Raw genomic sequence first — 56852 nt, forward strand, 5'->3', positions numbered from 1 at the left:
GGGGTGCCCCCGGTGGGTGCTAACAATCACCCCCCCCCGGGGGGCCGCCACCACCCCTTTGAGGGGGTTTTGGCTCTTTTTCTTAACTCGACCGGGCCCCCCCCCCCGCTTCTACGGGGCGTATATCGCGGCCACTAGCAGGTAGGCACCCAACAAAAGCAGCAACCCGCCGCACACCCGATCCAACACCACCACCCGCCGCTGCAACCACAGACGCCAGCGCTCAATGCTGAGCAAACGCACCAGCGCCAGATCCCACGCCAGCACCACCGTTGCCATCCAGGCCATGCACGCGGCAAGGCCCCACCCCGGCATCGCCGCGCTGCGCAACACGCCAAACAGACCGGCATAGAAAATCGGGCACTTGGGGTTGAGGACGCTGGCCGCCAGGCCTTGAACGAACCCCAGCCACCAGCGCCCCGCCAAAACCTCGCCCGCTTCCGGCAAGGCCAATTGCCGGCGTCCGCTGAACGCCTGCAACCCCAGCCAGATAAAGTACGCACCGCCCACGCCCTGCAAGACGCGCCAGACCCAGCCGCCTTCGGCCGGCAGCAGACTCTGCGCCAACAGCACCACGAGCATCACCAGCCCATTGGCTGCCGCGATACCGCTGGCGCAGCCATCCGCCTGCCGTCGCCCCCGTAGCAACGCTGTGCGCAGCAACAGAAAGAAGTCCGGGCCGGGGGATAACAACGCCGCGAAGTGAGTGCTGGCTACCAATAAAAACAACGCAACCATAACGACCTCCGAGTGAATTCGGCGGCCAGTCTGTGGCGCGCTTATGGCGCAGGTATTGGAGAAAACTCAGGCGCGGGCGGCGCTGCGAAATCGCCCGGGCGTCACGCCGGTAAAGCGCTTGAAGGTGCCGTTGAAGTGCGCCTGATCGTAAAACCCGAGCTGCAGCGCCACTTCGCTCAAAGGCCCGTCGCCAAGCAGCAGACGCTTGGCTTCACGCACTCGCCGCTGCAGCAGGTAGGTGTGGGGCGGCACGCCATAGGCGCGGCGGAACGCTTCGATCAGGTGACGCGGATGGCGCTCGCCCACCGCCGCCAACTGCTCCAGGCTGACCGCCTCCTGGTAATGCGCTTCCAGGTATTCGCGCAGCCGTGCCGTGCTGCCGCCGTCACGGGCCGCCGCAGGCAGCGGCCGCATACCACCATGGCGGATAAACACCAGCTCCAGCACGGCAAGCAACTGGCTTTCCAGAGCCAGAGCGTCGTGCCGTTCGAACTCCAGCGCCAGCCCCGCCATCAACCGCGCCACCGTGCCGTCATCGGCCGGGTTGAGCTGGTTGAAGCCACGCGGCAGGCGCTTGCGCCCCAATAAGGCCGGCAAGCGCGCCTCTTCGACATAAAGCATGTGATAGACCAGCCGCGAGGAAATGGCGTGGCCGGTGTGGGGTTCTTCCGGATTCATCAGCGACAGGGTGCCGGCTGGCAAGGCATGCCGGGTGCCCTGGCACTGATAACCACCAACGCCTTGCAGAATCGCGCCAATGGCGAAGGCATCGTGGCTATGCCGGCCAAATGGCTGCCCGGAGAAATCCGCCTGAAACAACTCCACCCCCGACAGCCAGGGCTGCACCAGCAGGCGGTTGGCGTCCACCCTCAGTTACCGGCCAGAACCGCCGCGTAACCTTCGCGGTAGCTCGGGTAGCGGGGTGCCCAACCCAAAGCGCGGGCGCGGGCATTGCTGCAGCGCTTGCTGCCGGAGCGGCGCACGGTCGACTCCTCGGCCCACTCGGTAACGCCCATATAATCACGCAGCCAGCCGACCACCTCGTCCAGCGGTGCCGGCGCATCGTCGACACCGATATACAGGTTATCCAGCGCCTTACCTTCCGCATCGGCCTGCAGCAAAAAGGCCAACAAACCGGCGCAGTCATCGGCGTGCAGGCGATTGGCGTACAGCGGCGGCTCACTGACCACCCGGTAGCCCATGCGCACCTGCTGCAGCAGCCATTCGCGACCCGGCCCATAGATACCGGTGAGCCGCACGATGGTGGCGGGAAAGCCGCTGTCCAGCGCCAGACGCTCGGCTTCAAGCATGATGCGCCCGGAATAGCGGGTGGCCTCAGCCGGCGAGTGCTCATCCACCCACACGCCGCCGTCCTGGGCATACACGCCACTGCTGGAAACGAAGATCACCCGCTTGGGCGACTGGCCGCGCTGCTTGAGCCAGCTCAGGGTGTTGCCCAGGCCATCGAAATAGGCGCGGCGGTAGCCGGCTTCGTCGTGCTCGGTGGCGGCAGCGGCGTACACCAGGTAATCCAGCGTACCTTGCGGCCACTGAGCCGGGCAGTCGCTGGCGGTCAGATCCGCCGCCACCGGCAGGATGCCCACGGGCAACGCGGCGACCGAACGCCGCAAACCAAATACCTGCCAACCAGCGGCATGCAGTTGCGAGGCAAGGCGACTGCCGACATCACCGCAGCCGGCAATCATCAGGGTGGGGGCGCTAGACATGGCAGAACCTCGGGGCGAAAGCGGCATTCTAGGCGGGCCGCACTGGCTAAGGGAAAGTCTTGTGTAGTGGAGCGAATGTTACATTATCACTTTCACAAACAAGAATTGTTTGCAATACTTAGCGCCCTTTTGCGCCAGGGGCCGTTTGGGCCCCGGTCACCGCTCTTCCCATCTCAGGTCCGGCCAGCATGAACTTCAACGCCTACCGCGCTCAATCCTCCCGTCTGCAGCCGCGTGCTCTGCTCGCTTTTGCCGCGCTGCTGTTCAGCTTGACGTTGCCTGCCAGCAGCTTCGCTGAAGAAACCACCGCCGCCACCCCAGCGCCAGCCGCCTCCACGGCTGCCGTACCGGCCCCGGTCGCCGAAACACCAGCCGCCGCTGCGCTGCGCGAGAAGCTCGCCAGCCTCGGCGCGGATGCCACCCCGGAGCAGATCGGCAGCGCCACCAAGGAAACCCTGGAAGCCAACGGCGCGTCGCCCGAGGAAGTGGCCCAAGCCCTGGACACCCTGGCCAAAGCCAACGAGCTGATCGCCGATGACCAGCAAGCCTTCGCCAACGACCTGTCGCCCTGGGGCATGTACCAGAACGCTGACCATATCGTTAAAGGCGTGATGATCGGCCTGGCCCTGGCCTCGGTCATCACCTGGACCATCTGGATCGCCAAAGGCTTTGAACTGATTGGCGCCAAGCGCCGTTTGCGTGGCGAACTGGCGTTGCTCAAGCAAAGCCGTTCGCTGAAAGACGCCGCCGACAAGGCCAGCAAAGAGGGCAGCCTGTCCCATGTACTGGTCCACGACGCCCTGGAAGAAATGCGCCTGTCGGCCAACACCCGCGAGAAGGAAGGCATCAAGGAACGCGTCAGCTTCCGCCTGGAGCGCCTGGTTGCCGCCTGCGGTCGTGAAATGAGCCAAGGCACTGGCGTGCTGGCCACCATCGGTTCCACCGCGCCCTTCGTCGGCCTGTTCGGTACCGTGTGGGGCATCATGAACAGCTTTATCGGCATCGCCAAATCGCAGACCACCAACCTCGCCGTGGTCGCCCCCGGTATCGCCGAAGCCCTGCTGGCCACCGCCATGGGCCTGGTTGCGGCGATTCCTGCGGTTGTCATCTACAACGTCTTCGCCCGTTCGATCACCGGCTACAAAGCCCAGGTGGCGGACGCCTCGGCCCAGGTGCTGCTGCTGGTCAGCCGCGACCTCGACCACCTGCCGGCTGAACAACGCAGCCAGCCACACGCGGTCAAAGTGAGCTGACATGGGCCTGCACCTCAACGACGGTGGCGATGATCTGGTCGAATCCCACGAGATCAACGTAACGCCCTTTATCGACGTGATGCTGGTACTGCTGATCATCTTTATGGTCGCCGCGCCGCTGGCCACGGTAGACATCAAGGTTGACCTGCCGGCCTCCACCGCCGAGCCGCATCCGCGGCCGGACAAACCGGTGTATCTGACCGTCAAAGAGGACAAGAACCTCTACCTGGGCGATCAGCAAGTCAGCAAGGAACAACTGGGCCAGGCACTCGACCAGCAGACCAAAGGCAAGAAGGACACCACGATCTTCTTCCGCGCCGACAAGGGTGTGGATTACGCCGATCTGATGGAAGCGATGAACAGCCTGCGTGCGGCCGGTTACCTCAAAGTGGGCCTCGTCGGCCTTGAGGCGGTCGGGCAGAAATGACCCTAACGCTGCGCAAAGCTTCCGGTTGGACGGTAAGTTGGTTGCTGGTGCTCGCTGTGCATATTGGTATAGGCCTGTGGGCTTTGTACTGGCATGCCGAAGCGAAGCCGGCGGAACCCCTGCCGCCGCCGGCGATGATCATCGAACTGCCGCCGTTGCCGGAAGTGGTGCCCCCACCTCCGCCCGCACCGGCGCAAATGGTCGAACCTGAACCCGAGCCGCAACCGGAAGTGGTGGAAGCACCCAAGCCCAAGCTGGTGCTGGAAAAGCCCAAGCCCAAGCCGAAACCCCAGCCGAAGGTCAAACCGATCGAGCCGCCCAAGCCGGAAGAAAAGCCGGTTGAGCAGACCGTACCGGATGCCGAGCCAGCCCCGCCCGCGCCGCCCGCTGCACCCCAGGCGCCGCAGCCGAGCAATATCAGCACGCCGTCGGATGCCAAGGCCACTTGGATGAGCAAGGTGCAAAGCCATCTGGCGCGTTACAAGCGCTACCCGGAAGAGGCTCGCCGTCGCGGTGCCGTCGGCACCACCCGTGTGCGCTTCAGCGTGGACGCCGACGGCAAGTTGCTGAACGTAGAGGTCACCGGCACCTCCGGTAACGCGGTGCTGGACCGCGCCACTCTGAGCATGTTCCGTCGTGCCCAGCCGCTGCCCAAACCACCGGCTGAGGTGCTCAACGGCAACAGCGTGGAAGTCAACGCGCCGTTCGACTACTCGCTGGATCGCAAGTAGCGTCCGCGCCAACAACATCAGCCCCAACAACATCCGCTCCAAAACCAGACCCGCCCCCAGGCCGAGCCCGAAAAATCGGGCACATTTAGCCTGTCGGGCGGGTTGGTTCCATTGAATACAACCGCTATGCTCTAGCGCAAATCAATGGAAAAACACTATGACCCTCACCGAACTGCGCTACATCGTCACCCTGGCCCAAGAGCAGCATTTCGGGCGAGCGGCCGAGCGTTGCCACGTCAGCCAACCGACCCTCTCGGTCGGGGTGAAAAAGCTCGAAGACGAGCTGGGCATCCTGATTTTCGAACGCAGTAAAAGTGCCGTGCGCCTCACTCCGGTGGGCGAAGGCATCGTCACCCAGGCGCAGAAAGTGCTGGAGCAGGCCCAGGGCATCCGTGAGCTGGCCCAGGCCGGCAAGAACCAGCTGGCGGCACCGCTCAAGGTCGGTGCCATCTATACCGTCGGCCCTTACCTGTTCCCCCACCTGATTCCGCAGCTGCACCGGGTCGCCCCGCAGATGCCGCTGTATATCGAAGAAAACTTCACCCATGTACTGCGCGACAAACTGCGCAACGGCGAGCTCGACGCGATCATCATCGCCCTGCCGTTCCAGGAAGCCGACGTGCTCACCAAGGTGCTGTACGACGAGCCGTTCTACGTGCTGCTGCCAGCCGGCCACGCCTGGACAGCCAAGAAGACCATCGACGCCGAACTGCTGAACGACAAGAGCCTGCTGCTGCTCGGTGAGGGTCACTGCTTCCGCGATCAGGTGCTGGAAGCCTGTCCCACCCTGCGCAAGGGCGGCGACGACCATGCCAAGCACACCACGGTGGAATCCAGCTCGCTGGAAACCATTCGCCATATGGTCGCCTCCGGCATGGGCATTTCCATTCTGCCGTTCTCGGCGGTCGACAGTCACCACTACGCCCCCGGCGTATTCGAAGTGCGCCCGCTGACGCCGCCGGTGCCATTCCGCACCGTGGCCATCGCCTGGCGCGCCAGCTTTCCGCGGCCGCGCGCCATCGACGTACTGGCCGACTCCATCCGCCTCTGCTCGGTGGCCAATCCGCTGCCTCAAACCGCTTGAGGCAGCACGCCCATGACTGAATTGGCGGCGGTGCCGGTAACCGCGCTGAAAGGCGTGGGCGCGGCGCTGGAAGAAAAGCTCGCCCGCGTCGGCCTGGAAAACCTCCAGGACGTACTGTTTCACCTGCCCCTGCGCTACCAGGACCGCACCCGCGTGGTGCCCATCGGCGCGTTGCGCCCGGGCCAGGACGCGGTGGTCGAAGGGGTGGTGGCCGGTGCCGATGTGCTGATGGGCAAACGCCGCAGCCTGCTGGTACGCCTGCAGGATGGCAGCGGCACCCTGAGCCTGCGCTTCTACCATTTCAGCCAGGCACAGAAGGACGGCATGAAACGCGGCACCCATCTGCGCTGCTATGGCGAAGCGCGGCCCGGTGCCTCGGGGTTGGAAATCTATCACCCGGAATACCGGGCGCTTACAGCCGATAGCGACAGCGGCGTGGAACAGACCCTGACGCCGATCTACCCGACCACCGAAGGCCTGACCCAACAGCGCCTGCGCCAACTCAGTGAACAGGCCCTGGCCCGCCTCGGCCCCCACAGCCTGCCCGATTGGCTGCCCGAAGAACTGGCCCGCGACTATCAACTCAGCCCACTGGATGAAGCCATCCGCTACCTGCATCGGCCGCCGCCGGATGCCGACCTGGAAGAATTGGCCGAAGGCCGCCACTGGGCCCAGCACCGCCTGGCCTTCGAAGAGCTGCTGACCCATCAGCTGTCCCTGCAACGCCTGCGCGAAAGCCTGCGGGCGCAGGAAGCACCGCAGCTGCCGAAGGCGAAAAAGCTGCCGGGCAAATTCCTCAAGAACCTTGGCTTCGCGCCCACCGGCGCGCAGCAGCGGGTCGGCGCAGAAATCGCCTATGACCTCAGCCAGCCGGAGCCGATGCTGCGCCTGGTGCAAGGCGATGTCGGTGCCGGCAAGACCGTGGTCGCCGCCCTCGCCGCTTTGCAGGCGCTGGAAGCCGGTTACCAGGTGGCGCTGATGGCACCCACCGAGATTCTTGCCGAGCAACACTTCATCAACTTCCAGCGCTGGCTGGCCCCCCTGGGTCTGGACGTTGCCTGGCTGGCCGGCAAGCTCAAGGGCAAGGCCCGCGCCAGCGCTCTGGAACAGATCGCCGCCGGCGCGCCGATGGTGGTCGGTACCCATGCGCTGTTTCAGGACGAGGTGCAGTTCAAACGCCTGGCCCTGGTGATCATCGACGAGCAGCACCGCTTCGGCGTGCAGCAGCGCCTGGCGTTGCGCAAGAAGGGTGTCGACGGCCGCCTCTGCCCACACCAACTGATCATGACCGCCACCCCGATTCCCCGTACCCTGGCGATGAGTGCCTACGCCGATCTGGACACCTCGATCCTCGACGAGCTGCCCCCCGGCCGCACCCCGGTAAACACCGTACTGGTGCCCGACAGTCGCCGCATCGACGTCATCGAACGGGTGCGCTCGGCCTGCCATGAAGGGCGCCAGGCCTACTGGGTGTGTACCCTGATCGAAGAATCCGAAGAGCTCACCTGCCAGGCCGCCGAGACTACCTACGAAGACCTTTCTGCGGCCCTTGGCGGCCTGCATGTCGGCCTTATTCACGGGCGCATGAAACCGGCGGAAAAAGCTGCGGTGATGCAGCAGTTCAAGGAAGGCGCACTGCAGCTGCTGGTGGCGACGACGGTGATCGAGGTGGGCGTCGACGTGCCCAACTCCAGCCTGATGATCATCGAAAACCCCGAGCGCCTCGGCCTGGCGCAACTGCACCAGCTGCGCGGCCGCGTTGGCCGGGGCAGCGCGGCCAGCCATTGCGTGTTGCTCTATCACCCGCCGCTGTCGCAACTGGGCCGCGAGCGCCTGGGCATCATGCGCGAAACCAGCGATGGTTTTCTGATAGCGGAAAAGGATCTGGAGCTGCGTGGCCCCGGCGAAATGCTCGGCACCCGGCAAACCGGCCTGCTGCAATTCAAGGTCGCCGACCTGATGCGCGACGCCGATCTGCTGCCCGCCGTGCGGGACGCCGCGCAGGCGCTGCTGGAGCGCTGGCCGCAGCATGTCAGTCCGCTGCTGGAACGCTGGTTGCGCCACGGCCAGCAATACGGGCAAGTGTGACCGATATCACAAACGCCTGTCGGGTGACCGGTCAGTCAGAATATTGGCTGGTTATACTCGGGCCAATCTAACGCACCGGATGCACGCTCATGACGGAAGTAGCCCTCGCCACCGATACCTCGCCGCAACCGCCGATGGTCATCCTGCAGTTGCTGGAAAAGCTGGGCGTTCCCTATCAGGTCTGCTACGAACAACCGAAACTGGCCCTTGCCCAACGCGTGCAAGCGGTGCTTCTGGATGACGCCATCGGTGCCTTGCTGGTGCTCTACCCCCACAGCCAGCTGCTCGACCTCAATCGCCTGGCCGAACTCACCGGCCGCAAGCTCGCCGCAGTCAAACCCGAGCGCCAGGAACGCATGCTCGCCAAGCACAGCCTGACGCTGCTGCCGGCCCTGCCACCCCTCACCAGCTCGCCATGCCTGTATGACGAACACCTGTTGCTGGCGCCGACCCTGGTGATCGAGTCCGGCCAGGCCGGTGTGCTGCTGGAAATCCCTCGCGATGCCTACAAAACTCTGCTCGGCAAAGCCAGCGCGGCGCGCTTCGGCGAACCCCTGAGCGGCATTCGCCCGAACCTCGACCGCCCGGACGACGACCGAGCGGAAATCACCCAGGCCGTGCAAGCCTTCACCGCTCGCCGTATTCAGCAACGCCTGGAAGAAACCATCGAAATTCCGCCGCTGCCGGAAACCGCGCAGAAGATCATCAAGCTGCGTGTCGACCCCGACGCCACAGTCGATGACATCACCGGCGTAGTGGAAACCGACCCGGCCCTGGCCGCGCAAGTGGTCAGCTGGGCGGCATCGCCTTACTACGCCGCGCCCGGCAAGATCCGCTCGGTGGAGGACGCAATCGTCCGTGTACTGGGCTTCGACCTGGTGATCAACCTGGCCCTCGGCCTGGCCCTGGGCAAAACCCTGGCCCTGCCCAACGACAAACCGCAGCAATCCACGCCGTACTGGCATCAGGCGATCTACACCGCCGCCGTGATCGAAGGCCTGACCCGCGCCATGCCGCGCGCCCAGCGTCCGGAAGCGGGTCTGACCTACCTGGCCGGTCTGCTGCACAACTTCGGTTACCTGGTTCTGGCCCATGTCTTCCCGCCGCACTTCTCGCTGATCTGCCGGCACCTGGAGGTCAACCCGCACCTAGACCACAGCTATATCGAACAGCATCTGTTGGGCATCACCCGCGAGCAGATCGGTTCCTGGCTGATGCGCTTCTGGGATATGCCCGACGAGCTGGCCACCGCCCTGCGCTTCCAGCATGACCCGGACTACGAAGGTGCCCATGCGCCCTACGCAAACCTGGTGTGCCTGGCCGTGCGCCTGCTGCGCAACCGCGGTATCGGTTCCGGCCCGCAGGCGGAAATTCCCCAGGCGCTGTTCGACCGCCTGGGTCTGAGCCGCGAGAAAGCCAACGAAGCGATCAACAAGGTGCTGGAAGCGGAAACAGCGCTGCGCGAACTGGCCTCGCAGTTTCACGCCTGATGGACCACCGCACCCGCCCGCAGGAGCGGCTTCAGCGGCGATGTTTGAGAGCTAAAAGCATCGCGGCTGAAGCCGCTCCTACGAGATCGTGATCTGCTATTTCAACGCCATACGCCGCGCGGCAAACACTGCCGGCAGCTCCTTCACCGCCGCCGACAGCAATTGGCTGACCGCTTCCTGTTCATACACGGCGGCATAGTCCGCCAGCTCGCCGCTAGGCATCTGCCGATAGGCATACAACATAAACGACTGCACCGCCTGCGCACTCGAGGTTCGCAGCGGTTCGACCTGTTTGGCCGTCTGGGTGCTCAGCGTGGCTTCGTTAATGCTCTGCCCCTTGGCCCGCAGCGCCAGCAACGCCTGGGTCTTGCCCACTTCATAACGCAATAGGGTGGCCAGCTCGGTGGTGTGCGCCGCTTTGTCCAAACGCTGCACCAGCGCCACACGTTCAGCGCGCGGTGGCTTGCTATTGAGCTGCTCACGGTAGCTGGCAAGGCCCTGACCACCATCGCCCTCGCCCACCGCCCGTTCGGCCACGGTAAAGCGTTGCGCCAGTGGGCTATCGAGCACCAACGAGGCCTGCTCCAGCTGTTTGTCGGTCACCTTGGACACCAGGCGCTTGGCCAGATCGGCGCAGATCGCATCCGCCGCAAACGCCTTGGCCACTTGCTTCTGCTGCTTGTCCGGTAAACCGCGCTCAATCAGCGGACCGCTCTGTTCGCAAAGCAGGCGGATGCCCGCCAAATCGAAGACATGCTCGAACGCCGCCGGTTTTATCGGCTCGGCCTGGGCCAGGGTGGTGGAGAGAATCAGCGAGAAAAGGAGTGGGACGCGCATGAGGGGGCTTCCAGAAAGACTCCCCTCAGACTAGCGAAAGCTATCCGCTCCGACCAGCCGATAAGCAACAGAGTGAGAAACAGGCGACCTGCTCAGGCCGCCTTTTTTTCGCCGGCTTTTTTCTTCTTCGGCATGATGTATTTGGTCAGGCCCTGGAACCAGATCACCAGCGCCGGGTTGCCCTGGATCTGGATGTCTTTGTTCTGGATGCCCTGCATAAACGCCAACTGCTTGTTCTTGGCATTCATGGTGGCGAAACCGTAGTCGGCATCCTTGAAGCCCAGGGCGAAGTCCGGCTGGCTGGCGGGGCCGCGCTTGCTGGTCAGGCGCTGGTTCTTGACGATGAAGTGGCGGGCCACCTTGCCATCGAGGGTGTGCAATTGAAAGACCAGATCACGGCCTTCGAGCTGCTGCTGAAACGCGGGGTTGGTCTGACTGGCCTTGGCCATCATGCGGCCCAGCATCCAGAGAAGAAAACGGAATTTCATGCGCGCTGGCCTCACCTAAAAATGAAACGGCAACTATGGAACGGCGGCGCATTGTAGCTGTTTGTAGCGCTGTGCGGCGAGGACTACAGCCAGCCTTTAGCTGGGTTTTGGCGGGGATTTGTAGCGAATGTGCTGCCAACTGCGCGATTGTCGAACAGCTTGCCGAAGAGGTGCGCCCGGAGCCGTTCAGCCCCGGGCGCACATGGCTCAGTTCACGGCGTCTTTCAGGGACTTGCCCGGTTTGAACGCGACGGTGTTGCTGGCTTTGATTTTTACCGGCTCGCCGGTTTGCGGGTTTTTGCCGGTACGGGCACCGCGGTGGCGCTGCACGAAAGTACCGAAGCCCACCAACGTCACGCTGTCCTTGCGGTTCAGGGCGGCGGTGATTTCTTCCAGCACGGCATTGAGTACACGATTGGCTTGATCTTTGGTCAGATCAGCATGCTCCGCGATGGCCGCGGCAAGTTCCGGTTTACGCATAAAAAAGCCCCTTAGACGGTTTTTTGTTTTTGTGTCCGTGCTGCCATCCAGCAGCGCTTGGAGACGCCGCAACAGCTCTGCGCTGCGGCAGACCCGGGGGAGGATGGCACGCTCCAGAGACCCGCGCCAGTCATGTCCGACAGTTTTCCCGAGCAACTTCGTGATTTATCCGACAGAACGGACGCCATTCACGCCAAAAGGGCGGGAAGCTCCTTATTCAGGGCCAGTTTTTCCTGCACGGCCGTACCTGTGAGCGCATAGCCCAGCAAGCGACCTTCAGCGTCGCGGCAGAGTGCCTTGATATCCGCGCCGCTGCCCTCCACCAGCCATTCACCGCTGCTGCCACGCGGCGGCGGCGACACCACCACCGGACATGCCGGAGTTTTCACCTGGACCGGCATGGCACCGTAGGTGACCGCAGTCGGGTTGCCCGCCAGGGTTTGCGCCAGGGCGCGCGCACAGGTCATCAGCGGCATGACGTAGAGCAGGTTGAGGCCATCGACTTCCGCGCAATCGCCCAAGGCAAAGATATTGGCGTGGGACGTACGCAGCTGGCGGTCGACCACCACCCCGCGGTTGATTGTCAGACCGGCAGCCGAAGCCAGGTCGGTGCGCGGCCGCAGGCCCACCGCAGACACCACCACATCGCAGGGCACCAGGGTGCCGTCCGACAGATGCGCATCCAAGCCATCGGCGCTGCGCTGCAGGCTGGCCAACACCGGGCCCAGATGGAAGCGCGCGCCCAGCCCTTCCAGGCCGGCCTGCACCGCCGCGGCCGCTGCCGGGTGCAACAGCCCCGGCATTACCTGTTCACAGGGCGCGACCAGCTCGACGCTATAGCCACCCAGGGTCAGGTCATTGGCAAACTCACAGCCGATCAGACCGGCACCCAGTACCAGCACGCGCTTTTTGCCATTGGCGGCAGCGCGAAAACGCGCGTAATCCTCGAGATCGTTGATCGGGAAGATCGCATCGGCACCATCGCCTTCCACCGGCACGCGGATGGTTTCCGCGCCCCAGGCCAGCACCAGATCGCGGTACTCCACAGCTTCCTCGCCAATCCACAGGCGCTTGTGGCCCGGGTCGATACCGGTGATACGGGTGTGGGTGCGAATCTCAGCCTTGAGCTGATCGGCCATGGCCCCCGGCTCAGCCATGCTCAGGCCGTCCGCGTCCTTGTTCTTGCCAAAGCCGGTGGACAGCATCGGCTTGGAATAGGAGCGGCCATCGTCGGCGGTTATCAACAGCAGCGGGGTCTCGGCATCGAGTTTGCGAAACTCCTTGGCCACGTTGTAACCGGCCAGGCCGGTGCCGATGATCACCACGGGTGCAGACATGACTCACTCCTGAAACGCGCCACCAAAGGGGCGGCGCTGGGGATAAATTCGGGGGATTGCTCAGTTGATTTCGATCATTTCGAAATCCAGTTTGCCGACGCCGCAGTCCGGGCACAACCAGTCTTCTGGCACATCCTCCCAGCGCGTGCCGGGGGCAATGCCGTCATCCGGCCAGCCCAGGGCTTCGTCGTAAATGAAGCCACACACCACACATTGCCATTTGCGCATGACGCGTCTCCGCTGGGCCAAATGTGCCAGCGACCCTACCGCAATTGCCTGGCAAGGCCAATAACCCAAGGCGTCAGCCAGCCAGAGGTTTGGCGTATTGGGTCGATTGCCGCCCGCGCCCACGGTGAAAGCGCGTTATCGCGCCGTCATTCCCACAACCCTGCCAGCGGCAGCTGGCAGCCAAACCCCAGCCAAGCGCCGTAGCGTTTCCTAGCCCCTTACCTTGCTACCGAAACCCGAGGCCGACATGGATGTCCACAGCCCGCTTTGCCGCTTGATCACCCTCCTGCAAATCGGCGCACTGTTGGCCAATCCCCTGGCCAGTGCCGGCGCTGAACTGACGGTGGATAGCGCAACAGCCAGCAATACTGCCATCACCCAAGCTGGCAACGGAGTGCCCATCGTCTCTATTGCCACGCCCAATGGCAGCGGCCTGTCGCACAACAGATTCAGCGACTACAACGTTGGCCAGCCGGGCTTGATCCTCAATAACGCCCCGGATGCCTTTACCTCAACCCAGCTTGGCGGGGTGATTCTTGGCAACGCCAATCTGGCCGGCCATGCCGCCACCCTGATCCTCAATGAAGTCACCGGCAGCCACCCCAGTCAGCTGCAGGGCTACACCGAAGTCGCCGGCCAGGGAGCCCATGTAGTGGTAGCCAATCCGAATGGCATCAGCTGCGATGGCTGCGGATTTATCAACACACCGCGCGTCACCCTCAGCACCGGCACGCCCGTTATCGAAGCGGGCCAGCTGCGGCGCTTCGAGGTCGACCAAGGCCAGATCGTTATCGCCGGCACCGGACTCCATGCGGCCAATATCAGCCAGTTCGACCTGATCACCCGCAGCGCCAAGCTCAACGCCGCGCTCTATGCCCAGCGCCTGACTATCGTCACCGGGCGCAATCAGGTCGATGCCCATTCCCTGGCTGCCAGCGCCAAGCCGGATGACGGCAAAGAAAAACCACTGCTGGCCATCGACAGCTCGGCCCTGGGTGGAATGTACACCGGTGCCATCCGCCTGGTGGGCACCGAGGCCGGCGTCGGCGTAAGGCTGGCGGCGGATATGGCGGCCAGTGGCGACGATATCCAGATCGACGTCAACGGCAAGCTGAGCCTGGCGCGGGTCGTAAGCGCCGCCGCGTTGACCGTCAAAGCCGAGCAGATTGCCGTCACCGACCAGGCACATGCCGACGGGGCGACGAAGATTGAGGCCAGCGGTGCTGTCGATATCGCCGCCAGCCTGACCAGCGCGGCGGATCTCTCGATAACCGCCGGCAACCTGAGCAACCACGGCACCCTGGGGGGCAACGGCCGCGTATCGTTGCAGGCGGCCATTCTGGACAACCAGGGCGGCCTGATTTTCAGTGGCGGGGATCTGACGCTGAAGGTCGACACCCTCACCAACCGCCTGGGCGACCTGTTCAGCCTGGGCACCCTGGCTATCACCGCCACCGACCTGGTAGACAACCGCTCCGGCAGCCTCGAAAGCGCCGGCAATCTGCAGATTCAGGCCAAGCGCATCAACAACCAACGTGATGTATTGAGCACTCACCAGGAAAAGTACGCGGCGCGCATCAGCGAACTGCCCTGCAGCCTCGAATACGGCGCGGGGGACTGTGATGGCGGCAAGGCAAACCAGGTCTGGCAGATCGTCGAGCGGGATCGTCTGCAGGTCAGCGCGGCCACTGAACGCGCCTATATCACGGCAGGCGGCAACCTGAGCCTGATAAGTGAAAGCCTGCTTAACCAGGCCAGCGCCATCAGCGCAGCTGGCGACATGAGCATCAAGGTTGCCGAGCTGCAAAACCTCGGCGTTCAGCCTGGCGAGTACGAAACCAGCCGCGTCTTCACCAGCGAACGAACTCGAAACCCCGAGGCGCTGCGCAAGGCGGCAAGCACTTTTACCGCCCTTTACTGGCCGCAGAGCGATGATCCCCTCGGCCTGCTCGCGGCACTGAACCGTTTTATCGGCGAGACCGAACGCGAGCAGTCGCAATTGCGTAGCAGCGCAGCCATCAATGTCGATGGCGAAACCTACAGCGCGATTATCCAGGCTGGCGGCAAGGTCGACATCAGCACCTCAGGCAGCTTCGACAGCAGCGTTGTGCGGCCCACCTATGCCTATGTGGCCGGCGGCAGTCTGGCTAGCACCGAGATGGCTGAAACGGCGATTGCCGCTGCCATCAGCCGTAACCCGCAGCTCGCTCCCGACCTTACTCAGCAGCCATCGCTGCCCGGCTTCAATTTGCCGTCCAGCAGCAACGGCCTGTTCCGGCTCAACAGCGATGGCAGTCATCCGTATCTGGTGGAAACCAACCCCGCCCTGACCACGTTGCGCGGTTTTCTCAGTTCGGACTATCTGCTCGCCATCATCGGCTACAACCCGGCGCTGACTCAGCGTCGTCTCGGTGACGGGCTGTACGAACAGCGCCTGGTACAGCAGGCGGTTATCGCCCGCACCGGTAAACGCTTTCTCGATGGGTTGAGCTCGGATGAGGAGCAGTTCAGGTACTTGATGGACAACGCCATCGCCAGCAAGCAGGCGCTCAATCTGGTGCCCGGCATCGCGTTGAGCGCCGAGCAGGTGGCGGCGCTGACCCACGACATTGTGTGGCTGCAGGAGCAGGAAGTAGCGGGCCAGAAGGTGCTGGTGCCGGTGCTGTACCTGGCGCAGGCCAAGGATCGTTTGGCACCCAACGGGGCGCTGGTTCAGGGCCAGGATGTCACGCTGATCTCTGCTAGCGACCTTAGTAACAGCGGCACTTTGCGTGCCGGCAACAACCTCAGCATCAGCGCTGCAAACATAAGCAACAGGGGGCTGATGCAGGCGAACGAGCAGGTCGCGTTGCAAGCCAGCGACAGTATTCGCAACAGCCAGGGCGGCATCATCGCCGGCAAGGATGTCAGCGCCAGCGCACTGACCGGCGATATCGTCAATGAACGTAGCATCACCACCCACGACGCCGGCAAAGAGGGCTTTGAGCGGCGCGAAGACGTTGTTGATAGCCCGGCGGGGATCGAAGCCAGCAATGGGCTGACGCTGTCGGCTGGGCGGGACATCGTCAATCAGGGCGGCAATTTGCGGGCGGGTGGCGACGCCGAACTTCGCGCTGGACGGGATCTGTTGATCCTTAGCCAGAGCGAGACGGAGGTTACCAATAACAAGGACCGCAAAGGCTACAGCAAGCGCTCGCAGACCCTGCAGTATGGGGCGGGCGTGCAGGTTGGCGGTGATCTGACTGCCGAGGCCGGGCGCGATCTCGCTGTAGTCGCGAGCACCGTGAAAGCGGGAAGGGATATGCAGCTTTCGGCTGCCGAGGACCTCACCATCGCCGCAGCAGCCGACGAAACCACAAGCGATTCCTACCGCAAAAGTGGCGGTAAGAAGGTCAAGGCCCAAGACAGCGTCGTTCACCAGCAAGCGGCTGTGATCGAAGCCGGCAGCAATCTGAACATAGAGGCCGGCAATAACCTGAGTCTGGTGGCCGGCCAGGTAAAGGCTGGCGATGGAGCCTTCCTGTACGCCGGCGACCAGCTCGCACTGCTGAGTGCAGAAGACAGCGAGCACCACCTATTCAACTTGAAAAAGAAAGGCGACAGGAGCTCCAAGGAAACCCGCAAAGACGAAACCACCCGCATCCGTAACCTCGGCACCAACATCGTCACCGGCGGTGACTTGCGCCTGATCAGCGAGGGCGACCAGTACTACCAGAAAGCCAAGCTGCAAAGCGGCGGCGGCCTGACCCTGGACAGCGGCGGTGCCATCACCTTCGAAGCCGTCAAAGACCTCGATCAACAAAGCCATGAGCGCAGCGACAGCGATTTGGCCTGGAACAGCGCCAAGGGCAAAGGCAGTAGCGATGAAACCCTGCGCCAGAGCGAACTGATCGCCAAAGGCGAAACCATCATCCGCGCCGTGAACGGCATCCATATCGATATCAAACAGGTTGACCGGCAAAGCGTCAGCCAGACCATCGACGCCATGGTGGCGGCCGATCCGAACCTGGCCTGGATCAAGGAAGCCGAAAAGCGCGGGGAGGTGGATTGGCAGCGGGTGAAGGAAATCCACGACAGCTGGGATTACCAAAACTCCGGCCTTGGTATGGGCGCGGCGCTGGTGATTGCCATTGTTGCCACGGTACTCACTGCGGGAGCGGCAAGCGTGGCGGTGGCAGCCGCTTATCCCACAAGCGCAACCATGGCCGCTGCGACCACTACAGCAGCTGCCGGGGTGGGAAATGTCGCTGCCACAGCTGCCATCACTTCGGCAGCCAGCACAGCAGCTGTCAGCACTATCAACAATCGCGGCAAGTTAAGCGCCGTCAGTAAAGATATTTTCTCGCCTGACAGCCTTAAGGGTTACTTAACCGCAGCACTAATCGCCGGAGTCGGTGCAACAACTGATTCCTGGGGCACGAAAAGAGTAGTGGAGCAAAATCTGCAAGTTGTCGATTTTGGTAAGAGAGCTGAAGCCTATTTAACCAATACTGCAGTGAAAGGATCGCTAAGCGGCGATAAAAATTCAAATACGTGGTTGGCCATTGCGGGTACTGGCGCGCTAGCGGAGTTATATAAATATTCTGTCGGCAGAGGGCCAGATATTCGGCCTGGAGTGGAACGCCCGGAAGGTCCTAGATTTACTCCGCTGGAGGGAAATTTTGTTCCAAGAGTTATCGTAGATGGTGCCTACGTAGAGGGAAACAACTTAGGTATTAATTGGCCCCGTATCGACGTCTGCTCGACGTTCTACGCGATTTGTCACGGCACTCCAATTAGCGCCGGATTAAATCAAGTTCCAGGCTTGAACTCATTCGCCACTATCCATGACAGCTGGATGACTTCGCTGGAAGCTTACAAGGAGAAAAACATGTCTGTATTTGAAAATCTTGGAAGTATGCCGCCTGCACTTTTCGTGAATTATGGGGCGCTCTATGAAATGTACCGCCCGCAGATAGATATCGCCAAAGGTCAAAAAAATGAGAAGAATTAACGCAATCGTTTTGCTGCTTTTATGTAGCTGCGCGCCGTCTACTTCCATATGGCGCGGAAGCATGGATGGTCTTGTAGGGAAAGACTTTGACATCTATTTCGCGCAAGCATGCGGCAATCGGTGCGCCAGCCTTTGGGCTCCGGGAAATAAAAATACAACTGCCGACAAAGTGGTGAATGAAGGTGGTGATAAAAGATATTACCTCTCGTGGAATAACAGATGCCAGTACTCAGTACTAGTTTCTCGAGAGCGCGTTATCCTATCGTGGCGTTACGAAATTAGCGATATAGGAAGCTGCTATGTTTTCTGATAACGCTTAAAAACACCAACTTAAATACCGAGCTAGCAGCCCCTCCCCCGCGAATTAAAGACTCCAGCGCGCTAGTCGTTAGATATTATCCCGAAATCAGAAAAATGCAGATTCAAGCGTTAGCGCACTCTGTATCACGACTTTAACGGGAGGCAGTATTCGTGGCACCTCGATTGATTATTTTTTTGCGGCAGAACAACCCAACTCCTGCTTTACACTATTTATATAGCTCAAATAGCTACTCACTCCACCCGGAAGCACAACACGCGCCTGAGGATTTAAGCGCTCGTTTTCAATATTGGCGGCCAGGCTCTGATCAAAATTCGCACAGCCTTTTTCTTTATCGCCAGACCCCACATAGATAAACCCGGCATTCAATTTGATATTGGTGATGCCATCGTATTTACGGTTCTCGAGAAAGATCGGATAGGCCTTATCGAAGTACTCCAAGGCTTTTGTATAACGACCCTCATAGGTTGCAGAAGCATCTCGAAAGCCATGCTGCAGATAGTGGGCTTTCCATTGACCGCTCAACGCGGCGGACATAAAGAATCGGCCATACATACGGTAGGCCTCGGCCGTACAAATCGGCTCCTGCTTCTGTGCACACGCATTCAACGCTTGAGTAATCAAACGCTCGGCCGGCGTTGGGCGATCTTGTTCAAGTAGAGTGCTGGCATTGGCAAGCATTTGATAGGGATCGCTACTGTATGGAACCAATGCAGCGGCACATCCGGTTAAGAGTAACGGCGACAACAAACACCAAGATTCAAACTTCATATATCCAGACCCTCGGCTATCCAGGGATGGATTATGAGTCGTTCGGTTGCCGTAAATTGTCTGAATGGATTCCGAGGCGGGTGCGATGGGTCTGTTAATTATCGATATACAGGCAAGGAAATATCGCAGTCACCGCTTCCCTCGAAGAGGGCTCGCCTTTCCCCATAAACATCCCATAAACAACAACGGCGACCCTAAGGTCGCCGTTGGAAAAACACTCACGCGTGCATCAAGCGATTTCGATCATCTCGAAATCCAGCTTGCCGACGCCGCAGTCTGGGCACAGCCAGTCTTCCGGGACGTCTTGCCACAGGGTGCCGGCGGCGATGCCTTCATCCGGCCAACCCAGGCTTTCGTCGTAAATCAGACCACAGACCACACATTGCCACTTCTTCATCAGTACTACCTCAACGCTTCAGGCTTTTGGCACAGCGGTCGATGGTTGAAATGCCGCCAGGCTCTCCCGGCTTTGTACTGACCGAAGCGCCAGTAATCAAGCACCTTCGGGCACTTCCGTCCTTTGGCTGGGGTGTCAGGCTGGCAATCTTGCGCTGGTGGGGCCGACGAGGCGCATGGCGGCGCAGGTTGCATCCGTTTCGGTGCGTTTTCACTGCAATGCTCACCAAAGAACGCCATTTTTAGCTGATGCTGTCGCCCATGACAGCTTTAGCAGACGGTCTATTCTTCGCCATATAAAGCTACTTAAAGCGTCTAGCGCGATGATATCTAACGAGATATGACCGCCGCAGCTAGATCAATCGCCGCAAGCACCCTCCAATTCCTGTCTACAACGTCAGCATCTGGAATGGTTATTGCTCTCCCGCTTTTTTCGTCAAGTCACAGGGAGGGCGTTGTATGTGGCAGAAGTGGATAGTGCTGGTGGTGCTGTTGGGGTGGGCGGACCAGAGGTTGAGTGCGGCAACGCTGTCATTCGCAGCGGCGGAGTTCGTGCCGTTCGTTTCGGTAAAGGATGGTCAACCCACGGGCGCGGTGACCGATATCGTCAGACAGGCTTGCCGTGAGGCGAATATCGACTGCAGCTTCAAGGTGCAAAGCTGGAAAGAATCCAAGGCCGCGGTAGAGGCCGGCACGCTGGACGGCTTGTTTGTCGTCAGTTGGGAGCGCGAGCGCGCGCAATGGCTGAGTTTCAGCCTGCCGCTGCTGCATACCGAGTGGGGTTATCTAGTGCCGGCTAGCGACAGCCGCGCTTATGACGGGCTGAAGAGCCTGGGCGGCTATCGCATCGGTGTGTTCGGCCCGTCGAGCAGCTCCGAGACCCTGGAACGGGTCAAGCCGGTGTTGAATCTGGATATCCAGCTGAGCCAGGACGATCTGGCCAATGTCCGCCGCCTGCTCGCCGGTGAGCTGGACGCGGTGTATATGAACCGCGATGTGGCGCTCAGCCTGTTGCAACGCAATGGCCTGCAGGACCAGGTGCGCTACGTGATGGGCGACAGTGGGCGCAACTATCATCTGGCGTTCAGCAAGCAAGCCGATGTGCAACTGGTCGGGCCGTTCAATCGGGCCTTGCGGCGTATGTTCAAGGCCCGTGAAGTGCAGCAGTTGCTGAGCAGCCAGCAACTGGAACCGGCGCGCTGGACCTCAACCTACGAGCCCAAGTAGCCAGGACGCGGGTAATGAACAAGGCATGCCGGAACAGCCCTATTCACCCTCGCGCCAGGCGGCTCAGGGCGTCATTTGGCGTAGGCGTACTCGCCGCCACGCTCCAGCGCCCGCTGGTAGGCCGCACGCGCATGAATTCGCTCAAGGAAGGCCTTGAGCTTCGGCCGGCTGGCGTCCAGCCCCGCGCGCGACGCGGCGGCTTCCAGCGGGAAGCTCATCTGGATATCGGCAGCACTGAAAGTGTCACCGGCGAACCACTCGCTCTTGCCCAGTTCGCCTTCCAGATAGTCCAGGGTCTGCCGCAACTGAGGGTTGATATAGGTGCCCTTCATCTTGCTGGAGATACCGCGGGCGATGGGTTTGACAAAGAACGGCATCGGCGCGCGCTCCAGGGTGTCGAACACCAGCTTGAGCAGCAACGGCGGCATCGCCGAACCTTCGGCGAAATGCAGCCAGTAGCTGCAGCGCAGGCGCTCGGGTGTACCGGCGGCGGGCAGCAGCGCCGCGCCGTAGCGACCGGCCAGGTATTCGATAATGGCCCCGGACTCGGCCAGGGTGATGTCACCGTCGGTGATCACCGGCGATTTGCCCAATGGATGCACGGCGCGCAATTCCGGCGGGGCCAGCATGGTCTTGGGGTCGCGCTGGTAATGCTTGATCTGGTACTCGGCACCGATCTCCTCGAGCAACCAGAGGATGCGCTGCGAGCGCGAGTTGTTCAGGTGGTGGACAGTGATCATGCAAAGCTCCCTGAAAGGATGTTGTTCGGGCGCACGGTGTGCGGGCATCCACTATCTTGGCTGTACCCGTGACAGTTGTCGTCTATCGGCTTTGCCACTTGCTCAGGAGCGCCCTATGTATCAACTGAAGATCACTGGCCTGACCTGTCTGCTTGGCCTGCTCGCCGCCTGCGCTCAGCAGCCCTACCTCGACGAGTCACTGCCGCTGGAAGAGCGCCTGGCGCTACTGGGCCTGCGCCAGGGCGATGCGGTGAACTCGATTGCTGGCATCAACATCAACGGCTGGCAGCCCCTGGATACCCGCCACATCACCCTGGACGCCGGCGTCGGCCGCGACTATCTGATCGTGTTCAGCCGCCCCTGCTACAACCTCAACGCCAACAACCGCATCGGTTACAGCGCCAGCGGTGGCACCCTGACGCGCTTCGACAAGATCGTCTCCATCGACAACGGCATGCGTCAGTCCTGCCCGATTGGTGATATCTATCTGCTGGAGAAACTGGCCAAGCCGGCCACCTGAGCGCGCCACGGCCAAAACGGGCAAACATGCTAAGCTCGCCGCCCCGATTGCCGCCGATGTTCCTGCCGTGCCGCACGCCGCCTTCGCTGATACCGCTCACTGGCTCACCGCCGAACACCTGCAACCTGCGCCTGCCGAAGCGCTGCTCGACTGGTTGTTCGACCAGGGCTCGTTGACCCGTCGCCTGATTGCCCTGTCCAGCGACGCCTTTTCCGTTACCCCGTTGCACGAAAGCTGGCAAACCCTGCGCAGCGACGAATGCCAGGCGCTGAATGTGCGCGAGGGTAGCGTCGGCTGGGTACGCGAGGTGTTTTTACGCGGCCATGATCAGCCCTGGATATTTGCCCGCAGCGTGGCGGCGCGTGGCCAGTTGATCAATTCCGACCTGCATATGGACGAACTGGGCAGCCGCTCGCTGGGCGAATTGCTGTTCAGCGATCAAGCCTTTAGCCGTGGCGAAATGCAGGTATGTCGTTATCCCCAGCATTGGCTGCCGGCCGAAGTCAGCGCCGAGCAGCTCTGGGCACGGCGCTCGTGCTTCGCTCGCGACGGCCTCAGCGTGTTGGTCGCCGAAGTGTTTTTGCCGCCACTGTGGGTCGCCGCTGGCGTCTCGGTTTAATCGCCTCGCTCTGAACAGGAACCGCGCCTGATGTACACCCGCCTGCTGCAATCGCTCAATCGCCTTCACCCGCGTGCCTTCGACTTTATCCAGCTGATGCGCCTGGAGCGCCCGATCGGCATTTACCTGCTGCTGTGGCCCACCCTGTGGGCGCTGTGGATCGCCGCCAAGGGCGTGCCATCGCTGGGTAATCTGCTGATCTTCGTGCTCGGGGTGATTCTGATGCGCTCGGCTGGCTGCGTAATCAACGACTACGCCGATCGCCACTTCGACGGCCATGTCGCCCGCACCAAGGGCCGACCGCTGGCCACCGGCAAGGTCACGCCAAAAGAGGCGCTGATGCTGTTCGCGGTGCTGGTGGGCCTGAGCTTTATCCTGGTGCTGTGCACCAACCTCAGTACCATCCTGCTGTCGTTCGGTGCCTTGGCGATTGCCGCCACCTACCCCTTTATGAAGCGCTTCACCTTTTATCCACAGGTGGTGTTGGGGGCGGCGTTCTCCTGGGGTATGCCGATGGCCTTTACCGCCGAAACCGGCGAGCTGCCGAATGCGGCCTGGCTGTTGTTCATTGCCAACGTGGTGTGGACGGTGGGGTACGACACCTATTACGCCATGGCCGACCGCGAGGACGATCTGAAGATCGGGGTGAAGTCCACCGCCATCCTGTTTGGCGACGCCGACCGGGTGATCATCCTCACCCTGCAGGGCATCGCCCTGTTCTGCCTGGCCCTGGCCGGTGCGCGCTTCACCCTGGGTATCTGGTTCCTGCTCGGTCTGTTTGTAGCCGCGGGCTGCTTTGCCTGGGAATTCTGGAGCACCCGCCAGCGTGAGCCGCAGGTTTGCCTGGCGGCGTTTCTGCATAACCACTGGGCCGGCTTGGCCATTCTGATCGGCATCGCCCTGGACTTCGGCTTGCGCTGATGGCCTCGCGGAAATCTTCTGTCACACAGCTGCAATAATTCCGTTATCTAATGCGCCGCAAGACAGATTAAACGACCCGAGGTTTTGCTCCATGGTTGGTAAGAACATTCTGATCGTTGATGACGAAGCGCCGATCCGCGAAATGATCGCAGTGGCGTTGGAAATGGCCGGGTACGAGTGCTTGGAAGCCGAGAATACCCAACAGGCCCATGCCATCATCGTCGACCGCAAGCCCGACCTGATCCTGCTGGACTGGATGCTACCCGGCACCTCCGGCATCGAATTGGCCCGGCGCCTCAAGCGTGACGAACTGACCGGCAATATCCCGATCATCATGCTCACCGCCAAGGGTGAAGAGGACAACAAGATCCAGGGTCTGGAAGTCGGCGCCGACGACTACATCACCAAACCGTTCTCGCCCCGCGAGCTGGTGGCGCGCCTGAAAGCGGTACTGCGCCGCGCCGGCACCGGCGACAGCGACACCCCCATCGAAGTCGGCGGCCTGTTGCTCGACCCCATCAGCCACCGCGTAACCATCGACGGCAAACCGGCCGACATGGGCCCCACCGAATACCGTCTGTTGCAGTTCTTTATGACCCACCAGGAACGCGCCTATACCCGTGGCCAGTTGCTGGACCAGGTCTGGGGCGGCAACGTCTACGTAGAAGAACGTACCGTCGACGTGCATATCCGCCGCCTGCGCAAGGCTCTGGGCGAGGTGTACGAGAACCTGGTGCAGACCGTGCGTGGCACCGGGTATCGTTTCTCCACCAAAAGCTAGGTCGGGAACTCTTACTCTGTGAATCAAGACTGGCGTGGCGTCGTTATCCGCCGCTTGTTACTGCTGATCGGTGCCTGCCTGCTGGTGGGCCTGATCAGCGGTGAATATGCCTGGAGCCTGGTGGTCGGCCTCGGCGTCTACCTGGGTTGGACCCTTGCCCAACTGCTGCGCCTGCACAACTGGCTCAAGCACCACCAGACCGACCAGCCACCGCCCGACGGCTATGGCCTGTGGGGCGAGGTATTCGACAGCATCTACCATCTGCAACGCCGCGACCAACGTGTGCGCGGCCGTCTGCAAGCGGTGATCGACCGCGTCCAGGAGTCCACTGCGGCGCTGAACGACGCCGTGGTGATGCTCGATAACGACGGCAACCTGGAATGGTGGAACCGCGCCGCGGAAACCCTGCTGGGTCTGAAAACGCCACAGGACAGCGGCCAGCCGGTGACCAACCTGGTTCGCCATCCGCGCTTCAAAGACTACTTCGAACTGCCCGCGCACCCCGAGCCGCTGGAACTGATCTCGCCGATCAATGACCGCATGCACCTGCAGTTCCATATCACCCAGTACGGCAACGGTGAACACCTGATGCTGGTGCGTGACATCACCCGCATGCACCAGCTCGAGCAAATGCGTAAAGACTTTATCGCCAACGTTTCCCACGAGCTGCGCACGCCGCTGACGGTGATTGCCGGCTACCTGGAAACCCTGCTGGATAACGTCGAAGAAGTGAACCCGCGCTGGCTGCGGGCGCTGCAACAGATGCAGCAGCAAGGCGGGCGCATGCAGAACCTGCTCAACGACCTGCTGCTGCTGGCCAAGCTGGAAGCCACCGACTACCCCTCGGACAACCAGCCGGTGGCGGTGGACCTGCTGCTGCTGTCGATCAAGAGCGACGCCCAGGCGCTGTCCAACGGGCGTAACCACCGCATCAGCCTGGAAACTGACAACAGCATCCGCCTGAAGGGCAGCGAAGCGGAGCTGCGCAGCGCCTTCTCCAACCTGGTGTTCAACGCGGTGAAATACACCCCGGACAATGGCGAAATCCGTGTGCGCTGGTGGGCCGATGAGCATGGCGCGCACCTTGCCGTGCAGGACAGCGGCATCGGCATCGACGCCAAGCACCTGCCGCGCCTGACCGAACGTTTCTACCGGGTAGACTCCAGCCGCGCCTCCAATACCGGCGGTACCGGGCTTGGTCTGGCCATCGTCAAGCATGTACTGCTGCGCCACCGTGCGCGCCTGGATATCAGCAGCGTGCCAGGCAAAGGCAGCACATTTACTTGCCACTTTGCCCCGGCGCAGGTGGTCAGACGCTAATCCTGCAACAGTTCGAGGCTGGGCAAGCGCCCCGCTAGCGGCTAGTCTGCTGATCTGGCGGTGCCTGAAGCGCCGCTGCCAACCTATTACTCAACCTACAAGTCTGGACACTCTGAACCACCCCTATGGACCCTTCTCCTAGTTACGACGCCGCCACTTATTTCGCCGACTTCGGCCTTATCCTCTTCGCACTTCTGCTGGTTCTGCTTAACGGCTTCTTCGTTGCTGCGGAATTCGCCATCGTCAAACTGCGCGCCACCCGGGTTGACGCCATCGCCGCCAAGAACGGCTGGCGCGGCCATATTCTGCGCACCGTACACAACCAGCTCGACGCCTACCTGTCCGCCTGCCAGCTGGGTATCACCCTGGCCTCGCTGGGTCTGGGCTGGGTTGGTGAACCGGCGTTCGCCGAGCTGCTGACGCCGTTGCTGCACAGCATGGGCGTGGACTCGCCACAGCTGGTCCACGGCATCGCGTTCTTCACCGCGTTCTTTATCATTTCCTACCTGCACATCGTCGTCGGCGAGCTGGCCCCCAAGTCCTGGGCGATCCGCCAGCCCGAGCTGCTGTCGCTGTGGACCGCTGCGCCGCTGTACCTGTTCTACTGGGCCATGTACCCGGCCATCTTTATCCTCAACGCCAGCGCCAACGCCATTCTGCGTATCGCCGGCCAAGGTGAGCCCGGCCCGCACCACGAGCACCACTACAGCCGCGACGAACTGAAACTGATCCTGCACTCCAGCCGTGCCAGCGACCCCAGCGACCAGGACATGCGCGTGCTGGCCTCGGCCGTGGAAATGGGCGAACTGGAAGTGGTCGACTGGGCGAATTCGCGCGAAGACCTGGTGTACCTGAACCTGAATGCCGCGCTGCACGAAGTGTTCGCCGTGTTCCGCCGGCACAAGTACAGCCGTTACCCGGTGTACAACGAGGAAAGCGAAGAATTCGTCGGCGTGTTGCATATCAAGGATCTGCTGCTGCACCTGTCGCTGCTGGAAATGCTGCCCTCGGCGCTGAAAATCAGCGACCTGATGATGCCCGTGGAGCGCGTTACCCGGCATATGCCGCTGTCCACCCTGCTGGAAGAATTCCGCAAAGGCGGCTCGCACTTCGCCCTGGTGGAAGAAGCCGACGGCAAGGTGATCGGCTACCTGACCATGGAAGACGTGCTGGAAGCCCTGGTGGGCGATATTCAGGACGAACACCGCAAGGCCGAACGCGGCATCCTCGCTTACCAACCCGGCAAACTGCTGGTGCGTGGCGATACCCCGCTGTTCAAAGTCGAACGCTTACTGGGCGTCGATCTTGACCATATCGAAGCGGAAACCCTGGCCGGGCTGATCTACGAAACCCTCAACCGCATGCCGGAAGAGGAAGAAGTGCTCGACGTCGAAGGCCTGCGCATCATCATCAAGAAGATGAAAGGGCCGAAGGTGATCTTGGCCAAGGTTGTGAAGCTGGATTAACCCCGCTTCCAGTCAAAACCCCCGGCGTCCCGGCGTAGGCCGGGATCCAGTGGTCCGGCAATCCGGTTCGGTACTCGCTGAACGAGCGCTGTTCTCCTGCAATATTCTGGGTCCCAGCCTACGCTGGGACGACGGTGTTTTGGCTGGCGGACGTCGTCACCTTCCCCGCCACAATCATCTGCGCCGCCTTCTCGCCAATCATGATGCACGGCGCATTGGTGTTACCGCTGATCAGCGTCGGCATGATCGACGCATCGGCCACCCGCAGGCCCTGCACACCTATCACCTCCAGCTGCGGCGTGACCACGCTCAGGGCATCCACGCCCATCTTGCAGGTGCCCACCGGGTGAAACACGGTGGCGGCGTATTCGCGGATATAGGCCAGTAGCTGCTCGTCACTCTGCACCTCGGTGCCGGGCAGCATTTCCTTGCCGCGCAAGCCGTCGAAGCTGTTGTCGGCGAGCACCTTGCGCGCCAGCTTGAGGCCCTCGATCAGCACCTTGGCATCATCCATATCGGCGAGGAAGTTGTAGTCGATCTCCAGTTCGCGCTGTGGGCTCAGGCGCAGTTCACCAATGGATTTCGGTCGCAACACGCAGGTGTGCACGGCGTAGCCATGACCCCATTCGAACAGCCGGCCACGGTGGCTTCGGTAGCCCGGCACAAAGTGAAACTGCACATCGGGCAACGCCTCGGCCAATGGCGTGCGGGCAAAGCCGCCGGCTTCCACATAGTTGGTGGTCAGCCAACCCTTTTTTTGCAGCAGGTATTTGAACGGCGAAGCCAGGATGCTACCCAGCGAGCCCCAGGAAAACCCCAGGGTCAGCGGGCTGGTTGAACGCACGGTAATCAGGCCGTCGAGGTGGTCCTGCAGGTTCTTACCGACACCGGGCGAATCGCACACCACCGGCACGCCGGCGGCTTCCAGCTCGGCGCGCGGGCCGATGCCGGAGTTAAGCAGAATCTGCGGCGAGCCAATGGCACCGGCACACAGAATCACTTCGCGACTGCAATTCAGGGTCAGTGGCTGGCCGTCTTTGAGCAGGTGCAAACCACGCACCTGAGTGCCTTCGCACAGCAGCGTCTGCACGTTGCAGCCGGTCAGCACCGTCAGGTTCGCCCGCTCGCGTACCGGCGCGACAAAGGCGCGGTAGGCGGACAGGCGCTTGGCGTTCTTCTGCGTGAGGCTGTAGATGCCCGCGCCTTCCAGCTCGCCGCCATTGAAGTCGTCATTGGTCTTGATGCCCACCCGCGCAGCCGCTTTTACAAACAGCGAAGACAGCGGGTTGGGGTCACGCGCGCGGTCCACCAGCAACTCGCCGAGGGTGCCATGCAGCGCCGGGTTCTGGCCGAGCAGGTTGCGCTCGGATTTCTTGAACAGCGGCAGTACATCTGCCCAGCTCCAGCCGGCACAGCCGTGCTCGGCCCAGCGGTCGTAATCCGAGGCGTCGCCACGGATATAGATCATGCTGTTCATCGAGCTGGAACCGCCCAGGGCCTTGCCCCGTGGGGTGTGCAGGCGGCGGTTGTTGAGTTCTTTCTGCGGCGTGGAGAAAAAATTCCAGCTGAAGATTTTGCTCTTGTACAAGGTGATGGTGCCGGCCGGGGTTTGCACCCGAGGGCTGGCATCGCTGCCGCCGGCTTCCAATAAGCACACGCGCACGGCGGGGTCGGCGCTCAGGCGATTGGCCAATACGCAACCGGCCGAGCCGGCGCCGACGATGATGTAGTCGAATTGCTCAGACATGGAGGCCTCGGTCTGTACCAAAACCACCGTCATCCCGGCGTAGGCCGGGATCCAGTGGTCCGGCAATCAGGGGCGGTGATTGCAAAACCACCGACGTATTCCTGCGAAATTCTGGATTCCAGCCTGCGCTGGAATGACGGTGTTGGGGTGGGAAGAGTGGTGTTAATGCACCTCAGCGAGGTCATCGTGCAGCAGCTCCAGAATCCGCCGCTTCATGCGGATGAACTCCGGCTCCATCACCACATCCAGCGAGCGCGGGCGGTCGATGGGTACGTCGAGGATTTCCTTGATCCGCCCAGGCCGCGCGCCCATCACGTAGATGCGGTCGGCCAGCAGAATGGCTTCGTCGATGTCGTGGGTCACGAACACCACGGTCTTCTTCGCGTTGCCCCACACCTGCAGCAGCAGCTGCTGCATCTGCAGACGGGTCTGGCTGTCGAGGGCACCGAAGGGTTCGTCCATCAGCAGAATCTGCGGGTCGTTGGCCAGCGCGCGGGCAATCGCCACGCGCTGCATCATGCCGCCGGAGAGCTGCTTGGGGTAATGCTGGGCGAATTTGCTCAGGCCCACTTCGTTCAGATAGAACTCGACGATGGTGTTGATTTCATCGCCCGGCAAACCGCGGCGTTTGAGGCCGAACTCGATGTTCTGGCGCACCGTCAGCCACGGAAACAGGGTGTAGCTCTGGAACACCATGCCGCGATCAGCGCCCGGGCCGTCGACCTTTTTGCCACCTACGTAGATGGCACCATCGCTGGGCTCGGCCAGACCGGCGGTGAGGTACAGCAGGCTCGATTTACCGCAGCCCGAGGGGCCGACGATCACCGCAAATTGCTGGTCCGGCACTTCGAACGAAACGTTGTCGAGCGCGGTAAAGGTTTCGCCACTGGGCGACTGATAACGCAGGCTGACACCCTCCACCTTGAGGCGGCTTTCCACAGCGGCGTACTCACTGAGCGCCGGCATGATGTAGGGCTTGGTGGAGGCTATTGTGCCCATGCGGCAATCCTCAGACGGAGCAGACGAAAGAGTTGGTCGGTGATCAGGCCCAGCAGGCCGATGATGGCGATGGCGAGGAAGATCACATCCACCTGGAAGCCGCGCATGGCCTTCAGGCTGATGTAACCGAGGCCGCTGGAAGCCGCCACCAGTTCAGCCACCACCAGGTAGGTCCAGGCCCAGCCCATGGTCACCCGCAAGGTGTCGAGCACGCCGGGCAGCGAGGCCGGGCCGAGTACATGAAAGACCACATCACGGCGGGTGGCGCCGAGGGTGTAGCTGGCATTTACCAGGTCCTTGGAAACGCCTTTGGACACATCGGCGATCATCACCAGCTGCTGAAAGAAGGTGCCGAAGATAATCACCGCCACCCGCTGCTCCAGGCCGATGCCGATCCACAGAATGAACAGCGGCACGAACGAGGTCACCGGCAGGTAACGGATAAAGTTCACCAGCGGCTCAAGGAACGCCTGCACGATCCGGAAGCTGCCCATCAGCAGGCCCAGGGGCACCGCCACCAGGGAAGAAATGGCAAAGCCGATCAGCACCACCTCAAGGCTGGCACCCACGTGTTTGGCCAGAGTGCCATCGTTGCTCAGGCGCACGGCGGCGTCGAACACCGCACCCGGGGTGGGCAGAAACATGGTCGGCACCACGCCGCCATAAGACAACCCGACCCACAGGCCGAGAACCGCCAACCAGCACAGGGTGCTCGCGGCGAAGATGAGTTTCACCGGCAGGCCGACCTTGGGGGTCAGGCAGCGGTTGATCCAGGAACGAGCAGTGGCCACAGCGCCACCTCCACATAAGGCAGGAAAAACAAGGCAGAGAGAAGCACGCTGCGTGCCGGAACACGCAGCGTGAAAGGCGTTACGGGGTGACGAACGAGGTATCCACCAGGTCGTCGTAGCTCACCGCGAACGGCTTGCCTTGCAGCTCGCTCCAGGTTTCGTTGGCCAGGCGGATGATCTCGGCGATATCACCGGGCTTGCCCTGGGTGCCCAACAGTTTTTCGCTCATCGGCTGGTCGTAGAACTTCACGCCCTTGGCCGCTTCTGCCAGGTCCTCCGGCTTGGACAGGTAGCCGCCCACGCCTTTGGCCATGATGGTGTAGGCCTCTTTTGGATGGTCCTTGGTGTACTGCACGGCCTTGTACAGACCGGCCACCAGGGCTTTCACATCCTCAGGTTGTTTTTCGATCACATCGCAGGACAGCGCGACCACATCGACGATCACGCCAGGGGTAGCCGAGCTGTCCACCAGCACAGTGCCGGTGCCCTTCTGCTTGACCATGGTCAGGTTTGGTTCCCAGGTCACGGCAGCGGGAATGCGGCCGGCGATAAAGGCGCTGGCGGCATCGTCGGCGGTCATGTTCTGCACCTCGACGTCGGCCATGCTCATGCCTTCTTTCTTCAGCAGGTAGGACAGCCAGAACTGCGACACCGAGCCCTCGTTCACGGCCACCGATTTGCCTTTGAGGTCTTTGATGCTCTTGATGTCTTTGGTCACCACGATGCCGTCGCCGCCATGGCTTTCATCCAGCGCGGCCACGGTTTTGAAGCAGAAGTCCTTGGAGCGGTACTTGAGGATTTCGTCGATGGTGGAGGCTGAACCGGAGAGCTTGCCCGAGGCCTGAGCAGCCATATACATCGAGGCTTCTTCGATGGTGGTCAGTTCCAGGTCCAGGCCCGCATCTTTGAAGTAGCCCAGGTCGCGAGCCAGGTACAGGGTGCCGTAACCCACCCAGGTGGTGTGGCCGATGGACAATTTGCCAGCCTGCGCGCCAGTGGCGACGGCCGCTAAAACGAGGGACAGCGAGACACGCTTGAGCAAGGACTTACGCATGGAACACTCCCACAGCCTGAAGGCTTAGTTATTGATTGAATTGCGGGGCAGTACGGCCATCGGCCAAGTTGTTCCGTGACCCGCGCCTCTGTCGGGCGGGGTTCTTGTTCTGCGGTGTTGCGTGTTCTGTTCTTGATTTTCTGTGGGAGGGGCTTTAGCCGCGATGAAAGTAGCGCCGAGCTCATGGCCAAAGCCTCTCCTACATGTCTCTCGATTAAATGAGGGTGAGCTTTCAGATCAAAAGCATCGCGGCTAAAGCCCCTCCCACATGGAGCTTCGATTGGTTAAAGAACACCGATCTCCTGCGCCGTACGGTCAACCGCCCGCTTGGTCTTGGCCACCAACTCATCCAGCTCACCACGGGTCGCCACCAACGCCGGTGCCATGATCATCCGGCCCAGGGTCGAGCGAATAATCAAACCCTCTTCAAAACCGATGGTGCGGCAGCGCCAGGCGATGTCGTTTTCATTGGCGAAGCGTTTGCGGGTGGTTTTGTCTTCGGCAAATTGCAGCGCGGCGACCAGGCCAGCGCCCTGGATTTCGCCCACCAGCGGGTGGTTGCCGAACACTTCGCGCAGGCAGCTTTGCAGGTACGGGCCGGTGTCGGTTTTCACCTGGGTGACCACGCCTTCATCACGCAGCGCCTTGAGGTTGGCGATGGCGACAGCCGCTGCCACCGGGTGGCCGGAGTAGGTCAGGCCGTGGGCAAATACGCCGCCCTGTTCCACCAGTACTTCTGCCAGACGCTTGCTGAGGATCAGGCCGCCCATGGGGATATAGCCGGAGGTCAGGCCCTTGGCGATGGACAGGGTGTCGGGTTCGAAACCGAAGTACTCGTGGGCGAACCATTCGCCGGTGCGACCGAAGCCGCCAATCACTTCGTCAGCGCACAGCAGCACGTCGTACTTATGGCAAATGCGCTGAATTTCCGGCCAGTAGCTTTCCGGCGGGAAGATCATGCCGCCAGCGCCCTGGAACGGCTCGGCGATAAAACCGGCAACGTTTTCGGCACCCAGTTCAAGGATTTTCTCTTCCAGCTGTTGTGCGGCTTTCAGGCCGAATTCGGCCGGCGTCAGGTTGCCCTCGTGGGCGTACCAGTACGGCTCGTCGATGTGCTCGACATCGGGAATCATGCCGCCCATGTCGTGCATAAATTTCATCCCGCCCAGGGCCGTGGCTGCCAGGGTGGAGCCGTGGTAACCGTTCCAGCGGCCGATCATGATTTTCTTCTCGGGCTTGCCGAGAATCTGCCAGTAGCGGCGCACGGTGCGGATCAGTACCTCGTTGGCCTCGGAGCCGGAGTTGGTATAGATCGCATGGCTGTAGTGGCCGGGCAGCAGGCTGAATAGCAGCTCGGAAAGCTCCACCACTGCCGGGTGGGTGGTGTGGAAAAACATGTTGTAGTACGGCAACTGCTCCATTTGCTGGGTGGCGGCGGCCGACAGATCGCGGCGGCCATAACCAAGGTTGGTGCACCACAGGCCGGACATGCCGTCCAGGTAGCTGTTGCCGTCGTTGTCCCACAGGTGCAAACGCTCGCCACGCACTATCACCCGTGGCCCTTCGGCGTTCAGCGCTTTCTGGTCGAGAAAAGCGTGGATGTGGTGAGCGGCGTCAGAGGCTTGGTAGTCGCTGGTGGCGCGTTTGGCAGTCATCTAAATGTCTCCGGATCTTTCTTATCTGAGCTGAAACCAGGTGGTCTTCAGCTGCGTGTATTTGTCGAAGGAATGCAGCGAGAGGTCGCGGCCGAAACCGGATTGCTTGCCGCCACCAAAAGGCGTGCTGACGTCCAGGGCATCGACGGTATTCACCGACACAGTGCCAGCGCGCAATTGCCGGGCCACCCGGTGAGCGCGGTGCAGGTTGTCGGTCCACAGGGAAGCGGCCAGGCCGTAGATGCTGTCGTTGGCCAGGCGCACGGCCTCTTCCTCGGTGTCGAACGGGATCACTGCCAGCACCGGGCCGAAGACTTCTTCCTGGGCCAGGCGCATGTCAGGGGTGACGCCGGTAAAAATGGTCGGCTGAATAAAGTTGTTGGAGCCATTGAAGGTCAGCTGCTCGCCGCCACAAGCCAGGCGTGCACCTTGCTCATGGGCACCGCGGATATAGCCCATCACCCGTTCGGTCTGGCGCGCTTCAACGATGGCACCGGTGGTGCTGTTCGGGTCCAGCGGATCACCCGGTTGCCAGCCTTGCGCCTTGGCCACCAGACGCTCGACGAATTCATCGTGAACCGAGCGCTCCACCAGCAAGCGCGAGTTGGCCGAACACACTTCGCCCTGGTTGAAGAAGATGCCGAACGCGGCTTTCTCGGCGGCCAGGTCCAGGTCGCAGTCGGCGAACACCAGATTGGCGCTCTTGCCGCCACACTCCAGCCACACCTGCTTGAGGTTCGACTGCGCGGAGTACTGCATAAAATATTTGCCCACCTCGGTGGAGCCGGTGAACGCCAGGCAATCGATATCCGGGTGCAGGCCCATGGCCTTGCCGGCGTGTTCGCCCAGGCCCGGCAACACGTTGAGCACGCCGGCCGGAATACCCGCTTGCAGCGCCAGCTCGGCCAGACGCAATGCCGAGAACGGCGACTGCTCAGCCGGCTTCAACAGCACCGAGTTGCCGGCCGCCAGGGCCGGGGCGAGCTTCCAGGCGGCCATGTCCAGGGGGAAATTCCATGGCACCACGGCGGCGACCACACCCAAGGCTTCACGGGTGATGGTGGCAAGCACGTTTTGCGCGCTGGGGGCGATTTCGTCGTAGAGCTTGTCCAGCGCCTCGGCGTACCAGCGGAACACGCCAGCGGCGCCTGGCACGTCGACGTTGTAGGCATCCATCACCGGCTTGCCCATGTTCAGTGAATCGAGCAGCGCCAGCTCTTCGCGGTTCTCAAGAATCAGCTCGGCCAGACGCAGCAACACGGCTTTGCGCTCGGTGGGAGAACGTTGCGACCAGATCCCGGCCTCGAATGCCCGGCGCGCTGCACGAACGGCAGCATCGACATCCGCCGCGCCACAGGCGGCAACCTGGGCCAGGGTTTCACCGGTGGCCGGGTTGATCGCGGCAAAGGTCGCCCCGGACTGTGCCGGCAGCTGTTGCCCGTCGATCATCGCCAGCGTTGGAAAGCGCTGGGCAGCGGCCCGTTGTTGCCAATCGTTAAGCTCAAACACCCCGTCGCCCCTTTCACCGATAAACCTTTTGGTGAGAGCGATGGTGGCGGAACGGGCTGCATAGGAAAATTATTAAAAATGTCTTCGGGGTATATGAAAAAGCTGCTTTGGGCTGCACCGAGGTGGTGCCGGGTGCCAGATAAAAGTGCACCACCCCGTAGGAGGGGCTTTAGCCGCGATGCTTTTGATTTTAAGAGCATCGCGGCTGAAGCCGCTCCTACGGGGACCGAGTTACAGGTCGAGGCCGTCGTACAGCTCCGGGCGGCGGCCAGCCAGGTAGGGGAAGGTGCCTTCCTGCGCTGCCCGCTGGCCATGGTCCAAGTCCACCACCAACAACGCCTCGCCATTGCCCGCGCTGGCCAGCTTGCTGCCATCCGGTGCCGCCACGCAGGAGCCGCCGAGAAAGGCCAGCCCGGCTTCGATGCCGCTGTGGTTGCAGTAGGCAACGAACAGCTGATTTTCCACGGCGCGGGCCGGCACGATCAGGTCGGGCACGGCGCGGTATTCGGGAGTGAGTGCGGTGGGGATCAGCAGCAGCTCGGTGCCTTCCAGGGTCAGCTTGCGCACGTTCTCGGGGAATTCGACGTCGAAGCAGATCAACAGACCGATGCTCCAGCCCGCGAACTCGAAAGGCTTTTCCAGGCGTTCGCCCGGGGTGAACAGGGTGCGCTCGAAGGTGCCGAACAGATGGGTCTTGCGGTAGTTGCTCAGGCGAGTGCCGTTGGCATCGATCACCTGCGCCGAGTTATAGGGTTTGCCGCCGTCCTCGTGGCTTTCGGCATAGCCGTAACAGATGGCGATGCCATGCTCACGGGCCAGCTCGGCGATGTGCTGCGCTGAAGGCCCATCGGCCGCTTCGGCCTGTTGTGCACGCAGGTTATAGCCGCCCAGCCACAGCTCCGAACACAGCAACAATTGCGCACCAGCAGACGCAGCCGCGCGGGCCTGCACGGCCAGGTCGGCGAGGTTGGCGGCGATATCGCCGGGGTGGCCTTCGGTTTGCCAGAGCGCCAGACGCATGCGGTTTCCTCCCGGGATGCAACCCTGTTGTTTTGGAGACTGTGTATGGGTTTTGCTACGAATTGGTGATTGTCTGAAGCAAGGGCCTGGCCAAGAAAAATATGCCCTGTGCCGCGAAAAAAGGTGTGTACGCCGAACCACGACCGCTGCGCCAACGCGGTAAGGTGTGCACGGAAATGTCCTAGCCGAGGTCTGTCGTGGCTGCCTATACCCTGCGCCAACTTAAATATTTCGTCACCACCGTGGAGTGCGGCAGCGTCGCCGAGGCCTCGCGCAAGCTGTATATCGCCCAGCCGTCGATTTCCACGGCGATCAAGGGCCTGGAGGAAAGCTTCGGCGTGCAGCTGTTTATCCGCCATCACGCCCAGGGCGTGTCCCTGACCCCCAGCGGCGCGCGCTTTTACCGCAAGGCCCAGGAACTGCTGCGCATGGCCAAGGAGTTCGAACAGAACGCCCTGGCCGACAACGACATCATTGCCGGGCAGATCGATATCGGCTGCTTCGAAACCGTGGCACCGCTGTATCTGCCGCGCCTGATTGCCGGCTTCAACGCGCTGTATCCCGGCGTGGAAATCCGCATCCGCGATGGCGAGCAACAGGAACTGGTACAGGGCCTGACCTCCGGCAGTTTCGACCTGGCGATTCTCTACGACCACGACCTCGACGGCACCATCGAAACCCAGGAACTGATGCCGCCGCAGCGCCCCTATGCACTGCTGCCAGCCGACCACCGCTTTGCCCAGCAAGCCCAGGTGTCGCTGCGCGATCTGGCGCTGGAACCGATGATTCTGCTGGACGTACTACCGAGCCGGACCTACTTCGTCAGCCTGTTCGAAGAGCTGGGCCTGACCCCGCATATCGCCTTCAGCTCGCCCTCCATCGAGATGGTCCGCGGCATGGTCGGGCAGGGCTTTGGATTTTCGGTGTTGGTCACTCGCCCGCACTCGGAATGCACCTATGACGGGCAGAAAGTGGTGGCCGTGAATATTGCCGAAGACGTCACCGGCTCGGGGCTGGTGGCGGCGTGGCTGAAGCGTTCGCAGCTGACCAAGTCGGCGCAGTTGTTTGCCGATTATTGTCAGCAGCAGCTGGGCCCTCAATCCTCGTAGGAGCGGCTTTAGCCGCGATGCTTGTGATCTTCAAGAGCATCGCGGCTAAAGCCGCTCCTACGGGGGTACGGGGTGTCAGGGGACTTCCTGCATCCATGCCGCCAACCGCGCCAGCATCTCACCGCACTGGTCGAGCTGGTCGAGGCTGACAAACTCATCGGGCTTATGCCCTTGGTCCATGCTCCCCGGCCCGCACACCACGGTGGCAATCCCCGCCTGATCGAACAAGCCGCCTTCAGTGCCAAAGGCCACCGTGCCGAAATCAGCCGAACCACTGATCAACGCCAGCAGTTTCGCCGCTTCGCTGTCAGCTGCGGTGGCCAGTCCGGGGTAGGCGCTGATGGGGGTGAAACGAATACCGGTGCCGGGTTGCACCGCGTTCATCTGCGGCACCAGCTCGGCGGCATAAGCCTGCAGTTCACTGGCAATCTGCTCGGCATCGTCGGCCGGCAGGGTGCGTACTTCAAAATCGAAGCGGCAGTGTTCGGGGACGATATTCAGCGCGCTGCCGCCGCTGATGGTGCCGGTTTGCACGGTGGAATAGGGTGGGTCGAAGCGTGCATCGTGACGTTCTTTGGCGGCCAGGCGTTGACCGATTTCACCCAGGCGGCTGATCAGCCTGGCGGCGTACTCGATGGCGTTCACGCCTTGCGGCGCATAGGCCGAGTGGCAGGCCGCGCCATGCACTTCGCAGCGCATGCCGAGCTTGCCCTTGTGGCCAAGCACCGGGCGCATAAAGGTCGGCTCGCCGATGATGCACAGGCTCGGCCGCTCGGGGCGGCTTTCGAGTGCTTCGATCAGGCTGCGCACGCCAAGGCAGCCAACCTCTTCGTCATAGGAGAACGCCAGGTGCAGCGGCACCCGCAACGGCTTGGCGAGAAAGCTCGGCAAGGCGGCGAGCACGCAAGCGATGTAGCCCTTCATGTCCGCCGTACCACGGCCATACAGCTTGCCGTCACGCTCAGTCATTTCGAAGGGCGGCACGCTCCACGCCTGGCCGTCGACCGGCACCACATCGCTGTGGCCCGAGAGCATCACACCGCCGCAGATCGACGGGCCGATACGGGCATAGAGATTGGCCTTGCGCTGGTCGTCGCTGTAAATCAGCTCGCTGTCGATGCCCAGGCCGCTGAGGTAGTCGCGGATAAACTCGATCAGCGCCAGGTTGGATTCGCGGCTGACGGTGTTGAAGGCGATGAGATTGTTAAGTACGTCGCGGCTGGTTGGCATGGCGCTCTCGGAGTCTGGACTTCATCCCGTAGGAGCGGCTTTAGCCGCGATGCTTGTAATCTTCAAGAGCATCGCGGCTAAAGCCGCTCCTACAGGGAAGGGTGCAAGTAGCTATTCGTCGCCAGGCACACCGTAACTCGGGGCTTTGGTCGGGTCGAGGGCGCGGGTGATGTAGTCCTGCATCTGTGGGCGATACGCTGTCCACAGCTTGCCCAGCTCGCCAATCGGATCTGCTTCTGCCCAGTCCACGCGCAGATCGACAATCGGCCAGAGCAAGTCACTGACCACCGACATCGCCGCCGAATGCACCGGCCCGGCTTCGCCACCAGCGGCCATCGCTGCATTCATGGCGGCCAGCAGACGATCCGCCAAGGCTTCACCACTGCTGCCTTCGAACGCGGCCACCATAGCCTCGATCACCTGCGGGCTGGAGAGCAGATTACCCGCCGCCACGCATTGCTCGCCGGCCAGGGCATTGTGCAAACCCAGGGCTTCGCTGCCGGTAAACAGCGCGGTGGCACCGTGGTGGTCGATCACCGTCACCTGGCGAAACTGGCTGAAGCCGTGGGTGGTCAGGGCCTTGTCCAGCGCCTCGCTGGCGCTCGCCCCCTGCTCCAGCAAATCGAGAATTTCCGGACCGAGGGCCGGCAGGGTGATGTTCTGTGTCGACACCGCGCCGATACCGCCGCGTACCCAGGGGCAGCGAGCGCCGACGGCAATGCTGGAAGAGCTGATGGCGATGCCCAGTTGGCCGGTCTCGGCGCAACGGCCGACGATGGAGAAGGTCATGCCCAGTCATCCGGAATGACGGCGATTACATCGATTTCCATCAGCCACTGGGGTTGGCCCAACGCAGAAACCACTAACCCGGTGGAAATCGGAAACACGCCTTTCAGCCACTTGCCCACTTCCTGGTATACCGGCTCGCGGTAGCGTGGGTCGGTGAGGTAGGTGGTGGTTTTGACGATATGGCTGAGGTCGCTGCCTGCCTCTTCGAGCAGTTGCTTGAGGTTTTTCATCGCCTGCTCGGCCTGGGCGCGCGGGTCGCCGAGGCCGACCAGATTGCCCTCGAAGTCAGTCCCCACCTGACCGCGCACATACACGGTGTTGCCCGCCCGTACGGCCTGGCACAGGTCGTTGTCCAGGCTCTGGTTGGGGTAGGTGTCCTTGGTGTTGAACATGCGAATGCGGGTGTGCGTGGGTTTGCTCATCGGGACGCCCTGGAATCGATTGACGGAGTGGCTATGGCTGCATTCTGGCCAGCCCCCGGCAATAGCGAAATTAGGTTTTTTGTCGTCGTTGGTTAGGCAAAAACTGGGGTGCCGCTCGGCTAGCCGGCGTGGCGCTGCATATTGAACACCCGCCACTGGCCATCTTCACCGTAGCGCAGGTTGACCTTGAGCAGGCAGGTGCCCTGGAACTCCACGTCCACCTCAGGCATTTCCACTTGCACAGCATTCCACCAGCGACGCAGGCGATTGCCGTTGGTTTGCGGCGGGGCGGTCCATTCCACACGGTCTACGCGGCACAGCTGGCGCGTCATCAGCTCGGCGAACTCGGCCGGGGTGTGGCCAACGTATTCATTGCGCAAGGCCAGCGCCTGGGCCTGTTCCAGCTGGCCGGCTTCCAGCAGGGTGATAAAGGCCTGGGCGCGATCCACCGCCTCGCTCGGGTAATGCTCGGCCTTGGCCCACAGGTAAGCAGCCGCCACTGCCACCGGCACCGCGACCAGCGCGCCAAACAGCCAGCCCCTGCGCATCAGCGTGAAGACTGCGCCGTCGGCGAGTCTTGCCAATGGGTTCGGGTATAGGCCGATTCGGCCCCCGACAGGGTAGTGGCGAAGTGATTGAGCAAGCCTTCAGCGGTGTACTTGGGCAGGCTGGCGCACACCGCGATCAGCGTCAGGCCCATGGCCAAGGCGCGGGCGGGGAGTGGGCGGATTTCCACATATTCGGCCAGGCGCAGAAAGGTCAGCGAGCCCAGGCTGCCGATCAATGCGCCGGCAATGGCTTCGGGCAAGGGGTGCACATAGGGAGCGACCACGGTCACGCTGAAATACCACGCGCCGATCAGCGCCAGACCGGCCGCCGGCCAGCGCAGCAGTGGATGCCATTGGCGGGCGAGCATGCTTACCAGCACTGGGGTGACCAGACAGGCGTTCATCGCATGGCCACTGAACACCGCAATATTCAAGGCTTCCAGGCCATGCCCCCAACCCTTGAAGGCCAGTTTGCTGACCGTCACCGCACCATAGGCGAGCACCACCACCGCCAGCCATAGCCCAGCAATGCCGCGTGAGGCGCTGTAACTCAGCCATACCGCCAGCAACAGCACGGCCGGAATCATCACGGTAATGCCCGCATAGGGCGCAATCGACAAGGCAAATTCCACGTTATCCCTCACATTCACACAGCCGCAGTCGGTCACTCGACGGCGGCGATTATTCTTGGCAGAGCGCCACACAGCAAGGGATACAACAAGGGGATTCTTATTAGAGGGAGGCGCTGGATGCGGAGCAATATCCAGGCCGGGCGCGACACCGTAGAGCGGATCGCCGCTGCTTTCGGTTTTTGCCGTGCCCAACTGTGACCGGGGTGAGGGCGGATAGTTGCTTGATCACTGCAACCAGAAGACTGCGCGGTCAATGTGGGAGGGGCTTCAGCCGCGAGCTTTTAAGATCAAGAGCTCGCGGCTGAAGCCCCTCCCACAAGAAAGCAGGGCCGCGTTAAGCCGGCATCGTGCGGGTCAGTTGTTCCAATAACTCCAGATCCGTACTCATCCCCGAGGTTTCCCGGATCCGCGCCAGGATCTCGCGTTTCAAGGTAAGGAATTCAGCTGACAGTTTCATGTCCTGATGCCGTTCAGCCGGCAGCGGCACATTGTAGATGGTGTCGATGCGCCCGGGCCGTGGCGCCATCAGCACCACGCGACCACCCAGGTAGATCGCCTCTTCCACATCGTGGGTGACGAACAGGATGGTGCTCTTTTCCAGGCGGTGTACATGGCGGATCAGGTCGTGCATCACCTCACGGGTTTGCGCATCGAGGGCGCCGAAGGGTTCGTCCATCAGCAGGATTTCCGGCTTGGGCATCAGCGCGCGGGCAATCGCCACCCGTTGCTGCATACCGCCGGACAGCTGGTTGGGGTAGGCCTGGTGAAACGCCGATAGCCCCATCAGATTGAGCAGTGCATCGGCGCGGCCGCTGGCCACTTCGATATCGCCGTCGCTGTGCACCGTATCGGCCACCACCTTGAGCTGGCGGCAGAACTTGATGTTCTGCATCACGTTCAGCCACGGGTACAGGCTGTAGTGCTGAAAGACCATGGCGCGGTCGATGCCGGGGCCATTGACGGCGCGCCCGTCGAGCAGAATCTCGCCCTCGCTGTGCTGTTCCAGGCCACCGATGCTGCGCAGCAGGGTGGACTTGCCGCAGCCGGAAGCGCCGACAAAGGTGATGAATTCGTTGCGCTGGATCGCCAGGTTGATGTCCTGCAGCGCCTGTACCTCGCGGCCACGGGTTTTGAAGAGCTTGCTGACCTGGCGGATCTGGATCTTGGCGTCGCTCATCACAATTACCTCTTCAACCAGGGAAAGGCCACACGGCCGAGCCAGCGGAACGCCTGGTCGGTGAGCAGGCCGATAACGCCGATCAGAATGATGCCGGCGAAGATCTTGTCGGTTTGCATATAGCGCTGGGCTTTGAGAATGGCGTAGCCGAGGCCCGAGTTGGCGGCCACCAGCTCGGCCACCACCAGATAGGTCCAGGCCCAGCCGCAGGTGATGCGCAGGGTGTCGAGCAGCGCCGGGCGGGCCGAGGGCAGAATCACCAGCTTGACGATCTCGCTACGGCTGGCCCCCATGGTCTGCGCCGCTTCGATCTGCGCCATCGGCACCCGGCGCACGTCTTCGGCCACCATCAACACCATCTGGAAGAAGGTGCCGATAAAGATGATCAGCACCTTGGAGCTTTCATCGATACCGACCCAGAGCATCACCAGCGGGATAAAGGCCACCGCCGGCATATAGCGGATAAAGTCGGTCAGCGGTTCGAGGAACGCCTGCACCGGGCGGTAGGTGCCGATATACAGGCCCAGCGGCAAGGCGAACAACGCCGAGGCGAGGAAGCCGGTCATCACCCGGTACACGCTGATGCCGATATCGGCCAGCAAGCCTTCATCGCTCCACCAATGGCCGACGCGCGCGACTACGGCATCCGGGCCCGGCATAAACATCGGGTTGGCCAGGCCGGCAGCGGTGTAGGCCCACCAGACCAGCAAAGGCAGCACCAGGCCGGCCGCCGCCAGGCCCCAGACGGCACCGCGCGACAGCTCGCCACGGATCACCCACCAGCTGGGGCGCTTGGGGCGGGTGGCCGCTTTAGGAGTGGGCAAAGGTTGATGGGCGCTCATCACAAGGCCTCCTCATTACTGGAAAAAAGCGGGGTGTCGCGCAGGTGCCAGCCGCCCTGGGCCGGCGTATGGCCTAGCAAGGCCAGGGTGTCGGCGGCGCAGAGTTGCTCGCTACGGTCGGGGTCGACGATCTCCGGCAGCAAGCTCTGGCCAATGCGCTGAGGCAGGGTGGACAGCTCGATATGCCACGGCCGCCGCCCGTACTGGTGACGGCCAAACGACAGCTCGCAGTCGAGCAACTGCTGCTGGTGGCTGCTGCCGTCCAGTAGCTCGGCCAGAGAGCTGGCCGCCGGCAGCGGCGCAGGGCGGCTGGCGACAAACAGAAAACAGTCGCCGGCCAGCAACAGGCAGCCCTGCCGACCATCCGCCGCGTGCAGCCAGGTGCCCCAGTTGCGCCCGATGGAATGCGGCAAGCGCTCCCAGACTTCGTGGTAGCTGTCATCCAGGCCGTCTTCCAGCACGCAGTCGGGGCGTTCGAAGAGCATGCGGCCGATATCCTCGCTGGCCCGCGGCGGTTGGAAATCCACCGCACGGTGCCACTGACACCGCTCTTCGCCGGACGCCGTGCGGGTCACTTCGGTGATGCCGGCAAAGCCGCCCTGGTTGGCCAACTCCCAACTGGTTTTCGGTGCCGGCTGAGGAATGCGCAGATCGGCGAACAGCCGCGCCGTTTGCAGCCAGTACACCTGGGTGCTGGTGTCGTGTTTGCCGGCGGTGGTGGTCAGCAAGGTGCGTTGCCACACGCCCAGATAACGTTCGGGCACCGGCGCTGCATGCAAGGGTGAGCCGCTCATGAGTGGTACTCCGGAAATTGCTTAAGGCCGCGCCAGAACGCCATATCGTGGTTGGGCCACAGCTCGCCGTCGGTTTCCTTGGCCAGGGCTTTGAGCTTGCGGATGCTGGCGAGCGCCAGGTCTTCGCGCTCTTGCCAGAGGGTGCCGGGGGCGATTTCGTCATCGAGGTTTTCTGTCAGGTCGGCGGCATCGCCCGCCAGAATGACGGGACGGCCTTGGGGCAATTCGATCAACAGGGACATATGCCCGGCGGTATGCCCGGGGGTATTGATGGCGCGCACACCAGGGACCAGGTCGTATTCGTCGGTCTGGATTTTCCAGCGATAGTCGCCGGCAAAGTCATCGACAAAATACGCGTCATCGGCCTTGGCCTGCGCCGCTTCCAGCTCGGCAGCATGCACATGCACGTCGGCACCGCACACTTCGCACAGGCCGCCGGCGTGGTCGAAATGCAGGTGGCCGAGAAACACCAGGTCGATATCCGCCGCGGTCAAACCGAGGCGGGCGAAGTGCGCGGGCAGGCGTTGTTCTTCGCTCATCTGCGGTGCGCCCATGGGAAATTCCACCGGGTCATACCAACGGGCGCGCTGCACTGGGTCGTTGATCTTGGCGTAGTCGCAGCCCACGTCGTAAAGGATGCGCCCGTGCCGGGTCTCGATCAGGTAGGCCAGGATCGGCGCTTCGATCTGTACGCCATGGCCACGGTTGCGGGTAGAGATGGTCTTGTCGTAACGGTGGGTGGCGGTGAGCAGCGGCCACAGCTTGGTCACTTGGGTCATAGCGATTGCTCCCACTCGGCGATCAAGCGCTGACTGTCGCACACCCGCCCGAACAAGCCACCTTCCACATCGACCATGGCCAGCGCCGCCGCGTGCAGTTCGGGGTAAGCCGAGCCGCAGGCATCGCTGACCAGGGTGCAGGCATAGCCCAGATCCACCGCGCTGCGCAGGGTCGAGGACACGCAGACTTCAGTGGTCACCCCGGTTATCCACAGCTCGGTAATGCCACGGTTGCGCAGCAACAGGTCCAGATCGGTGCTGGCAAAGGCGCTGTAGCCGGGCTTGTCGATCACCGGCTCGCCTGGCAAAGGTTGCAGTTCATCGATCAGGTCATGGCCGAATTCACCGCGCACCAGCAAACGCCCCAGCGGGCCGGGGTGGCCGATGGGCGCGCCGGCATTGGCGGCGCGCAAGCGTTTCGGCGCGGGTAGATCACTCAGGTCCGGCCGGTGCCCTTCGCGGGTATGCAGCACCAGCAGACCCTGGGCGCGGGCATGGGCGAGCAGGCGCTGAATGGCCGGGATCGGCGCACGCAACAGGCTGATCTCCAGGCCCGCCTGGTCGGCATAGCCGCCCGGGGCGCAGAAGTCGCGCTGCATATCGATCACGATCAGCGCCGTGCTCACAGTCTGAATTCCTTGCGTACCGCCTGGGCGATGCCCTGGGTGATATCGGCAGCCATGCGCGCGCCTTTCTCGGCGGTCGAACCTTTGGCTGAGGACAGCACACCCGAGCCCGGCACCCACTCGGTGCGACTGGGGTACATGTCGTAGGGCGGGAAGTCGGCGGGGGGCTCGTCGGGGATCAGGTCGATGCGGACCAGGTTGGGCAGGTAATGCAGCATCAGCGAGGTTTCGATCACCGCCGCATGTTCCAGGGCAAAGCCTGGGAAGCCGTTGGGGAATACCGCCGCCAGGGTTTGCTCGGTGCAAAAATCCCAGTGCTCCAGGCGCATCACTTCCAGCTTGGTGTCTTTGCCCAGTTCGCGCATGGCCAACTCGATGCCTTCGGTGACAAACCACTGGTTTTCGTAATGACCGTCCACCAGCACCAGGCGGGTGACGCCATGGCGGGCGAACTCGCGCACGGCGTCGCGCACCAGGGCGATCAAGGTTTGCCCGTCGAGGCTGGTGGTGCCGCAGAAATGGTTGCCGCCACCGCATTTGGGCTGCGACTTGTAGCCATAGGACAAGGCCGGGGCCACCAGGCCGCCGACTTTCGCCGCGACGTCTTCACACAAGGCGCTGGCCAGCAGCGCGTCGGTGCCCAGGGGCAGGTGCGGGCCATGCTGCTCGGTGGCACCGCAGGGCAGAAACACCACCGGCGACAGTTCGCGCACCTGGCGCGCGTATTCCACCCAACTGAGTTGGTCCATGCGTACGGATGTCATCACTGCACCTCACAAGGGGTTAACGAAGGCTGACGCGGCGGGCGGGCGGCAAGCAGCGCGGCGATCAGCACCAGCGCACCACCGCTCCATTCCCGCAGGCCCAACTCGCGGTCGCCGAACCAGGCGGAGCTAAGCACCGCCGCGACCAATTCCACCACCGTCAGGACGGCAGCGCGGCTGGCTTCGACATGGGTAAAACCGTATTGCGCGGCCGCCATGGCGACCAACCAGAACACACCGAACAGCGCGACCTTGGCCCACATCAGCAGGTCCATGGGCGGCAGGCTGCTGCCTTCCAGGCGGCAGAACAGCCACGCCAGCGTGGCGCTGCCGAGAAAGGCCACCACCGCTTTGCTGGCCAGGGGAATCTGTTCGGCATGGCGAGTGGCGAGGTTGTTGATGGCAAACGCCAGGCCGGCACTAAGGGCCAGCCAATCGCTGGCACCCAGGGCACGGAAGCTGTCGCGGCTGACGCCCAGGGTCAGGCCGATACCGAGCATGGCCAGCAGCAGCGCACCGACGCGCAGCAGGGTCAGGCGTTCGCCGAGCAGCAACCAACCACCGAGCATGGCCCACACCGGCGCCAGGTAGAACAACAGCATGGCGCGCACCACATCGCCTTCGGACAGCGCCCCCACCAGCCCTGCCGTAGCCCAGCCGCCAAACACAGCGATAGCCAGCAGGGCATAACGCTGTGGCCACCAGACGCGACGCTGGCAAAGCAGCAAGGGCACCGCCAGCACGCAGAGCAGCCCGTAGGTGGCGAGCACTACCGGCATGCCACTGAGGCCCAGGCCGGCGAAGTGCTGCAGCGGCATCCAGCCCAGACCCCAGATGGCGGCGGCGATCAGCAGAATGCTTTCCGGTTTGAGCAACAGATTCATGGTCAGCCCATCCACGCGCCGCCATTGGCGCCGAGCATTTGCCCCTGAAAGAAGCTGGCTTGGGGCGATACCAGAAACAGCACGGCGGCGGCGATCTCTTCCGGGCGGCCCAGACGGCCCATTGGAATGGCGACTTCCTTGGCGATCATTTCTGCGCTCATGTTTTCCGCGCTGACCATGGGTGTATCCACCGGCCCCGGTGCCACGCCGTTGATGCGGATGGCCGGAGCGAATTCGCGGGCCAGGGATTTGGTCAGGCCGATCACCCCGGCCTTGGCGGTGCAGTAGGCGGCGTATTTTTCCCGGCCCAGGTGACCGAGCTCGGAAGCGATATTGACGATGCTGCCCGAGCCGCGCGGCTGCATATGGCCGAGGGCATGACGGCAGCAGCGGTACACGGCGCTGAGGTCGACACCGAGCAGGTTGGCCCAGTCGTCTTCGCTGGTTTCCAGGAAGGGTTTTTCCAGAATGATGCCGGCGTTGTTGACCAGAATATCCAGCGCGCCCGCTGCAAAAACCTCGGCGAACATGGCCTGCACCTGAGCCGCCGAGCTGACATCCGCCTCCACCGCCCGCGCCCAGCCACCGGCCGAGGTGATGCGCGCCACCAGGCCAATGGCCGCGCGCTCCTGACCCAAGTGATTGATCCACACCTTGGCACCCGCTGCGGCCAGGGCCAGCACCGTGGCGCGGCCGATACCGGTGGCGGCACCGGTGACCAGGGCGACCTGGCCCTTGAGAATCTGCTCGCTCATCAGTGCATCACCTCGCCGTGGCTGACCGACAGCGCCTGCCCGGTCAGGGGCAGGGCCAGAGCACTGCCGAGAAACAGAAAGGTGCCGGCCAGGTCCGCCGGGGTGAGTAACTCCGGCACCGCCTGGGCGGCGAGAATCAGCGCCAGTTCGTCGGCTTCGCTACGGCCATTGGATTCGGCCATCACCTTGAGCGAACGCATGGCCGCATCGGTGCCGATCCAGCCGGGGCAGACCGCGTTCACGCGGATACGCCGCGGGCCAAGCTCCCAGGCCAGCGAACGGGTCAGGCCGATCACCGCATGCTTGCTGGCGACATAGGCGCTGAAGCCCGGCACGCCTTTCAGGCCCCAGATCGAGGCCTGGTTGATCACACTGCTGCCGGCCTTGAGCTGGCCTTGCACGGCGCGGGTCAGACGCAGCATCGAGGCGACGTTGTTATCCAGCAGCGCCTGCCAGTGGGCATCGGCGGCGCTACCGGTGTCGCTCAAGGGCGTGGCGTATTCGACGCCGGCGTTGTTCACCAGTACATCGAGAGGACGTCCTTCGCGGCTGGCGGCAAATGCCGCAATCGCCTCGCTGTCGGCCAGGTCGAGGGCACTGACGGTGACAGCCGTGAGGTTGCGCAACTCCTCGGCGACCGCGGCCAACGCCGCGCCGTTGCGATCCAGCAATTCCAGACGCGCCCCCTGCTCGGCGAAGGCGCGGGCCAGACCCTTGCCGATTCCGCTGGCAGCGCCGGTGAGCAGCACGGTTTTGCCGGTGTAATCGAGGTTCATCGCCTATACCGCCGTCAGAAACGACACGCCGACCGCGCCGTAGAAACCATCGGCACGCCGCTGTTGCTCGGGCGTGGCCACTTCGCCGTAGTGGTCATCGATAACCCGGCGCAGACGGTGTTCGTGGAAGCTTTTCAGCAGCAGGCGCATCGGCAGCACCTGGGCGTAAGCGCTGCCATACAGCTCGCGATGCAAGGCCGGCAGGCGGTACCAGGGTGCCACCGGCTTTTCGTGGTGGGCGTTGTGGTAAGAGAAATTCAGCAGCAGCAGATTGAGCGCCGGCCAGCGCGCCGATACCACGTTGCTGTAGGTGTTGTGCTGCTCATAAACGCGGTCGCGGACCTTGTCATTGGGAATCGCGCCGCCGTCTTCCAGCACGGCGAAGGCGTCGTAGGTGTGCTGGTAGGCATCGGCGAACCGCAGCACGGTGAGCATCAGCATCCAGGCCAGGCAATAGAACACCAAGGCCTTGAACGACACAGCGGCGAGTATGGCAAACAGTGCCGAGCGGATCGCCAGGGTCAGCAGCACCTTTTTGCGGTTGGCGCGATGCTTCTCTTCCTCGGTGATAAAGGGCAGCACCACCACGTAGTAATGCATCACCAGCTCGATGGCCGGGATATAGGCCCACTCCAGCGCCAGAATGACGTTGCGCAGCCATGCCGGGCAGGCGTTGATAAACACCTTGGTGTCGAAGGTGATCACGTCCGCGCGGTCGACGTGATGGCGCATATGTTTTTTGCGCAGGTATTGGAAGCCGGCGTAGCAACTACCACACAGCCAGCTGCAGACCTCGCCGGCCCATTCGTTGTGCTTGGGCTTGGCGAAAATGGTGCCGTGGGCGAATTCGTGAATCAGGTAGGCGGCGATGATCATCCCGTGGCCGAGCAACAGGATGCCGAGCAGGTTGAGCGCCCAGTGGGCGTTGAACAGCAGGGCGAAGCCGCCAAGGTAAGTAGCGAAGACATAGGCAAACGCCAGCGAGTTAGGCAGCTTGCCGTCGGCGTAGCGAAAAATCTGGGTGGCCATAACAGCTCCTCTTGAATCGGCGTTGCCTTGGGTGCGCTCGCAGGCACACCCGGCAACGTGACGTCGGTTGCCTGCCTTACTTGGCCAGGGCTTCGACGAAGGACGCGTCAAAGGTGCTGGCGAAATCCGGGATTACCGGGATCTGGCCGTTGTCTTTGAGCAGCGTGCCGATTACCGCGCCGCTACCGAAGAACGAGCTGGTGGCGTCGGATTTCTCGAAGTTCTTGCTCATTTCCGCCAGCGGGATGTTGTACACGCCGCTCATCTGCTCGGTGGCTTCCTTGGCGCTTACACCCAGCACCTTGCCGATGATTTCGGCGGCTTCTTCGGGGTGGCTCTTGATATAGGCCAGGCCGTCAACGTAGCCCTGCATCAGCGCGTTGATCGCCACTTTGCGTTTGCCGATGACTTTCTCATCGAACACCAGCACGTCGGTGATCAGGCCCGGGGCATCTTTGGAGGAATACACCACATGGAACTTGTCGCCCGGCATGCCGAGGATCTGCGACACGTTCGGCTCGTAGGTCACGCCCACCGGCAGGCTGCCGGAGGCCATGGCACCGGGGATGCTTTCCGGGGTCATGTTGACCGGGCTGATGTCCTTCTCGGTCATGCCGTTGGTTTTCAGGGCATAGGCGAGGAGGAAGTCAGACGGCGACAGCGGGTTGTAGCCGACCTTCTTGCCCTTGAAGTCTTTTACCGAGGTGATGGCCTTGTCGGCAACGATGGCATCGCCGCCGTTGGAGAAGTCGATGGGCATCACCACCTTGTGCTTGAGGCCCTTGGCCACGCCGCCGACCACCTGGTCGTAGGTGAGCATGCCGCCATCCAGCGCGCCGCCGACCATGGCGGTGGGAATCAAGGCCGGGTCATTGAAGAATTGCAGCTCCACTTTCAGGCCGTGGGGCTTGTACAGGTCGAGTTTGTCAGCCACATAAAAAGGCGCATAACCGGCCCAGACAACGGTACCGATTTTCAGCGTTTCAGCGGCTTGAGAGGCGATGGGCAGAAGGCTGGCAGCAGTGGCCAGGCAAGCCCCCAACAGGCTTTTGCGCAACGAAGGAAGCTTGAAGCAAGACAACGGCGTGGTCATGGCAACACTCCTACACGTTAAGAAAACAGGCACGGGATGACATCACGTCTCCCGGGCTTTTCTCCCGCCGTGTAGCCCTACTCCTTAGGGCCGGAAAACTCTCGGACCAGCATCCACTCCTGTGGACCGGAACCCTAGTTCGCCTCTGGTTACAGCTCCTGTGTGCCAAGCGTCATGAGCAACATGTGACGGCGGTGCCGACGCGAAAACTCATCCCGTTCGGTAGGGATGTAGCAAGTCCGGTGCCAGGGCCCGGCGTGTCGATAAAAACCTTATGGATTCAAAGGTTTGCCGCAATCGAGCGGCTGCCTGCGGGCGGCCCTGCCTAAGCAAGGCGCACCACCGGCTGGCAAGGCGCATGGTTTCAGTGCGTGACGCCTGCAATCAGGCGCCGGGGGAGAAGTGCTTCTGCGTGGTGCCGCGAGCAATCAGGCGGGAGAGATAGTCGAGCTTCTGCGGGTCGCGGTCGATGAAGCGAAAGATCAGTTGCAGCCATTCGCTGTCGGGCTTGGGCTCGAACGCGGCCACCGAATGCAGGTAGCCGTTGAGCCGCGCCACTTCGCCGCCATCACCTTGCTCCAAGTCGAGCACCGCGTGTTCCAGCACTTGCGGCAGGCTGTCCAGGCGCTTAACCAGCAGCGCCGCTTCTTTAAGGCTCAGCGCCTTGATCACGCAGGCGAGGTTGCCGCTGGCCAAGCGCAATTGGCCTTGGCCACGCCCGGAAGGCGCAGCCGCGGCGGGAGCGGGTTTTGCGGCGCCGCCCAGCAGCGCAGCAGCAGAACCGGTGGCCGCCGGGGCCGGAGCGGCGGCCCGGGGCTGGACCACTTCGGCCTTGCCGCCGGTCAACGCAGAGAGGGAGTCATTGCCAAACGGCGAAACGGCAGTCTTCGGCGCACCGCCCATCAAGGCTTCGAGCTTGCCGGACTTGTGCAGGGCTTTTTTGACTTTGGTGACCAGCTGCTCGTTGGTGAAAGGCTTGCCGATAAAGTCGGACACCCCGGCCTGGATCGCCTGCACCACGTTTTCTTTGTCGCCCCGGCTGGTGACCATGATGAACGGCAGGGTTTTCATCTCGGGCTGCTCTCGGCACCACGTCAGCAGTTCGAGGCCCGACATCTCGGGCATTTCCCAGTCGCAGAGAATCAGGTCGAAGCGCTGCTTGCCCAGGATTTGCTGGGCTTTGCGGCCATTCACCGCGTCCTCGATCTGGACGCCGGGGAAGGCATTACGTAACCCCTTCTTCACCAGATCGCGGATAAACGGCGCGTCATCCACCACTAGCACGCTGACTTTGCTCATCGACCACCCCTTCAGTAATGGCATAAGCATAGCCTCGCCGCGCGGCGAATGGCCAAAACGAGTTGCCGAAGCCGAGGCTAACGCACAAAAACGCCAACGCCCGGGCAAGCCGGGCGTTGTAGGAGCGTCGAAAAATAACTGTCGGAGGGGCTTCAGCCGCGAGCTTTTGATTGTAAAAGCTCGCGGCTGAAGCCCCTCCCACAAAAAGCCAACCGAGTCGTCAGCCTTTGTCGGCTGTGCCTTTCACTTCTTCTTCCATGCGCGCCAAACCGAGGTGCTTTACGTCGGTGCCGCGCACCAGGTAAATCACCAACTCGGCAATATTGCGCGCGTGGTCGCCGATACGTTCCAGCGAACGCAGCACCCAGATGATGCTCAGCACGCGGGTGATGGAGCGTGGATCTTCCATCATGTAGGTGACCAGTTCGCGCAGGGCGGTTTTGTATTCGCGGTCGATGGTCTTGTCGTACTTGGCCACCGACAGAGCCAGGTCGGCGTCGAAGCGGGCGAAGGCGTCCAGGGATTCCTGAACCATTTTGCGCACCTGGTCGCCGATATGACGCACTTCCACGTAGCCCCGTGGCGCTTCGCCGTTTTCGCACAGCTCGATGGCGCGCTTGGCGATCTTGGTCGCTTCGTCGCCGATGCGCTCCAGGTCGATCACCGATTTGGAAATGCTGATGATCAGCCGCAGGTCGGAAGCAGCAGGCTGACGACGGGCGAGAATGCGGATGCATTCTTCGTCGATGTTGCGCTCCATCTGGTTGATCTGGTCGTCGATCTCGCGCACCTGCTGGGCCAGACCGGAGTCGGCGTCGATCAGCGCGGTAACGGCATCGTTGACTTGTTTTTCCACCAGGCCGCCCATGGCCAGCAGGTGGCTGCGCACGTCTTCCAGCTCAGCGTTGAACTGGGCGGAAATGTGATGGGTGAGGCTGTCTTTGTTGATCATGTTCTAGCCCTTGGAGACTGAATATTTTTTTGGCACTTCAACGTGTTCCTGGCCTTTGGCAGAGCGTGGCGGGCAAGGCAGCGGGACGCAGACAGTACAACTGGTACAGCAAGTCCCGCTAACGCCGCCCGGCGCGCTCTGAGATGGCCAGGGGGCTAGCCGTAACGACCGGTGATGTAATCCTCGGTCTGCTTCTTGGCAGGGTTGGTGAACAGGGTATCGGTGTCACCAAACTCGATCAGCTTGCCCATATACATAAACGCGGTGTAGTCGGAGACCCGCGCCGCTTGTTGCATGTTGTGGGTAACGATGACGATGGTGAACTTGGATTTCAGTTCGTAGATCAGCTCTTCCACTTTCAGGGTGGAGATCGGGTCCAGGGCCGAGCACGGTTCGTCGAGCAGCAGTACTTCCGGCTGCACGGCGATGGTACGGGCGATCACCAGACGCTGCTGTTGACCACCGGACATGCCCAGGGCCGACTCGTGCAGACGGTCTTTCACTTCGTCCCACAGGGCCGCGCCGCGCAGCGAGGCTTCCACGGCTTCGTCGAGCACGCGCTTCTGGTTGATGCCTTGAATGCGCAGGCCGTAGGCCACGTTCTCGTAGATGCTTTTCGGGAACGGGTTAGGCTTTTGGAACACCATGCCGACACGACGACGCAGCTCGGCCACGTCTTCGCCTTTGCGGTAGATGTTGGTGCCGTCGAGGTTGATTTCACCTTCGACGCGGCAGCCGTCCACCAGGTCGTTCATGCGGTTGAAGCAACGCAGCAAGGTCGACTTACCGCAGCCGGACGGGCCGATAAAGGCGGTCACGCGCTGCTTGGGGATGTTCATTTTGACGTCGTAGAGCGCCTGCTTGTCGCCGTAGAACAGGCTCAGGCCAGGCACTTCCAGGGTCACGGCTTCTTCAGCCAGGGTCAGGTTCTGCTTTTCACGGCCAAGGGCAGAAATATTGATGCCGTGTGGCTGGGCTTCGTGCTGCATGGAGAAACCTCAATGCGTAGTTTGCGTTTGGCTGACCGGTACGCTGGCCAGCGATAAGTCATTCGAATTCTTTACTCCGTCATCCCAGCGCAGGCGGGGATCCAGATTCGATCAGGAGCATGCGTTGCCCCAACCATTCTGGGTCCCCGCCTGCGCGAGGACGACGGTGTTTCTTTCTTAGTGATCCAGCGCTTTGTACTTCTCGCGCAGGTGGTTACGAATGGCCACCGCCGAGAGGTTCAAGCCGGCAATCACCATCACCAGCAGCAGCGCGGTGGCGTACACCAGCGGGCGGGCCGCTTCGACGTTGGGACTCTGGAAGCCGACGTCGTAGATGTGGAAGCCCAGGTGCATGATCTTCTGGTCGAGGTGCAGGTACGGGTAGTTGCCGTCTACCGGCAGCGACGGTGCCAGCTTGACCACGCCCACCAGCATCAGCGGTGCCACTTCACCGGCGGCGCGGGCCACGGCGAGGATCATGCCGGTCATCATCGCCGGGCTGGCCATGGGCAGCACCACTTTCCACAGGGTTTCCGCCTTGGTCGCGCCGAGGGCCAGGGAGCCTTCACGCACCGCACGGGGAATACGCGCCAGACCTTCTTCGGTGGCCACGATCACCACCGGCACCGCGAGGATGGCCAGGGTCAGCGATGCCCACATCAGGCCCGGGGTACCGAAGGTCGGTGCCGGTAGCGCTTCGGCGAAGAACAGACGGTCGATGGAGCCACCCAGTACATAAACGAAGAAGCCCAGACCGAACACGCCGTAAACGATGGCCGGAACGCCAGCCAGGTTGTTCACCGCGATGCGGATGATGCGGGTCAGGGGGCCCTGCTTGGCGTATTCACGCAGGTACACCGCGGCCAGCACACCGAATGGGGTGACGATCATGGCCATGATCAGGGTCATCATCACGGTGCCGAAAATCGCTGGGAAGATACCGCCTTCGGTGTTGGCTTCACGCGGATCGTCGCTGAGGAATTCCCACAGGTTGGCGAAGTACATGCGCAGCTTGGTGAACACACCCATGCCGTTGGGCTGGTAGGCGTGGACGATCTTGCCCAGGCTGATTTCGATCTCTTTGCCATCGGCTTCACGCACTACGATGCTGTCGCGGTCCACCGCCTGGTGCAGCTCCAGCAGTTGACCTTCGAGGCCCTTGTACTTGGCGTCCAGCTCGGCGCGCTCGGCGTCGATGTCGGCTTGCGCTTCGGCGGTCAGCGATTTTTCCAGTTCCAGCTTGCGGGTTTTAAGACGCAGGCGTTCCAGGTCATGGTTGATCGCGCCGATGTCTTTTTTCTCCAGCTTGCTCAACTGAGTGGCCAAGCCTTCGACACGCACGATGCGTTCCTGCAGGGTCGGCCAGCCGGCCTCGCCTTCGGCGATCATCTTGCCGCTTTCCTTGACGCTCACCAGGGTGCCGTAGAAGTTGCCCCATTCGCGGCGCACCAAGGTCATCAATTCGACCGGCTTCTTCTGATCCACCAGCCAGTCACCGACCAGCCAGGTGAAGTCGGCACCGTAGATATCACGGTTACCCACCTTGAGCAGTTCCCGGGTCATAAATTCCGGGCCGTTGTCCGGCACCGGCAAGCCGGCACCTTTCAAGCGCGCCAGCGGCACTTCTTCGGCCTGCACCACTTCACCGACCACCACGTGGCTGGCTTGCCCCGGAATGGCGTAGGTGGCTTGCAGCAGGTCGGCCGGCCAGAAGTGGCCGAGCCCGCGGAAAGCGATAACCAGCAGCAAGCCGATGGTCATGATCACGGCGATCGACACCGCACCGCCGCTCATCCAGATGCCTGGCGAACCGCTTTTGAACCAAGCGTTGAGAGAATTCTTCTTCACGGCATTCATCCTTTAGAGCGCTGCATATTTCTTGCGCAGACGCTGACGAATCAGTTCGGCCAAGGTGTTCATGATGAAGGTGAACAGCAGCAGTACCAGGGCCGAGAGGAACAGCACGCGGTAGTGGCTGCCGCCGACTTCCGATTCGGGCATTTCCACCGCAACGTTGGCTGCCAGGGTGCGCAGGCCTTCGAACAGGTTCATTTCCATCACCGGGGTGTTACCGGTGGCCATCAGTACGATCATGGTTTCACCGACCGCACGGCCCATGCCGATCATCAAAGCGGAGAAGATGCCCGGACTGGCGGTAAGGATCACCACGCGGGTCATGGTCTGCCAGGTGGTGGCACCGAGCGCCAGGGAGCCCAGGGTCAGGCTGCGCGGCACGCTGAACACGGCGTCTTCGGCAATCGAGAAGATGTTCGGGATCACCGCAAAGCCCATGGCCAGACCGACGATCAGGGCGTTGCGCTGGTCGTAGGTGATGCCCAGGTCATGGGAGATCCACAGGCGCATATCGCCGCCGAAGAACCAGTTTTCCATGTACGGGCTCATGCCCAGGGCAAAGGCACCGACGATCAGGATCACCGGGATCAGGGTCAGCGATTCCCAGCCTTCCGGGACACGCAGGCGGATCGATTCCGGCAGGCGGCTCCAGCCCCAACCGGCGAGCAGGATGCCCAGCGGGGTCAGCAGCAACAGACTGAAGATGCCGGGCAGGTGACCTTCCACATAAGGCGCGAGGAACAGGCCGGCGAAGAAGCCGAGAATTACCGTCGGCAGCGCTTCCATCAGCTCGATCACCGGCTTCACTTTGCGGCGCATGCGCGGCGCCATGAAGTAAGCGGTGTAGATGGCGGCGGCAACCGCCAGCGGGGCGGCCAGGAGCATGGCGTAGAAGGCGGCCTTCAGGGTACCGAAGGTCAGCGGTGCCAGGCTGAGCTTGGGTTCGAACTCGGTGTTGGCAGCGGTGGACTGCCAGATGTACTTGGGTTCGTCGTAGCTTTCATACCAGACCTTGCCCCACAGCGCGCTGAAGGACACTTCCGGGTGCGGGTTCTTCAGGGTCAGCGGGTGCAGCGTCGTGCCCGACTCAACAACAAGCCGGTTGGCGCGTGGCGACATGGCTAGCGCGCCTTTGCCGTCGACAATTTTTTCCACCAACAAGGTGCGCTCGGCGGTGCTGTGGTAAACGCCCAGCTCACCGGCGGCATCCAGGGCAACGAAGCCCTTGCGGCGCTCTTCCGGGTTGATCTGCACGATGGCAGCGTCACCCTGCTGGAAGTCGCGGATATGTTTGAAGCGCGAGGAACCGTCCGGGTCGCGGGCCATAAACCACTGGCTGATGCCACCCTTGGAGTTACCGATCATCAGCGAAATGCCACCCAGCAACTGGGTGCTGGCGGTGACTTCGGCGTCGGCGTCTTCCAGCAGCTTGTAGCGGCCGTTCAGGCTGCGTTCACGCAGATTGAACACGTCGGCCTGGGCGCGACCGTTGAGCACATACAACCACTGCTGGCGCGGGTCGATATACAAGGCTTTGATCGGCTCGGCGATCTGCGGCAGGGCGACACGATCCTGGGTCAGGGTGGTTTCGCCGGTCATCATGTTTTCTTCGCTGGTCAGCGACAGCATCAGCAGTTCGCTGCCACTGGAGGCACCCAGCAACATGGTTTCATCGTTGGCGCTAAGGCTTACATGCTCGAGCGGGCGACCTTGCGGGTCGATTTCCAACGGCGCTTCGCCGTACGGGTATTCG

54 protein-coding genes and 1 riboswitch (1 of these 55 running past the window's edge) are annotated in these 56852 nt (G+C 62.2%); of the genes, 15 read left to right on the forward strand and 39 right to left on the reverse strand.

Translation table 11 applies throughout. The features are described from left to right. Positions 1-111: 111 nt before the first annotated feature. The 3 genes from ACVW0Y_RS06135 to ACVW0Y_RS06145 all read right to left on the reverse strand — a co-directional run bounded on the left by ACVW0Y_RS06135 (position 112) and on the right by ACVW0Y_RS06145 (position 2465). Positions 112-738 carry a LysE family translocator gene (locus ACVW0Y_RS06135; protein WP_457436777.1) on the reverse strand — a complete coding sequence of 209 codons (627 nt, stop codon included), beginning with the start codon at positions 736-738 and terminating at the stop codon, positions 112-114. A 66-nt stretch (positions 739-804) separates the two neighbouring features. Beyond that, complete coding sequence (locus ACVW0Y_RS06140; protein ID WP_457436778.1) at positions 805-1605, reverse strand: AraC family transcriptional regulator; 801 nt, start codon at positions 1603-1605, stop codon at positions 805-807. 2 nt (positions 1606-1607) lie between these two features. Further along, the gene (locus ACVW0Y_RS06145) at positions 1608-2465 is read right to left on the reverse strand and encodes an NAD-dependent epimerase/dehydratase family protein (protein WP_457436780.1); all 858 of its coding nucleotides are present in this window, start codon (positions 2463-2465) and stop codon (positions 1608-1610) included. A 188-nt stretch (positions 2466-2653) separates the two neighbouring features. Between ACVW0Y_RS06145 and exbB the strand changes: the two genes are divergently transcribed. The 6 genes from exbB to ACVW0Y_RS06175 all read left to right on the forward strand — a co-directional run bounded on the left by exbB (position 2654) and on the right by ACVW0Y_RS06175 (position 9538). Beyond that, positions 2654-3718, forward strand: a complete 1065-nt coding sequence (gene exbB / locus ACVW0Y_RS06150) for a tonB-system energizer ExbB (RefSeq protein WP_457436781.1) — start codon at positions 2654-2656, stop codon at positions 3716-3718. Position 3719: 1 nt separating this feature from the next. Then, positions 3720-4145: a TonB system transport protein ExbD gene (gene exbD / locus ACVW0Y_RS06155; protein ID WP_457436783.1), complete on the forward strand. Its 426-nt coding sequence runs from the start codon at positions 3720-3722 to the stop codon at positions 4143-4145. Continuing rightward, positions 4142-4876, forward strand: a complete 735-nt coding sequence (locus ACVW0Y_RS06160; protein WP_457436785.1) for an energy transducer TonB — start codon at positions 4142-4144, stop codon at positions 4874-4876. The genes exbD and ACVW0Y_RS06160 overlap by 4 nt, the downstream gene beginning before the upstream one ends. Before the next feature lie 157 nt (positions 4877-5033). Then, positions 5034-5960 (forward strand): hydrogen peroxide-inducible genes activator, encoded by a 927-nt coding sequence (locus tag ACVW0Y_RS06165; RefSeq protein ID WP_457436787.1) that lies wholly within the window; start codon positions 5034-5036, stop codon positions 5958-5960. Between the two features lie 12 nt (positions 5961-5972). Then, entirely contained in the window at positions 5973-8048 is a 2076-nt protein-coding gene (gene recG / locus ACVW0Y_RS06170) for an ATP-dependent DNA helicase RecG (protein ID WP_457436788.1), read from the forward strand. 89 nt (positions 8049-8137) lie between these two features. Continuing rightward, a complete protein-coding gene (locus ACVW0Y_RS06175; protein WP_457436789.1) occupies positions 8138-9538 on the forward strand; it encodes an HDOD domain-containing protein in 1401 nt (466 codons plus the stop codon). Positions 9539-9634: 96 nt separating this feature from the next. Here the strand turns inward: ACVW0Y_RS06175 and ACVW0Y_RS06180 are convergent, their stop codons facing one another. From ACVW0Y_RS06180 to ACVW0Y_RS06200, 5 genes are all read right to left on the reverse strand, one after another. Next, on the reverse strand, positions 9635-10375 hold the full coding sequence (locus ACVW0Y_RS06180) for a hypothetical protein (RefSeq protein WP_457436790.1): 741 nt from the start codon (positions 10373-10375) through the stop codon (positions 9635-9637). A 92-nt stretch (positions 10376-10467) separates the two neighbouring features. Then, positions 10468-10863, reverse strand: a complete 396-nt coding sequence (locus ACVW0Y_RS06185) for an SCP2 sterol-binding domain-containing protein (protein WP_457436792.1) — start codon at positions 10861-10863, stop codon at positions 10468-10470. Positions 10864-11070: 207 nt separating this feature from the next. Next, positions 11071-11343, reverse strand: coding sequence for an HU family DNA-binding protein (locus tag ACVW0Y_RS06190; protein ID WP_457436793.1), 273 nt, complete (start codon positions 11341-11343; stop codon positions 11071-11073). Between the two features lie 188 nt (positions 11344-11531). Then, positions 11532-12680: an NAD(P)/FAD-dependent oxidoreductase gene (locus ACVW0Y_RS06195; protein WP_457436794.1), complete on the reverse strand. Its 1149-nt coding sequence runs from the start codon at positions 12678-12680 to the stop codon at positions 11532-11534. Between the two features lie 60 nt (positions 12681-12740). Next, positions 12741-12908, reverse strand: coding sequence for a rubredoxin (locus ACVW0Y_RS06200; RefSeq protein ID WP_457436795.1), 168 nt, complete (start codon positions 12906-12908; stop codon positions 12741-12743). 247 nt (positions 12909-13155) lie between these two features. Here ACVW0Y_RS06200 and ACVW0Y_RS06205 point away from each other — a divergent pair, with 247 nt between their 5' ends. After that, positions 13156-17901 carry a two-partner secretion domain-containing protein gene (locus ACVW0Y_RS06205; RefSeq protein ID WP_457436796.1) on the forward strand — a complete coding sequence of 1582 codons (4746 nt, stop codon included), beginning with the start codon at positions 13156-13158 and terminating at the stop codon, positions 17899-17901. A gap of 487 nt (positions 17902-18388) precedes the next feature. On the opposite strand, the gene ACVW0Y_RS06210 is transcribed toward ACVW0Y_RS06205, so the two are convergent. Both ACVW0Y_RS06210 and ACVW0Y_RS06215 read right to left on the reverse strand, forming a co-directional pair. Further along, positions 18389-18991: a hypothetical protein gene (locus ACVW0Y_RS06210; protein ID WP_457436798.1), complete on the reverse strand. Its 603-nt coding sequence runs from the start codon at positions 18989-18991 to the stop codon at positions 18389-18391. A gap of 229 nt (positions 18992-19220) precedes the next feature. After that, a complete protein-coding gene (locus tag ACVW0Y_RS06215; RefSeq protein ID WP_108095207.1) occupies positions 19221-19388 on the reverse strand; it encodes a rubredoxin in 168 nt (55 codons plus the stop codon). A 458-nt stretch (positions 19389-19846) separates the two neighbouring features. Between ACVW0Y_RS06215 and ACVW0Y_RS06220 the strand changes: the two genes are divergently transcribed. After that, complete coding sequence (locus ACVW0Y_RS06220) at positions 19847-20614, forward strand: substrate-binding periplasmic protein (RefSeq protein ID WP_457436800.1); 768 nt, start codon at positions 19847-19849, stop codon at positions 20612-20614. 71 nt (positions 20615-20685) lie between these two features. Here ACVW0Y_RS06220 and ACVW0Y_RS06225 read toward each other — a convergent pair whose 3' ends face one another. Then, entirely contained in the window at positions 20686-21354 is a 669-nt protein-coding gene (locus ACVW0Y_RS06225) for a glutathione S-transferase family protein (protein ID WP_457436801.1), read from the reverse strand. A 115-nt stretch (positions 21355-21469) separates the two neighbouring features. On the opposite strand from ACVW0Y_RS06225, the gene ACVW0Y_RS06230 reads away from it, so the two are divergent. From ACVW0Y_RS06230 to ACVW0Y_RS06255, 6 genes are all read left to right on the forward strand, one after another. Beyond that, positions 21470-21874, forward strand: coding sequence for a DUF6491 family protein (locus ACVW0Y_RS06230; RefSeq protein WP_457436803.1), 405 nt, complete (start codon positions 21470-21472; stop codon positions 21872-21874). 67 nt (positions 21875-21941) lie between these two features. Further along, entirely contained in the window at positions 21942-22493 is a 552-nt protein-coding gene (locus tag ACVW0Y_RS06235) for a chorismate--pyruvate lyase family protein (RefSeq protein WP_457436805.1), read from the forward strand. 30 nt (positions 22494-22523) lie between these two features. Continuing rightward, complete coding sequence (gene ubiA / locus ACVW0Y_RS06240) at positions 22524-23414, forward strand: 4-hydroxybenzoate octaprenyltransferase (protein WP_457436807.1); 891 nt, start codon at positions 22524-22526, stop codon at positions 23412-23414. A gap of 91 nt (positions 23415-23505) precedes the next feature. Beyond that, a complete protein-coding gene (gene phoB / locus ACVW0Y_RS06245) occupies positions 23506-24195 on the forward strand; it encodes a phosphate regulon transcriptional regulator PhoB (protein ID WP_108095202.1) in 690 nt (229 codons plus the stop codon). Between the two features lie 18 nt (positions 24196-24213). Further along, a complete protein-coding gene (gene phoR / locus ACVW0Y_RS06250) occupies positions 24214-25515 on the forward strand; it encodes a phosphate regulon sensor histidine kinase PhoR (RefSeq protein WP_457436808.1) in 1302 nt (433 codons plus the stop codon). A 125-nt stretch (positions 25516-25640) separates the two neighbouring features. Continuing rightward, positions 25641-26981 (forward strand): hemolysin family protein, encoded by a 1341-nt coding sequence (locus tag ACVW0Y_RS06255; protein WP_457436809.1) that lies wholly within the window; start codon positions 25641-25643, stop codon positions 26979-26981. Positions 26982-27099: 118 nt separating this feature from the next. Here the strand turns inward: ACVW0Y_RS06255 and ACVW0Y_RS06260 are convergent, their stop codons facing one another. The 7 genes from ACVW0Y_RS06260 to ACVW0Y_RS06290 form a co-directional block, all read right to left on the reverse strand. Next, positions 27100-28728, reverse strand: a complete 1629-nt coding sequence (locus ACVW0Y_RS06260; protein WP_457436811.1) for a GMC family oxidoreductase — start codon at positions 28726-28728, stop codon at positions 27100-27102. Positions 28729-28890: 162 nt separating this feature from the next. After that, positions 28891-29694 (reverse strand): ABC transporter ATP-binding protein, encoded by an 804-nt coding sequence (locus ACVW0Y_RS06265; RefSeq protein ID WP_457437163.1) that lies wholly within the window; start codon positions 29692-29694, stop codon positions 28891-28893. Between the two features lie 20 nt (positions 29695-29714). Further along, entirely contained in the window at positions 29715-30518 is an 804-nt protein-coding gene (locus ACVW0Y_RS06270) for an ABC transporter permease (protein WP_457436812.1), read from the reverse strand. Between the two features lie 79 nt (positions 30519-30597). Further along, on the reverse strand, positions 30598-31572 hold the full coding sequence (locus ACVW0Y_RS06275) for an ABC transporter substrate-binding protein (protein ID WP_457436814.1): 975 nt from the start codon (positions 31570-31572) through the stop codon (positions 30598-30600). A gap of 284 nt (positions 31573-31856) precedes the next feature. Then, the gene (locus tag ACVW0Y_RS06280; protein ID WP_457436816.1) at positions 31857-33227 is read right to left on the reverse strand and encodes an aspartate aminotransferase family protein; all 1371 of its coding nucleotides are present in this window, start codon (positions 33225-33227) and stop codon (positions 31857-31859) included. Positions 33228-33248: 21 nt separating this feature from the next. Then, positions 33249-34736 (reverse strand): aldehyde dehydrogenase, encoded by a 1488-nt coding sequence (locus ACVW0Y_RS06285; RefSeq protein ID WP_457436817.1) that lies wholly within the window; start codon positions 34734-34736, stop codon positions 33249-33251. Positions 34737-34967: 231 nt separating this feature from the next. Next, on the reverse strand, positions 34968-35756 hold the full coding sequence (locus ACVW0Y_RS06290; protein ID WP_457436819.1) for a carbon-nitrogen hydrolase family protein: 789 nt from the start codon (positions 35754-35756) through the stop codon (positions 34968-34970). Between the two features lie 197 nt (positions 35757-35953). On the opposite strand from ACVW0Y_RS06290, the gene ACVW0Y_RS06295 reads away from it, so the two are divergent. After that, on the forward strand, positions 35954-36865 hold the full coding sequence (locus tag ACVW0Y_RS06295) for a LysR family transcriptional regulator (RefSeq protein WP_457436820.1): 912 nt from the start codon (positions 35954-35956) through the stop codon (positions 36863-36865). A 75-nt stretch (positions 36866-36940) separates the two neighbouring features. Here the strand turns inward: ACVW0Y_RS06295 and argE are convergent, their stop codons facing one another. From argE to ACVW0Y_RS06400, 21 genes are all read right to left on the reverse strand, one after another. After that, positions 36941-38095 carry an acetylornithine deacetylase gene (gene argE / locus ACVW0Y_RS06300; protein WP_457436821.1) on the reverse strand — a complete coding sequence of 385 codons (1155 nt, stop codon included), beginning with the start codon at positions 38093-38095 and terminating at the stop codon, positions 36941-36943. 111 nt (positions 38096-38206) lie between these two features. After that, positions 38207-38884 (reverse strand): DUF1028 domain-containing protein, encoded by a 678-nt coding sequence (locus ACVW0Y_RS06305; RefSeq protein ID WP_457436822.1) that lies wholly within the window; start codon positions 38882-38884, stop codon positions 38207-38209. Further along, positions 38881-39306 carry a RidA family protein gene (locus ACVW0Y_RS06310; protein WP_457436823.1) on the reverse strand — a complete coding sequence of 142 codons (426 nt, stop codon included), beginning with the start codon at positions 39304-39306 and terminating at the stop codon, positions 38881-38883. Before ACVW0Y_RS06310 ends, ACVW0Y_RS06305 begins: the two co-directional genes overlap by 4 nt. A gap of 119 nt (positions 39307-39425) precedes the next feature. After that, positions 39426-39854 carry a hypothetical protein gene (locus ACVW0Y_RS06315; protein WP_457436825.1) on the reverse strand — a complete coding sequence of 143 codons (429 nt, stop codon included), beginning with the start codon at positions 39852-39854 and terminating at the stop codon, positions 39426-39428. Continuing rightward, positions 39854-40486, reverse strand: coding sequence for a hypothetical protein (locus tag ACVW0Y_RS06320; protein ID WP_457436827.1), 633 nt, complete (start codon positions 40484-40486; stop codon positions 39854-39856). The genes ACVW0Y_RS06315 and ACVW0Y_RS06320 overlap by 1 nt, the downstream gene beginning before the upstream one ends. 334 nt (positions 40487-40820) lie before the next feature. Next, entirely contained in the window at positions 40821-41663 is an 843-nt protein-coding gene (locus ACVW0Y_RS06325) for an ABC transporter ATP-binding protein (RefSeq protein ID WP_457436828.1), read from the reverse strand. A 5-nt stretch (positions 41664-41668) separates the two neighbouring features. After that, a complete protein-coding gene (locus ACVW0Y_RS06330) occupies positions 41669-42505 on the reverse strand; it encodes an ABC transporter permease (protein WP_457436830.1) in 837 nt (278 codons plus the stop codon). Then, entirely contained in the window at positions 42505-43299 is a 795-nt protein-coding gene (locus tag ACVW0Y_RS06335; RefSeq protein WP_457436831.1) for a hypothetical protein, read from the reverse strand. Before ACVW0Y_RS06335 ends, ACVW0Y_RS06330 begins: the two co-directional genes overlap by 1 nt. After that, positions 43296-44078 (reverse strand): N-acyl homoserine lactonase family protein, encoded by a 783-nt coding sequence (locus tag ACVW0Y_RS06340; protein WP_457436832.1) that lies wholly within the window; start codon positions 44076-44078, stop codon positions 43296-43298. The genes ACVW0Y_RS06335 and ACVW0Y_RS06340 overlap by 4 nt, the downstream gene beginning before the upstream one ends. Beyond that, the gene (locus tag ACVW0Y_RS06345) at positions 44075-44704 is read right to left on the reverse strand and encodes a cysteine hydrolase family protein (RefSeq protein ID WP_457436834.1); all 630 of its coding nucleotides are present in this window, start codon (positions 44702-44704) and stop codon (positions 44075-44077) included. The genes ACVW0Y_RS06340 and ACVW0Y_RS06345 overlap by 4 nt, the downstream gene beginning before the upstream one ends. Further along, positions 44701-45468, reverse strand: a complete 768-nt coding sequence (locus ACVW0Y_RS06350; RefSeq protein WP_457436836.1) for a creatininase — start codon at positions 45466-45468, stop codon at positions 44701-44703. The genes ACVW0Y_RS06345 and ACVW0Y_RS06350 overlap by 4 nt, the downstream gene beginning before the upstream one ends. Then, on the reverse strand, positions 45468-46352 hold the full coding sequence (locus ACVW0Y_RS06355) for a DMT family transporter (RefSeq protein ID WP_457436838.1): 885 nt from the start codon (positions 46350-46352) through the stop codon (positions 45468-45470). The genes ACVW0Y_RS06350 and ACVW0Y_RS06355 overlap by 1 nt, the downstream gene beginning before the upstream one ends. Before the next feature lie 2 nt (positions 46353-46354). Beyond that, positions 46355-47107 (reverse strand): SDR family NAD(P)-dependent oxidoreductase, encoded by a 753-nt coding sequence (locus ACVW0Y_RS06360; RefSeq protein WP_457436839.1) that lies wholly within the window; start codon positions 47105-47107, stop codon positions 46355-46357. Continuing rightward, on the reverse strand, positions 47107-47883 hold the full coding sequence (locus ACVW0Y_RS06365; protein ID WP_457436841.1) for an SDR family NAD(P)-dependent oxidoreductase: 777 nt from the start codon (positions 47881-47883) through the stop codon (positions 47107-47109). The genes ACVW0Y_RS06360 and ACVW0Y_RS06365 overlap by 1 nt, the downstream gene beginning before the upstream one ends. A gap of 3 nt (positions 47884-47886) precedes the next feature. Next, positions 47887-48912, reverse strand: a complete 1026-nt coding sequence (locus ACVW0Y_RS06370) for a fatty acid desaturase family protein (RefSeq protein WP_457436843.1) — start codon at positions 48910-48912, stop codon at positions 47887-47889. Between the two features lie 76 nt (positions 48913-48988). Beyond that, complete coding sequence (locus tag ACVW0Y_RS06375) at positions 48989-50005, reverse strand: ABC transporter substrate-binding protein (protein ID WP_457436845.1); 1017 nt, start codon at positions 50003-50005, stop codon at positions 48989-48991. A gap of 46 nt (positions 50006-50051) precedes the next feature. Beyond that, positions 50052-50154: riboswitch (guanidine-I (ykkC/yxkD leader) on the reverse strand. A gap of 235 nt (positions 50155-50389) precedes the next feature. Further along, complete coding sequence (locus ACVW0Y_RS06380) at positions 50390-51304, reverse strand: response regulator (protein ID WP_457436847.1); 915 nt, start codon at positions 51302-51304, stop codon at positions 50390-50392. A 220-nt stretch (positions 51305-51524) separates the two neighbouring features. Then, positions 51525-52256, reverse strand: a complete 732-nt coding sequence (phoU, locus tag ACVW0Y_RS06385) for a phosphate signaling complex protein PhoU (RefSeq protein ID WP_457436849.1) — start codon at positions 52254-52256, stop codon at positions 51525-51527. A gap of 155 nt (positions 52257-52411) precedes the next feature. Next, positions 52412-53245: a phosphate ABC transporter ATP-binding protein PstB gene (pstB, locus tag ACVW0Y_RS06390; RefSeq protein WP_457436850.1), complete on the reverse strand. Its 834-nt coding sequence runs from the start codon at positions 53243-53245 to the stop codon at positions 52412-52414. A gap of 177 nt (positions 53246-53422) precedes the next feature. Next, a complete protein-coding gene (pstA, locus tag ACVW0Y_RS06395) occupies positions 53423-55102 on the reverse strand; it encodes a phosphate ABC transporter permease PstA (protein ID WP_457436851.1) in 1680 nt (559 codons plus the stop codon). A 3-nt stretch (positions 55103-55105) separates the two neighbouring features. Next, positions 55106-56852 carry the 3' portion of an ABC transporter permease subunit gene (locus ACVW0Y_RS06400; RefSeq protein ID WP_457437165.1) on the reverse strand. It continues 230 nt past the right edge of the window, so only the last 1747 of its 1977 coding nucleotides appear in the window; its start codon lies off the right edge, out of view; its stop codon occupies positions 55106-55108.

This window comes from Pseudomonas sp. TE3786, assembly GCF_054057335.1.

Bases quoted from the DNA above. Each gene is read 5' to 3' on its own strand.
- ACVW0Y_RS06135 (WP_457436777.1), bottom strand. From the start codon at position 738: ATGGTTGCGTTGTTTTTATTGGTAGCCAGCACTCACTTCGCGGCGTTG.
- ACVW0Y_RS06325 (WP_457436828.1), bottom strand. From the start codon at position 41,663: ATGAGCGACGCCAAGATCCAGATCCGCCAGGTCAGCAAGCTCTTCAAA.
- ACVW0Y_RS06375 (WP_457436845.1), bottom strand. From the start codon at position 50,005: ATGACCACGCCGTTGTCTTGCTTCAAGCTTCCTTCGTTGCGCAAAAGC.
- ACVW0Y_RS06185 (WP_457436792.1), bottom strand. From the start codon at position 10,863: ATGAAATTCCGTTTTCTTCTCTGGATGCTGGGCCGCATGATGGCCAAG.
- ACVW0Y_RS06370 (WP_457436843.1), bottom strand. From the start codon at position 48,912: ATGGCCACCCAGATTTTTCGCTACGCCGACGGCAAGCTGCCTAACTCG.
- ACVW0Y_RS06310 (WP_457436823.1), bottom strand. From the start codon at position 39,306: ATGAGCAAACCCACGCACACCCGCATTCGCATGTTCAACACCAAGGAC.
- ACVW0Y_RS06215 (WP_108095207.1), bottom strand. From the start codon at position 19,388: ATGAAGAAGTGGCAATGTGTGGTCTGTGGTCTGATTTACGACGAAAGC.
- ACVW0Y_RS06225 (WP_457436801.1), bottom strand. From the start codon at position 21,354: ATGATCACTGTCCACCACCTGAACAACTCGCGCTCGCAGCGCATCCTC.
- ubiA (WP_457436807.1), top strand. From the start codon at position 22,524: ATGTACACCCGCCTGCTGCAATCGCTCAATCGCCTTCACCCGCGTGCC.
- ACVW0Y_RS06330 (WP_457436830.1), bottom strand. From the start codon at position 42,505: ATGAGCGCCCATCAACCTTTGCCCACTCCTAAAGCGGCCACCCGCCCC.
- ACVW0Y_RS06200 (WP_457436795.1), bottom strand. From the start codon at position 12,908: ATGCGCAAATGGCAATGTGTGGTGTGTGGCTTCATTTACGACGAAGCC.
- ACVW0Y_RS06290 (WP_457436819.1), bottom strand. From the start codon at position 35,756: ATGCGTCTGGCGCTCTGGCAAACCGAAGGCCACCCCGGCGATATCGCC.
- argE (WP_457436821.1), bottom strand. From the start codon at position 38,095: ATGCCAACCAGCCGCGACGTACTTAACAATCTCATCGCCTTCAACACC.
- exbB (WP_457436781.1), top strand. From the start codon at position 2,654: ATGAACTTCAACGCCTACCGCGCTCAATCCTCCCGTCTGCAGCCGCGT.
- pstB (WP_457436850.1), bottom strand. From the start codon at position 53,245: ATGCAGCACGAAGCCCAGCCACACGGCATCAATATTTCTGCCCTTGGC.
- ACVW0Y_RS06230 (WP_457436803.1), top strand. From the start codon at position 21,470: ATGTATCAACTGAAGATCACTGGCCTGACCTGTCTGCTTGGCCTGCTC.
- ACVW0Y_RS06195 (WP_457436794.1), bottom strand. From the start codon at position 12,680: ATGTCTGCACCCGTGGTGATCATCGGCACCGGCCTGGCCGGTTACAAC.
- ACVW0Y_RS06160 (WP_457436785.1), top strand. From the start codon at position 4,142: ATGACCCTAACGCTGCGCAAAGCTTCCGGTTGGACGGTAAGTTGGTTG.
- ACVW0Y_RS06340 (WP_457436832.1), bottom strand. From the start codon at position 44,078: ATGACCCAAGTGACCAAGCTGTGGCCGCTGCTCACCGCCACCCACCGT.
- ACVW0Y_RS06360 (WP_457436839.1), bottom strand. From the start codon at position 47,107: ATGAGCGAGCAGATTCTCAAGGGCCAGGTCGCCCTGGTCACCGGTGCC.
- ACVW0Y_RS06165 (WP_457436787.1), top strand. From the start codon at position 5,034: ATGACCCTCACCGAACTGCGCTACATCGTCACCCTGGCCCAAGAGCAG.
- ACVW0Y_RS06335 (WP_457436831.1), bottom strand. From the start codon at position 43,299: ATGAGCGGCTCACCCTTGCATGCAGCGCCGGTGCCCGAACGTTATCTG.
- ACVW0Y_RS06175 (WP_457436789.1), top strand. From the start codon at position 8,138: ATGACGGAAGTAGCCCTCGCCACCGATACCTCGCCGCAACCGCCGATG.
- ACVW0Y_RS06220 (WP_457436800.1), top strand. From the start codon at position 19,847: ATGTGGCAGAAGTGGATAGTGCTGGTGGTGCTGTTGGGGTGGGCGGAC.
- ACVW0Y_RS06265 (WP_457437163.1), bottom strand. From the start codon at position 29,694: ATGCCGGCGCTCAGTGAGTACGCCGCTGTGGAAAGCCGCCTCAAGGTG.
- phoU (WP_457436849.1), bottom strand. From the start codon at position 52,256: ATGATCAACAAAGACAGCCTCACCCATCACATTTCCGCCCAGTTCAAC.
- ACVW0Y_RS06275 (WP_457436814.1), bottom strand. From the start codon at position 31,572: ATGCGTAAGTCCTTGCTCAAGCGTGTCTCGCTGTCCCTCGTTTTAGCG.
- ACVW0Y_RS06190 (WP_457436793.1), bottom strand. From the start codon at position 11,343: ATGCGTAAACCGGAACTTGCCGCGGCCATCGCGGAGCATGCTGATCTG.
- ACVW0Y_RS06350 (WP_457436836.1), bottom strand. From the start codon at position 45,468: ATGACATCCGTACGCATGGACCAACTCAGTTGGGTGGAATACGCGCGC.
- ACVW0Y_RS06280 (WP_457436816.1), bottom strand. From the start codon at position 33,227: ATGACTGCCAAACGCGCCACCAGCGACTACCAAGCCTCTGACGCCGCT.
- ACVW0Y_RS06380 (WP_457436847.1), bottom strand. From the start codon at position 51,304: ATGAGCAAAGTCAGCGTGCTAGTGGTGGATGACGCGCCGTTTATCCGC.
- exbD (WP_457436783.1), top strand. From the start codon at position 3,720: ATGGGCCTGCACCTCAACGACGGTGGCGATGATCTGGTCGAATCCCAC.
- ACVW0Y_RS06260 (WP_457436811.1), bottom strand. From the start codon at position 28,728: ATGTCTGAGCAATTCGACTACATCATCGTCGGCGCCGGCTCGGCCGGT.
- ACVW0Y_RS06255 (WP_457436809.1), top strand. From the start codon at position 25,641: ATGGACCCTTCTCCTAGTTACGACGCCGCCACTTATTTCGCCGACTTC.
- ACVW0Y_RS06315 (WP_457436825.1), bottom strand. From the start codon at position 39,854: ATGCGCAGGGGCTGGCTGTTTGGCGCGCTGGTCGCGGTGCCGGTGGCA.
- recG (WP_457436788.1), top strand. From the start codon at position 5,973: ATGACTGAATTGGCGGCGGTGCCGGTAACCGCGCTGAAAGGCGTGGGC.
- ACVW0Y_RS06210 (WP_457436798.1), bottom strand. From the start codon at position 18,991: ATGAAGTTTGAATCTTGGTGTTTGTTGTCGCCGTTACTCTTAACCGGA.
- ACVW0Y_RS06145 (WP_457436780.1), bottom strand. From the start codon at position 2,465: ATGTCTAGCGCCCCCACCCTGATGATTGCCGGCTGCGGTGATGTCGGC.
- ACVW0Y_RS06305 (WP_457436822.1), bottom strand. From the start codon at position 38,884: ATGACCTTCTCCATCGTCGGCCGTTGCGCCGAGACCGGCCAACTGGGC.
- ACVW0Y_RS06365 (WP_457436841.1), bottom strand. From the start codon at position 47,883: ATGAACCTCGATTACACCGGCAAAACCGTGCTGCTCACCGGCGCTGCC.
- phoB (WP_108095202.1), top strand. From the start codon at position 23,506: ATGGTTGGTAAGAACATTCTGATCGTTGATGACGAAGCGCCGATCCGC.
- ACVW0Y_RS06205 (WP_457436796.1), top strand. From the start codon at position 13,156: ATGGATGTCCACAGCCCGCTTTGCCGCTTGATCACCCTCCTGCAAATC.
- ACVW0Y_RS06355 (WP_457436838.1), bottom strand. From the start codon at position 46,352: ATGAATCTGTTGCTCAAACCGGAAAGCATTCTGCTGATCGCCGCCGCC.
- pstA (WP_457436851.1), bottom strand. From the start codon at position 55,102: ATGAATGCCGTGAAGAAGAATTCTCTCAACGCTTGGTTCAAAAGCGGT.
- ACVW0Y_RS06180 (WP_457436790.1), bottom strand. From the start codon at position 10,375: ATGCGCGTCCCACTCCTTTTCTCGCTGATTCTCTCCACCACCCTGGCC.